Origin of the sequence: Rhodanobacter sp. DHB23 (genome assembly GCF_014842975.1) — a bacterium.
Taxonomy (GTDB): domain Bacteria; phylum Pseudomonadota; class Gammaproteobacteria; order Xanthomonadales; family Rhodanobacteraceae; genus Rhodanobacter_A.
The window spans coordinates 1-57671 of sequence record NZ_JACYXK010000022.1 but is presented as its reverse complement, the minus strand read 5'-3'; the positions used below and the strand labels follow the sequence as shown (position 1 = coordinate 57671).

The 57671-nt window shown below is 68.5% G+C and carries 48 protein-coding genes and 1 tRNA gene (1 of these 49 running past the window's edge); 35 read left to right on the top strand and 14 right to left on the bottom strand.

Annotated elements, in window-relative coordinates; all coding sequences use genetic code 11:
* The 10 genes from IHE47_RS05000 to purH all read left to right on the top strand — a co-directional run.
* Positions 1 to 1963, top strand: the 3' portion of a protein-coding gene (locus tag IHE47_RS05000; protein WP_192104778.1) for a protein-disulfide reductase DsbD. It extends 227 nt beyond the left edge of the window; the window shows 1963 of its 2190 coding nt (coding positions 228–2190); its start codon lies beyond the left edge, outside the window; its stop codon occupies positions 1961 to 1963.
* Positions 1960 to 2487: a TlpA disulfide reductase family protein gene (locus IHE47_RS04995; RefSeq protein ID WP_192104777.1), complete on the top strand. Its 528-nt coding sequence runs from the start codon at positions 1960 to 1962 to the stop codon at positions 2485 to 2487. The genes IHE47_RS05000 and IHE47_RS04995 overlap by 4 nt, the downstream gene beginning before the upstream one ends.
* A 325-nt stretch (positions 2488 to 2812) precedes the next feature.
* The gene (gene aroQ / locus IHE47_RS04990) at positions 2813 to 3256 is read left to right on the top strand and encodes a type II 3-dehydroquinate dehydratase (RefSeq protein WP_192104776.1); all 444 of its coding nucleotides are present in this window, start codon (positions 2813 to 2815) and stop codon (positions 3254 to 3256) included.
* A 56-nt stretch (positions 3257 to 3312) separates the two neighbouring features.
* Entirely contained in the window at positions 3313 to 3774 is a 462-nt protein-coding gene (accB, locus tag IHE47_RS04985; protein ID WP_192104775.1) for an acetyl-CoA carboxylase biotin carboxyl carrier protein, read from the top strand.
* 16 nt (positions 3775 to 3790) lie between these two features.
* Positions 3791 to 4168 carry a four helix bundle protein gene (locus tag IHE47_RS04980; RefSeq protein WP_192104774.1) on the top strand — a complete coding sequence of 126 codons (378 nt, stop codon included), beginning with the start codon at positions 3791 to 3793 and terminating at the stop codon, positions 4166 to 4168.
* A gap of 56 nt (positions 4169 to 4224) precedes the next feature.
* A complete protein-coding gene (gene accC, locus IHE47_RS04975; RefSeq protein WP_192104773.1) occupies positions 4225 to 5595 on the top strand; it encodes an acetyl-CoA carboxylase biotin carboxylase subunit in 1371 nt (456 codons plus the stop codon).
* Between the two features lie 169 nt (positions 5596 to 5764).
* Positions 5765 to 6664 (top strand): 50S ribosomal protein L11 methyltransferase, encoded by a 900-nt coding sequence (gene prmA, locus IHE47_RS04970; protein WP_192104772.1) that lies wholly within the window; start codon positions 5765 to 5767, stop codon positions 6662 to 6664.
* A 100-nt stretch (positions 6665 to 6764) separates the two neighbouring features.
* Positions 6765 to 7613 carry a zinc-ribbon and DUF3426 domain-containing protein gene (locus IHE47_RS04965; protein ID WP_192104771.1) on the top strand — a complete coding sequence of 283 codons (849 nt, stop codon included), beginning with the start codon at positions 6765 to 6767 and terminating at the stop codon, positions 7611 to 7613.
* Between the two features lie 181 nt (positions 7614 to 7794).
* The gene (locus tag IHE47_RS04960; protein WP_192104770.1) at positions 7795 to 8082 is read left to right on the top strand and encodes a helix-turn-helix domain-containing protein; all 288 of its coding nucleotides are present in this window, start codon (positions 7795 to 7797) and stop codon (positions 8080 to 8082) included.
* An 80-nt stretch (positions 8083 to 8162) separates the two neighbouring features.
* Complete coding sequence (gene purH, locus IHE47_RS04955; protein ID WP_192104769.1) at positions 8163 to 9773, top strand: bifunctional phosphoribosylaminoimidazolecarboxamide formyltransferase/IMP cyclohydrolase; 1611 nt, start codon at positions 8163 to 8165, stop codon at positions 9771 to 9773.
* Positions 9774 to 9905: 132 nt separating this feature from the next.
* Here the strand turns inward: purH and IHE47_RS04950 are convergent, their stop codons facing one another.
* The gene (locus IHE47_RS04950) at positions 9906 to 10457 is read right to left on the bottom strand and encodes a DUF2782 domain-containing protein (RefSeq protein WP_225561638.1); all 552 of its coding nucleotides are present in this window, start codon (positions 10455 to 10457) and stop codon (positions 9906 to 9908) included.
* 93 nt (positions 10458 to 10550) lie between these two features.
* Between IHE47_RS04950 and polA the strand changes: the two genes are divergently transcribed.
* The 6 genes from polA (at position 10551) to IHE47_RS04915 (ending at position 20337) form a co-directional block, all read left to right on the top strand.
* Positions 10551 to 13316: a DNA polymerase I gene (gene polA / locus IHE47_RS04945; protein ID WP_192104767.1), complete on the top strand. Its 2766-nt coding sequence runs from the start codon at positions 10551 to 10553 to the stop codon at positions 13314 to 13316.
* 442 nt (positions 13317 to 13758) lie between these two features.
* The gene (locus IHE47_RS04940) at positions 13759 to 13977 is read left to right on the top strand and encodes a hypothetical protein (RefSeq protein WP_192104766.1); all 219 of its coding nucleotides are present in this window, start codon (positions 13759 to 13761) and stop codon (positions 13975 to 13977) included.
* 26 nt (positions 13978 to 14003) lie between these two features.
* Entirely contained in the window at positions 14004 to 16415 is a 2412-nt protein-coding gene (locus IHE47_RS17725; RefSeq protein ID WP_225561637.1) for a 3'-5' exonuclease, read from the top strand.
* Positions 16416 to 16468: 53 nt separating this feature from the next.
* Complete coding sequence (locus IHE47_RS04925; protein ID WP_192104765.1) at positions 16469 to 16906, top strand: GNAT family N-acetyltransferase; 438 nt, start codon at positions 16469 to 16471, stop codon at positions 16904 to 16906.
* 184 nt (positions 16907 to 17090) lie between these two features.
* Positions 17091 to 18149: an HD domain-containing phosphohydrolase gene (locus IHE47_RS04920; protein ID WP_192104764.1), complete on the top strand. Its 1059-nt coding sequence runs from the start codon at positions 17091 to 17093 to the stop codon at positions 18147 to 18149.
* Positions 18121 to 20337, top strand: a complete 2217-nt coding sequence (locus IHE47_RS04915; protein WP_225561636.1) for an ATP-binding protein — start codon at positions 18121 to 18123, stop codon at positions 20335 to 20337. Before IHE47_RS04920 ends, IHE47_RS04915 begins: the two co-directional genes overlap by 29 nt.
* On the opposite strand, the gene IHE47_RS04910 is transcribed toward IHE47_RS04915, so the two are convergent.
* From IHE47_RS04910 to IHE47_RS04895, 4 genes are all read right to left on the bottom strand, one after another.
* Complete coding sequence (locus IHE47_RS04910; RefSeq protein ID WP_192104763.1) at positions 20338 to 21234, bottom strand: crotonase/enoyl-CoA hydratase family protein; 897 nt, start codon at positions 21232 to 21234, stop codon at positions 20338 to 20340. It abuts the gene before it with no gap.
* Between the two features lie 233 nt (positions 21235 to 21467).
* Positions 21468 to 22721, bottom strand: a complete 1254-nt coding sequence (locus tag IHE47_RS04905; protein WP_192104762.1) for a heme biosynthesis HemY N-terminal domain-containing protein — start codon at positions 22719 to 22721, stop codon at positions 21468 to 21470.
* Positions 22718 to 23833 (bottom strand): uroporphyrinogen-III C-methyltransferase, encoded by a 1116-nt coding sequence (locus tag IHE47_RS04900; protein WP_192104761.1) that lies wholly within the window; start codon positions 23831 to 23833, stop codon positions 22718 to 22720. The genes IHE47_RS04905 and IHE47_RS04900 overlap by 4 nt, the downstream gene beginning before the upstream one ends.
* Before the next feature lie 53 nt (positions 23834 to 23886).
* Positions 23887 to 24642, bottom strand: a complete 756-nt coding sequence (locus IHE47_RS04895; RefSeq protein WP_192104831.1) for a uroporphyrinogen-III synthase — start codon at positions 24640 to 24642, stop codon at positions 23887 to 23889.
* Positions 24643 to 24880: 238 nt separating this feature from the next.
* On the opposite strand from IHE47_RS04895, the gene IHE47_RS04890 reads away from it, so the two are divergent.
* Positions 24881 to 26083: an alpha-galactosidase gene (locus tag IHE47_RS04890; RefSeq protein ID WP_192104760.1), complete on the top strand. Its 1203-nt coding sequence runs from the start codon at positions 24881 to 24883 to the stop codon at positions 26081 to 26083.
* Between the two features lie 14 nt (positions 26084 to 26097).
* Positions 26098 to 27285, top strand: a complete 1188-nt coding sequence (locus IHE47_RS04885) for a glycoside hydrolase family 27 protein (protein WP_343227437.1) — start codon at positions 26098 to 26100, stop codon at positions 27283 to 27285.
* Between the two features lie 218 nt (positions 27286 to 27503).
* On the opposite strand, the gene IHE47_RS04880 is transcribed toward IHE47_RS04885, so the two are convergent.
* Both IHE47_RS04880 and IHE47_RS04875 read right to left on the bottom strand, forming a co-directional pair.
* Positions 27504 to 28538 carry an Ldh family oxidoreductase gene (locus IHE47_RS04880; protein WP_192104759.1) on the bottom strand — a complete coding sequence of 345 codons (1035 nt, stop codon included), beginning with the start codon at positions 28536 to 28538 and terminating at the stop codon, positions 27504 to 27506.
* Positions 28535 to 29587 carry a proline racemase family protein gene (locus IHE47_RS04875; protein ID WP_225561635.1) on the bottom strand — a complete coding sequence of 351 codons (1053 nt, stop codon included), beginning with the start codon at positions 29585 to 29587 and terminating at the stop codon, positions 28535 to 28537. The genes IHE47_RS04880 and IHE47_RS04875 overlap by 4 nt, the downstream gene beginning before the upstream one ends.
* Positions 29588 to 29914: 327 nt before the next feature.
* On the opposite strand from IHE47_RS04875, the gene IHE47_RS04870 reads away from it, so the two are divergent.
* The 3 genes from IHE47_RS04870 (at position 29915) to IHE47_RS04860 (ending at position 37599) form a co-directional block, all read left to right on the top strand.
* Positions 29915 to 31570, top strand: coding sequence for a S53 family peptidase (locus IHE47_RS04870; protein WP_192104758.1), 1656 nt, complete (start codon positions 29915 to 29917; stop codon positions 31568 to 31570).
* 451 nt (positions 31571 to 32021) lie between these two features.
* Positions 32022 to 35183 (top strand): TonB-dependent receptor, encoded by a 3162-nt coding sequence (locus tag IHE47_RS04865; protein WP_192104757.1) that lies wholly within the window; start codon positions 32022 to 32024, stop codon positions 35181 to 35183.
* Positions 35184 to 35307: 124 nt separating this feature from the next.
* Positions 35308 to 37599 carry a prolyl oligopeptidase family serine peptidase gene (locus tag IHE47_RS04860; protein WP_192104756.1) on the top strand — a complete coding sequence of 764 codons (2292 nt, stop codon included), beginning with the start codon at positions 35308 to 35310 and terminating at the stop codon, positions 37597 to 37599.
* Between the two features lie 447 nt (positions 37600 to 38046).
* On the opposite strand, the gene IHE47_RS04855 is transcribed toward IHE47_RS04860, so the two are convergent.
* Complete coding sequence (locus IHE47_RS04855) at positions 38047 to 38748, bottom strand: AraC family transcriptional regulator (RefSeq protein WP_192104755.1); 702 nt, start codon at positions 38746 to 38748, stop codon at positions 38047 to 38049.
* Positions 38749 to 38884: 136 nt separating this feature from the next.
* On the opposite strand from IHE47_RS04855, the gene IHE47_RS04850 reads away from it, so the two are divergent.
* The 5 genes from IHE47_RS04850 (at position 38885) to IHE47_RS04830 (ending at position 43330) form a co-directional block, all read left to right on the top strand.
* Positions 38885 to 40099, top strand: coding sequence for a Xaa-Pro peptidase family protein (locus tag IHE47_RS04850; RefSeq protein WP_192104754.1), 1215 nt, complete (start codon positions 38885 to 38887; stop codon positions 40097 to 40099).
* A gap of 1 nt (position 40100) precedes the next feature.
* On the top strand, positions 40101 to 41804 hold the full coding sequence (locus IHE47_RS04845) for a DUF885 family protein (RefSeq protein WP_225561634.1): 1704 nt from the start codon (positions 40101 to 40103) through the stop codon (positions 41802 to 41804).
* 41 nt (positions 41805 to 41845) lie between these two features.
* Positions 41846 to 42307: a YiiD C-terminal domain-containing protein gene (locus tag IHE47_RS04840; RefSeq protein WP_192104752.1), complete on the top strand. Its 462-nt coding sequence runs from the start codon at positions 41846 to 41848 to the stop codon at positions 42305 to 42307.
* A gap of 79 nt (positions 42308 to 42386) precedes the next feature.
* Entirely contained in the window at positions 42387 to 42797 is a 411-nt protein-coding gene (locus tag IHE47_RS04835; protein ID WP_192104751.1) for a hypothetical protein, read from the top strand.
* Positions 42798 to 42883: 86 nt separating this feature from the next.
* Positions 42884 to 43330: a rhodanese-like domain-containing protein gene (locus tag IHE47_RS04830; protein ID WP_192104750.1), complete on the top strand. Its 447-nt coding sequence runs from the start codon at positions 42884 to 42886 to the stop codon at positions 43328 to 43330.
* A gap of 79 nt (positions 43331 to 43409) precedes the next feature.
* On the opposite strand, the gene IHE47_RS04825 is transcribed toward IHE47_RS04830, so the two are convergent.
* Entirely contained in the window at positions 43410 to 44459 is a 1050-nt protein-coding gene (locus tag IHE47_RS04825; RefSeq protein ID WP_192104749.1) for a 2Fe-2S iron-sulfur cluster-binding protein, read from the bottom strand.
* A gap of 62 nt (positions 44460 to 44521) precedes the next feature.
* On the opposite strand from IHE47_RS04825, the gene IHE47_RS04820 reads away from it, so the two are divergent.
* From IHE47_RS04820 to IHE47_RS04810, 3 genes are all read left to right on the top strand, one after another.
* On the top strand, positions 44522 to 44962 hold the full coding sequence (locus tag IHE47_RS04820) for a hotdog fold thioesterase (RefSeq protein ID WP_192104748.1): 441 nt from the start codon (positions 44522 to 44524) through the stop codon (positions 44960 to 44962).
* On the top strand, positions 44959 to 45903 hold the full coding sequence (locus IHE47_RS04815; protein ID WP_192104747.1) for a serine/threonine protein kinase: 945 nt from the start codon (positions 44959 to 44961) through the stop codon (positions 45901 to 45903). The genes IHE47_RS04820 and IHE47_RS04815 overlap by 4 nt, the downstream gene beginning before the upstream one ends.
* Before the next feature lie 74 nt (positions 45904 to 45977).
* Positions 45978 to 46412, top strand: coding sequence for a hypothetical protein (locus IHE47_RS04810; protein WP_192104746.1), 435 nt, complete (start codon positions 45978 to 45980; stop codon positions 46410 to 46412).
* A 92-nt stretch (positions 46413 to 46504) separates the two neighbouring features.
* Here IHE47_RS04810 and IHE47_RS04805 read toward each other — a convergent pair whose 3' ends face one another.
* The 5 genes from IHE47_RS04805 to IHE47_RS04785 form a co-directional block, all read right to left on the bottom strand.
* On the bottom strand, positions 46505 to 47788 hold the full coding sequence (locus tag IHE47_RS04805) for a HAMP domain-containing sensor histidine kinase (protein WP_192104745.1): 1284 nt from the start codon (positions 47786 to 47788) through the stop codon (positions 46505 to 46507).
* A gap of 15 nt (positions 47789 to 47803) precedes the next feature.
* On the bottom strand, positions 47804 to 48490 hold the full coding sequence (locus tag IHE47_RS04800; RefSeq protein ID WP_192104744.1) for a response regulator transcription factor: 687 nt from the start codon (positions 48488 to 48490) through the stop codon (positions 47804 to 47806).
* A gap of 360 nt (positions 48491 to 48850) precedes the next feature.
* Entirely contained in the window at positions 48851 to 49780 is a 930-nt protein-coding gene (gene rimK, locus IHE47_RS04795) for a 30S ribosomal protein S6--L-glutamate ligase (RefSeq protein ID WP_192104743.1), read from the bottom strand.
* Positions 49777 to 50244: a RimK/LysX family protein gene (locus tag IHE47_RS04790; RefSeq protein WP_192104742.1), complete on the bottom strand. Its 468-nt coding sequence runs from the start codon at positions 50242 to 50244 to the stop codon at positions 49777 to 49779. The genes rimK and IHE47_RS04790 overlap by 4 nt, the downstream gene beginning before the upstream one ends.
* 59 nt (positions 50245 to 50303) lie before the next feature.
* Positions 50304 to 50377 (bottom strand) — tRNA-Gly (locus tag IHE47_RS04785).
* Between the two features lie 242 nt (positions 50378 to 50619).
* Here IHE47_RS04785 and IHE47_RS04780 point away from each other — a divergent pair.
* The 6 genes from IHE47_RS04780 to IHE47_RS04755 all read left to right on the top strand — a co-directional run.
* Positions 50620 to 52761: a FecR family protein gene (locus IHE47_RS04780; RefSeq protein ID WP_192104741.1), complete on the top strand. Its 2142-nt coding sequence runs from the start codon at positions 50620 to 50622 to the stop codon at positions 52759 to 52761.
* Between the two features lie 66 nt (positions 52762 to 52827).
* A complete protein-coding gene (gene thiS, locus IHE47_RS04775; protein ID WP_192104740.1) occupies positions 52828 to 53028 on the top strand; it encodes a sulfur carrier protein ThiS in 201 nt (66 codons plus the stop codon).
* 67 nt (positions 53029 to 53095) lie between these two features.
* Positions 53096 to 53896 (top strand): thiazole synthase, encoded by an 801-nt coding sequence (locus IHE47_RS04770; RefSeq protein ID WP_192104739.1) that lies wholly within the window; start codon positions 53096 to 53098, stop codon positions 53894 to 53896.
* A 222-nt stretch (positions 53897 to 54118) separates the two neighbouring features.
* On the top strand, positions 54119 to 54826 hold the full coding sequence (gene trmB / locus IHE47_RS04765) for a tRNA (guanosine(46)-N7)-methyltransferase TrmB (RefSeq protein WP_192104738.1): 708 nt from the start codon (positions 54119 to 54121) through the stop codon (positions 54824 to 54826).
* Between the two features lie 217 nt (positions 54827 to 55043).
* Positions 55044 to 56885, top strand: a complete 1842-nt coding sequence (locus IHE47_RS04760) for an SLC13 family permease (RefSeq protein WP_192104737.1) — start codon at positions 55044 to 55046, stop codon at positions 56883 to 56885.
* Between the two features lie 296 nt (positions 56886 to 57181).
* Positions 57182 to 57671 (top strand): MraY family glycosyltransferase (locus IHE47_RS04755; protein WP_304625557.1); only part of this gene is annotated, 490 nt, incomplete at its 3' end.

Below are 57671 nucleotides of genomic sequence, written 5' to 3'. Positions count from 1 at the left end.
GTTCACCGCCGGCCCCGGCGTCACGCTGGGCGAGGCGCAACTGCCGGCCGGCGAGAAACACGTCGATCCCTACCTCGGCCCGGTCGAGACCTACCACCACTCCGTCGACGCCAGCATTCCCTACACCGTGGCGCCCGGCACCACGCATCCCGTGCTCAGCGTGCAGTACCAGGGCTGCCACGAGGTGGAGCCGAAGATCTGCTATCCGCCGCATACCGAACAGCTCGACCTGCCGCTGCCTGCCGCCGCCGCAACGCCCGCTGCAGGCAACAACCTGGGCAATGCGTTGCAGCAGTTGGGCGGTAGCGGAAACAGCGCATCGTCCGAGCCGTTGCCGCAGGAGCAGGCCTTCCAGTTCTCCGCGCTCGCACAGGACGCACAGCACCTGCTGCTGCGCTGGACGATGCCGAAGGACTACTACGTCTATCGCAACCACATCACGCTCAAGCTGAAGGATGCCGATGGCCTGAAGCTCGGCGCACCCGCGTGGCCGGCGGGTGGCGTGCAGCATCCGGATGCGCAGTTCGGCACGGTGACGGTGTACTTCGGCGATCTCGAACTGCCCGTCGCGATCGAAGGCAACACCGCGGGCCGCCGGCAAGTGACGCTGGAAGCAAGCTTCCTCGGCTGCAAGGACGGCGGCGTGTGCTACCCGCCGATGACGCGCGACGCCATCATCGATCTCGCCGGCGGCGCGGCGGCCCAAGGCGTTGTCGCATCGGGCACGGGCGCGGCCACGCCCACCGGCCCGCTGCAGACCAGCCTGCTCGCCGCGTTGCTGCTGGCGCTGGGCGGCGGGCTGATCCTCAACCTGATGCCCTGCGTGCTGCCGGTGCTCTCGCTGAAGGCGGTTAGCCTGCTGGAAAGCGGCGAGAACCCCGCGCGCCGGCGCCTCCATGCGCTGGCCTATACCGCCGGCGTGCTGGCGAGCTTCCTGGCGCTGGGTATCGGTATCCTCGCGTTGCGTTCGGCCGGCCATGCGCTGGGCTGGGGCACGCAGTTGCAGCAGCCGCTGCTGGTGGCGGTGCTGGCCTGCGTGATCTTCGCGCTGGGCCTGTCGATGTCTGGCGTGGTGCAGTTCGGCGCCTCGCTGGGCAACGCCGGCAGCTCGCTGGCCAATCGCGGCGGCGTGGCCGGCGACTTCTTCACCGGCGTGCTCGCCGTCGTGGTGGCCAGCCCCTGCACCGCCCCCTTCATGGGCGGCGCGCTGGCCTATGCCTTCGCCGCGCCGGCCGTGCACGCGTTGCTGGTCTTCATCATGCTGGGCGTGGGCCTGGCCTTGCCCTTCCTCGCCATCGCCTATGTCCCCGCGCTGGCGCGCTGGCTGCCGAAACCCGGGCGCTGGATGGAAACGCTGAAGCAGGTGCTGGCGTTCCCGATGTATCTCACGGCGGCCTGGCTGGCCTGGGTGCTGGCCAACCAGCGCGGCGCCGATGCGGTGGGCCTGCTGCTGGTAGCACTGGTGCTGCTGGCGCTGGCGCTGTGGTGGTTCGAGCGCAGCCGTGGCCGCAGCCCGCTGCACCACGTACTGACCGCGCTGCTGGCACTGGCCACGCTGGCGCCGCTGTACCTGCTGGCACAGTTGCCGGCCACGGTGAACACCGCGACGGCGCAAGAAGGCACCGTGCCGTACAGCCCGGCGAAGCTCGCCGAACTGCGCGCCGCCAACACGCCCGTGTTCGTGGACATGACCGCCGACTGGTGCATCACCTGCAAGGCCAACGAGCACGCCGTGCTGGATGGCGCCGCCTTCCATGACGCGCTCAAGCGCGACGGCGCGGTCTACATGAAGGGCGACTGGACCAACGAGGATCCGGCGATCACCGCCTTCCTGCAGCACTACCACTCGCCGGGCGTGCCGCTGTACGTGGTGTTCCCGAAGGGCGGTGGCGAGGGCCGCCAACTGCCCACGGTACTGACCACGGCACTGGTGGAGCGGGCGCTGGATGAGGCGGCGCATTGAGCCGCGACAACCTCGTCATCCTGGTCGCGGCGGTGCTGGCCGCGACACTGGGCGGCTGGTTGCAACACGAGAGCCGGCTGGCGCATGTGCCGGCCGGGGTGACGGTGGCACAGGTTGGTGAGCCAGCACCCCTCCTTGAATTGCCGGACCTGCAAGGCCGCACGCATGGCCTGGCGGATTACCGCGGCCGTCGCGTGCTGCTGAATTTCTGGGCAAGCTGGTGCGGACCCTGTCTGGACGAACTGCCCGCGCTGGATCGCGCCCAAGCCAAGTTCGGCGAAAACGGCAGTATCGTGCTCGGAATCGCGATGGATGATCCCGCACGTGTTCGTACCTTTCTGGCCGATCATCCCGTGCATTACCCCATCCTGCTCGGCCGCATGGCGTCTCCAAGCACGTCGCTGTTGTGGGGTGATGGCGACGAGATACTCCCGTACAGCGTGCTGATCGACACCGATGGGCGCGTGATCGCCACGCACCGCGGCCCGCTGGACGCCACCACGCTCGATCGATGGCTTATGTAAAAAGTGCGGCCATGGATGGCCGCCCATGTGATCTTCGCGATCAGGGATGATCGCAAGAGCCAAGTGAAAAGTGCGGCCACGGATGGCCGCCCGTGTGATCTTCGCGATCACGGATGATCGCAAGGACTAATGAAAAGTGCGGTCATGAACAGTCACCCGCTTGATCTCCGCGATCTGGGATGATCGCAAGAGTCACACCCACACATACGCCGACGCACGGCTTCTCCATCGAACATCGCCGATCTGCGCCGAACTGGACAACATCGGCAACAGCGCGCACACTGCGCCCCGTTCCGGGTCGTCCGGACGTCGTCGAAGGCATGGCGTGGCCAAGATCCTGGTTCTGCACGGACCCAATCTCAACCTGCTGGGCGCACGCGAGCCGACCATCTACGGCAGCGACACACTGGCCGACATCAACGGCCGGCTGGCCGCGCAAGCGCAAGCCGCCGGGCATGAACTGGCATGGTTCCAGTCCAATGCCGAGCACGAGCTGATCGGCCGCGTGCACCAGGCACGCGACGAACAGGTGGCGATGATCCTGTGCAACGCCGGCGCACTCACCCACACCAGCATCGCGCTGCGCGACGCGTTCTCGGCGGTGGCGATTCCGTTGATCGAGGTGCACCTGTCCAACGTGCACGCCCGCGAACCGTTCCGGCACCACTCGTATCTGGCCGACATCGCGGTCGGCGTGATCTGCGGTTTCGGCGCCGACAGCTACCGCCTGGCATTGGACGCCGCCGTCGCCCGGCTGGCGCCACGCTGAACCACCCCTTTTCCTTTCCGGCCGCCCAAGGCGGCCCATGACATGAAGGCCATCCCATGGATCTGCGCAAGATCAAGAAGCTGATCGACCTGCTCGAGGAATCCAACCTCGCCGAACTGGAAATCAAGGAAGGCGAGGAAGTGGTGCGCCTGTCACGCGTACCCAAGGGCGGCGTGGCCGTCGCCGCGCCCGCACCGGTCGCCGTGGTCCCCGCGCCGGTGGCGGCAGCACCCGCACCGGTCGCCGCTGTCGAAGCCGCCCCTGCCGTCAGCGGCCTGCCCGCCGGCCACGTGGTGAAGGCGCCGATGGTCGGCACTTTCTATGCCTCCGCCACGCCTGGCGCCCCTGCGCTGGCCAAGGTGGGCCAGCAGGTGAAGGCCGGCGACACGCTGGGCATCATCGAGGCGATGAAGATGTTCAACCAGATCGAGGCCGACGTGTCCGGCACGATCCAGGCGATCCTGGTCGACAACAGCCAGTCGGTCGAATTCGACCAGCCGATGTTCGTGATTGCCTGAGAGCCGGGATTCGGGAATGGGGATTCGGGATTCGGCAAAGCGGCCACACCAGCAGCTTGAGGTGTGGCGCGATGCGATGGATCTCGTCGAAGCGATTTACCGGCTGAGTCATGGCTTCCCGGACGATGAACGCTTCGCCCTCACCGCCCAACTGCGTCGCGCCGCAATCAGCGTACCCTCGAACATCGCCGAGGGTGTCGCGCGAAAATCGACGCCGGAGTACCTGCGCTTCCTTTCCATTGCCCGTGGCTCGCTTTCCGAACTGGACACGCAATTGCATATCGCCGAGCGCCTCGACTACGCCAAGGTTCCGCCTGAAACAGCGGATCTGCTGGATCGCGTCTTCGCCAAGTTGAACGCACTCATCCGCTCCGTTCAATCCCGCGAGGAATGACCGATGCCACGCCAGTGCCCGCTTTTTCGAATCCCGAATCCCGAATCCCGAATCCCATGCCTCTAGAAAAAGTCGTCATCGCCAATCGCGGCGAAATCGCCCTGCGCGTGCTGCGCGCCTGCCACAGTCTCGGCATCAAGACCGTGGCGGTGCACTCCACCGCGGACCGCAACCTCAAGCACGTCGGCCTCGCCGACGAAGCCATCTGCATCGGCCCGGCGCCGTCGGCGGAGAGCTACCTCAACATCCCGCGCATCATCGCTGCAGCGGAAATCTCCGACGCCCAGGCCATCCATCCGGGCTACGGCTTCCTGTCCGAGCGCGCCGACTTCGCCGAGCAGGTGGAGAAATCGGGCTTCATCTTCATCGGCCCCACCGCCGACGTGATCCGCCTGATGGGCGACAAGGTGGAGGCGATCAAGGCGATGAAGGCCGCGGGCGTGCCCTGCGTGCCCGGCTCCGGCGGCCCGCTGGGCGACGACATCGAGGAAAACCTGCGCATCGCCCGCGAGATCGGCTACCCGGTCATCATCAAGGCGGCCGGTGGCGGCGGCGGCCGCGGCATGCGCGTGGTGCGCACCGAGGCGCACCTCGGCAACTCCATCGTGATGACCAAGCAGGAGGCCAAGGCGGCCTTCGGCAACGACATGGTCTACATGGAGAAATTCCTGGAAAACCCGCGCCACGTGGAGATCCAGGTGCTGGCCGACGGCCAGGGCAATGCCATCCACCTCGGCGAGCGCGACTGCTCGATGCAGCGCCGCCACCAGAAGGTGGTCGAGGAAGCGCCCGCGCCCGGCATCACGCCGGAACTGCGCGCCGAGATCGGCAAGGTCTGCGTGGACGCCTGCATCCGCATCGGCTACCGCGGCGCCGGCACCTTCGAGTTCCTGTTCGAGAACGGTCGCTTCTACTTCATCGAGATGAACACGCGCATCCAGGTCGAGCACCCGGTAACCGAGCTGATCACCGGCGTGGACCTGGTGCGCGAGCAGCTGCTGATCGCAGGCGGCGAGAAGTTGTCGATCAAGCAGGAAGACATCGTGATCCGCGGCCATGCGATCGAATGTCGCATCAATGCCGAGGATCCCGACACCTTCATGCCCAGCCCCGGCACGGTGAAGCGTTTCGAGGCACCCGGCGGCCCCGGCGTGCGCGTGGACACGCACCTGTACGACGGCTACAAGATCCCGCCGAACTACGACTCGATGATCGGCAAGCTGATCGTGCACGGCCCCGACCGCGCCACCGCCATCGCGCGCATGCGCCTCGCACTCGCCGAGACGGTGATCGAGGGCGTGAAGTGCAACATCCCGCTGCAGCAGCGCATCATGGTCGACGTGGGCTTCCAGCACGGCGGCCAGAACATCCACTACCTCGAGAAGCGGATGGCGGAGCAGAAGGAAAAGGCCGGCGGCGGTCATTGAGTACCGCGCTGTTCGCGTTCGCCTCCTCTCCCCTCTGGGGGGAGGATTGAGGAGAGGGGACGGGGCTTGCGACAGGCCCAGAACAAAGCCCGCTCATTCAAACTCCATCGCCAGAACACCCCTCACCCCAACCCTCTCCCCGCAGGGGAGAGGGAGTGAAGCCGACGCCATGCCCTTCCTCGAACTCTCCCTCACCACCCGCCTCGAACAGCAGCCTCGCGCCGAGGAGGCATTGGAGGATCTCGGCGCGCTGTCGATCACGCTGCGCGACGCCGATGCGGAGACGCCGGACGAGCAGGCGATCTTCGAGCCGGGCGTGGGCGAGCTGCCGCTGTGGCCCACGATCACCTTGAACGCGCTGTTCGACGAACACGCGGATCGACGCGGCCTCGCCGCCGCGCTGGGCGAACTGCTGCCGTGGCTGGAGCCCGATCAGCTGGGCTTCCGCGAAGTGGAAGACCAGGACTGGGAGCGCGTGTGGATGGATCAGTACCAGCCGATGTCGTTCGGACGGCGGCTGTGGATCTACCCGTGGAACATCGAGCCACCCATGGACGACACATGCGTGGTAGTGCGCCTCGATCCCGGCCTCGCCTTCGGCAGTGGCACGCACCCCACCACCGCGCTGTGCCTGGAATGGCTGGACGGGCTCGAGCTCGCCGGCAAGTCGGTGATCGACTACGGCTGCGGTTCGGGCATCCTCGCCATCGCCGCACTCAAGCTCGGCGCCGCGCATGCCGTCGGCGTGGACAACGATCCGCAGGCGCTGCTCGCCTCGCGCGACAACGCCGGGCGCAACGGCGTGGCGGAACGCCTCGACGTCCACCTGCCGGGTGACGAACCCAGGGCCGCCGCCGACGTGTTCGTGGCGAACATCCTCGCCGGCCCGCTGGGCGAACTCGCGCCGGTGTTCGCGGCGGCGGCGAAGCCCGGCGCACCGTTCGCGATCTCCGGCATCCTCGACGGCCAGCAGGACGAACTGCTGGCGCGCTACGCCGAATGGTTCGACGCATTGCGCGTGGACATCCACGACGGCTGGGTGCGCATCAGCGGGCATCGCCACGGCTAAACGCCGGTTCACCGCCATATCCATGCGGCCCGCAGGGAGAGTGAACTGGCTCCCGCACATCCCCTGCTAAGCTTGCGGCTCGTTCAACGCGACGCACCGCATGTACGCGCAATGTCCTGAGTGCCTGTCCGTATTCTCGCTCGGCGCGCAAGCGCTGGTGCAGGCGCACGGCTACGTGTTGTGCGGGCATTGCGGCGCCGGCTTCGACAGCCTCGCCACGCTCAGCGAACAGTTGCCGCCGGAGCCGTTCCGGGAAATGCCGCTGAACGAGCAGGCGCTGGCGCCGCCGCGCATCGAGCTGGTGGTGTATCGCCCGCAACGCCCCGCACCCGAACCTGTCGTGGTGGCGGAAGCGGCGCCTGCCGCGGCGGCGGAAGACTTCTCGCAACTGGTATTCGCGCCACGCTTCGCGATGAAATCGCGCAAGCACAAGCCGCCGCGAACCGGACGCAGGCCCCGTGCGGCACGCGATGCCGACCGGCAACGGCGTTGGCCCTGGGTACTGGTCTGCGTCGCGCTGGCCATCGCACTCGCCGGCGAAGTGGCGTGGATCGATCGCGACGACCTGGTCCGTACCCCGCTCGCCGGCGGCTTGCTGCGCGGCGCCTGCGACGCGCTGGGCTGCCGCCTGCCGCTGGTCGCCGCGCCGAAGCAGTTGCGCCTGCTCGCCAGCAACGTCGAAACGCATCCGAACGCCGCGAATGCGCTGATGATCAGCCTCAGTCTGCGCAACGACGCGGCGTTCGCCCAGCCCTGGCCGGTGGTGGTGGTCACCCTGTCGGATGCACAGGGCCATCGGCTGTCGATGCGCCGCCTGCTGCCCACCGACTATCTCGACGATCCCGTCGTGCTGAGCCACGGGCTCGCGCCCGGCGCCACCACGGCATTGCTGCTGGAAGTGCAGGATCCCGGCGAGGCGGCGGTTGCCTACCAGTTCGATTTCGAATAGCGCGCCGCAGGCTGCCTGCGATACGCGCCGGACAGACGCGGCACTTAAAATCCGCGACCCACACGGGTAGACTCACCCGTCCCGCGCACCGCCAGCAGCATGCACGGGACGATCGCCGATGCGGTCGCGCAGGACCATCAGAACAGCGGCCCACGCAGCCGCACGAGACGCGCCGAGGGAAATGTCAGTGAACGCCGTGAGATTGCCAACCGCCGAGGCCAACCGCCCGGTCGCGTCGCAGAGTGCGCTTGGCGAATGCGTCAGCCGCACCGTGCGCCGCTACCTCGCCGACCTCGGCGACGCGGACTGCGGCGAAGGCCTGCACGCGCTGGTGATCCACGAGGTGGAAGGCCCGCTGCTGCGCGAGGTCCTGGCGTTCCATGACGGCAACCAGAGCCGCGCCGCCGTGGCGCTGGGCATCAACCGCGCCACCCTGCGCAAGAAGCTGGCCGCGCACGGCCTGCTGTAATCCGCCGCGTTTGGCCGTCCAAAAGACGGCCGCGCCGCCGACTGGGCTATAATTCGCGGCTTTCCCGTCAGGAAGCCGCCATGCCCGCCCCCGCCGTCGTCCCCGTCCGCCGCGCCCTGCTCAGCGTTTCCGACAAGACCGGCCTGATCGAGCTGGGCCAACGCCTCGCCGCCCGGGGCGTGGAGCTGCTCTCCACCGGCGGCAGTGCAAAGGCGCTGCGCGACGCCGGCATCGCGGTGAAGGACGTCAGCGACGTCACCGGCTTCCCCGAGATCATGGACGGCCGCGTGAAGACCCTGCACCCCAAGGTGCACGGCGGCCTGCTCGGCCGGCGTGGCACCGACGACGCGGTGATGGCGGAGCTGGGCATCCAGCCCATCGACCTGCTGGTGCTCAACCTCTACCCGTTCGAGGCCACCGTCGCCAGGCCGGGCTGCACGCTGGAGGACGCCATCGAGAACATCGACATCGGTGGCCCGGCGATGCTGCGCTCGGCGGCAAAGAACTGGAACGACGTGGGCGTGCTCACCTCCCCGGACCAGTACGCGGCCGCGCTCGCCGAGATCGAGCAGCACGGCGGGCTTTCGCGCGCCACGCGCTTCCAGCTGTCGGTCGCCGCGTTCAACAACGTGGCCAACTACGACGGCGCGATCAGCGACTACCTCTCGGGCCTCAAGCTGGACGAAGCGCAGGAGGCCATCGCCGGCCACGAGGCCTTCCCCGCACAGGCCAACGGTCGCTTCGTCAAGGTGATGGACCTGCGCTACGGCGAGAACCCGCACCAGGCCGCCGCTTTCTATCGCGACCTGTACCCCGCGCCGGGCACGCTGGCCACCTTCGTGCAATTGCAGGGCAAGGAGCTCTCGTTCAACAACATCGCCGATGCCGACGCCGCGTGGGAGTGCGTGCGCAGCTTCACCAAGCCCGCCTGCGTGATCGTCAAGCACGCCAACCCCTGCGGCGTGGCGGTGAGCCTGGACGGCATCGGCAAGGCCTACGACCTCGCCTACCAGACCGACCCCACCTCGGCCTTCGGCGGCATCATCGCGTTCAACCGCGAGCTCGACGGCGCCACCGCGCAGGCCATCGTGTCGCGGCAGTTCGTCGAGGTGGTGCTGGCGCCCGCGTACAGCGACGATGCGCTGAAGGCGTTCGCCAGGAAAGGCAATGTGCGCGTGCTGGAAATCCCGGTGCCGCCGGGCACCGACCTGGTCGCCGCGCACCCCGGCAACAACGTCAAGCGCGTGGGCTCCGGCCTGCTGATCCAGGGCGCCGACACCGGCATGGTGAAGGCCGAGGACCTGAAGGTCGTGACCAGGGTGGCGCCCACGCCCGCGCAGATCGACGACCTGATCTTCGCGTGGAAGGTGGCGAAGTTCGTGAAGTCCAATGCCATCGTCTATGCGAAGGACCGCCAGACCATCGGCATCGGCGCCGGGCAGATGAGCCGCGTGTACAGCGCGAAGATCGCCGGCATCAAGGCCGCCGACGAAAAACTGGAGGTGCGCGGCTCGGTGATGGCGAGCGACGCCTTCTTCCCGTTCCGCGACGGCATCGATGCCGCGGCGGCGGCGGGCATCGCCGCGGTGATCCAGCCCGGCGGCTCGATGCGCGACGCCGAGGTGATCGCCGCCGCCGACGAACACGGCATGGCGATGGTGTTCACCGGGATGCGGCATTTCAGGCACTGAAAGTGCCTGAAACAAATTTGGCACTCCATCACTGAAGGCGGCGAAGCCGCCTTCAAACCCCCTATCGCCAGCCCCTCTTCCCAGCAGGAAAGGAGGACGCGGGAGAGCCATTCCGCTCACCCGCACGACGCATCAATGCGCGCCGTCCTGCGAGCCGCTGTCCTGGGACTCGTCCCCGGACTCGGCCGGCTTGCTCTTGCCCCACTCCAGGATCTTGTACATCACCGGCCGCACCGGCGGCGCGCCATCGGTGGCGCGCATCGTGCCGTCGCTGTCCACCATGTAGGTATAGGACAGACCGCTCTTCTGCGTGACCACCACCATGTAGACGCGGCCACCCCGGCGGTATTCCTGGTACACCGCATCGCCCTCGGTGCGCACGCTGACATCGTCCGCCGGCGAATCGCCCCTGGCCATCTTCGGCGCGCCCTTGTCGCCCGGCATCGCAGGCAGGGGAATCGGCTTGCCGGGAACCGGGGTGGCGGTGACTTCGGCCGGCGTGCTGCCGCTGGTACTCGACGGCGCGGGCTGGGCAGGCGGCGCCACCGCCTTCACGCCCGGATCGTTCATGCCCGGCGGCGGCGGTACCGGGGCGAACTGCGGCGACTGGCTGCTGGTGGATTGCGCCCAGACCGGCAGCGCGACGAAGGCAGAGATAGCAAGCAGGCAGGTGGCGGTTTTCATGGCAGCAACCTCGAAAGAGGCACGAAGCATAACAGCGCGACCACTGCCTTCCCGTGAACCGCGCCCGCACGCGCCACATGCAAGAATGCGCGCATGCCCAAGCTCATCCTGATCGACGGATCCTCGTATCTCTACCGCGCCTTCCACGCGCTGCCGCCGCTGACCAACGCGCAGGGCGAACCCACCGGCGCGCTGTTCGGCGTGGTCAACATGCTGCGCTCCACGCTGAAGGCCAGGCCCGACTACGTCGCCTTCGTCAGCGACGCCTCCGGCCCCACCTTCCGCGACGAGATGTACGAGCACTACAAGGCGAACCGTCCGCCGATGCCGGCCGACCTGCGCGCGCAGGTCGAGCCGATGCTGGCGATCGTGGGCGCGCTGGGCTTCCCGATCCTGCGCGTGGGCGGCGTGGAAGCCGACGACGTGATCGGCACGCTCGCCGTGCAGGCGCAGCAGGCCGGCATCGAGGTGGAGATCTCCACCGGCGACAAGGACATGGCGCAACTGGTCGGCCCCGGCGTCACCCTGGTCAACACCATGACCAACACCACGATGGACCGCGCCGGCGTCGAGGAAAAATTCGGCGTGCCGCCGGAACGCATCGTCGACTACCTCACCCTGGTCGGCGACAGCGTGGACAACGTGCCCGGCGTGCCCAAGTGCGGCCCCAAGACCGCCGCGAAATGGATCGCCGAATATGGCTCGCTGGACGGCGTGATCACGAATGCGGACAAGGTCGGCGGCAAGATCGGCGAGAGCCTGCGCGAAGCCCTGCCGCAGCTGCCGCTGTCGCGTGCGCTGGTGACGATCAAGACCGATGTGGCGCTGGATCAGAAGCCTGCTGACCTCGCGATGCGCGATGCCGATACCGATGCACTGCGTGAGCTGTACGCGCGCTACGAATTCAAGGCAGCGCTGAAGGATCTCGAAAATCCGCTCCCCCCTCCCCCCGGGAGAGGGGCCGGGGGTGAGGGTGCGACCGAAGCGCGAGGCGACACCGAACCCTCACCCCACCCCCTCTCCCGGGGGGAGAGGGGCTTCGACCTCGCGGCGTCAGGCGAATACGAACTCGTCACCACGCAACCGCAGCTCGACGCATGGCTGGAAAAGCTGCGCGACGCCCCGCTGATCGCCTTCGACACCGAGACCACGGCACTGGATCCGATGCTGGCCGACATCGTCGGCCTCAGCCTCGCGGTGGAACCGGGCAAGGCCTGCTACATCCCGCTGGCGCACGATTACCCCGGCGCGCCCGCGCAGCTTCCCCGCGATGCGGTGCTGTCCGCGCTCAAGCCCGTGTTCGAGGACGCGAGCCGCCCCAAGCTTGGCCAGCACGCGAAGTACGACATCAACATCCTGTCGCACTACGGCATCGCCGTGCAGGGCGTGCGCCACGACACCATGCTGGAATCCTACGTGTGGAACGCGACCGCCACGCGCCACGACATGGATTCGCTGGCGAAACGCTACCTCGGCTACGACACCGTGAAGTACGAGGAAGTGGCCGGCAAGGGCGCGAAGCAGATCTCGTTCTCGCAGGTGGACCTGGACACCGCCTGCCGCTACGCCGCCGAGGACGCCGACGTCACCCTGCGCCTGCACCACGCGCTGTGGCCGCAGCTGGAGAGAGTACCCAGCCTGCGTTCGGTGTACGAGGACATCGAGATCCCGCTGATACCCGTGCTGGCAGGCATGGAGCAGCGCGGCGTGCTGATCGACGTGGACGAACTGCGCAAGCAAAGCCAGCAGCTGGGCAAGCGCATGCTGGAACTGCAGCAACTGGCGTACCGCGAAGCCGGACGCGAATTCAACCTCGACTCGCCCAAGCAACTGCAGGCGATCCTGTTCGACGAGCTGGGCCTGCCCGCGAAACTCAAGACGCCCACCGGTCAGCCCTCGACCAATGAGGAGGCGCTCGAGGCGATCGCCGATGCACACGCCTTGCCCAGGCTGATCCTCGACTACCGCGGACTGGCCAAGCTGCGCTCCACGTATACCGACAAGCTGGCCGGCACGGTGAACCCGCGCACCGGCCGCGTGCACACCAGCTACCATCAGGGCGCGGTAGCCACCGGACGCATTTCCTCCACCGACCCGAATCTGCAGAACATCCCGGTGCGCACCGAGGAAGGCCGGCGCATCCGCCAAGCCTTCATCGCGCCGCCGGGCTGGAAGGTGATGGCGGCCGACTACTCGCAGATCGAACTGCGCATCATGGCCCACCTGTCCGGCGACGAAGGCCTGCTCAAGGCCTTCCACGAAGGCGGCGACGTGCATCGCGCCACCGCCGCCGAGGTGTTCGGCGTCGCCCTGGACGAAGTGAGCAAGGAACAGCGCCGCGCCGCCAAGGCGATCAATTTCGGCCTGATGTACGGCATGAGCGCGTTCGGCCTCGCCCGCCAGCTCGGCATCGACCGCGGCGAGGCCAGCGACTACATGGCGCGCTACTTCGCGCGCTATCCCGGCGTGCATGCCTTCATGGAAGCCACCCGCGCGCAGGCGCACCGCGACGGCTACGTGGAGACCATCTTCGGCCGCCGCCTGTACCTGGAGAACCTGCAGTCCCGCAACCAGGCCCACCGTGCCGGCGCCGAACGCGCCGCGGTGAACGCGCCGATGCAGGGCAGCGCGGCCGACATCATCAAGCGGGCGATGATCGCCGTGGCCACATGGCTCAAGGAGCGCGACGACGCCCACATGCTGATGCAGGTGCACGACGAACTGGTATTCGAGGTGCGTGCCGACGCGGTCGACGAGGTACGCGAAGCGGTGCGCGAACGCATGCAGGGCGCCGCGCAGCTGGCCGTGCCGCTGCTGGTCGAAGTGGGGACAGGCGCAAACTGGGACGAGGCGCATTAGACGTCCATTTGTTGTTTTCCCGTGAAATGAACGGATCCTGACTTTTCTTCGCGTGCGCCGTAGAACTTTTCCCCCGCGGCGCGTTCTCAATCATCGGGTGTACGCAACGGCACCCATGGCTGGTCACCTCCCTGGACAGCCACCCGGACGCGGAGCCTCTCCCCTGGGCTTCCGCCTCCACCGGCCCCGAAGGCACCCCCTGGCCTTCGGGGCCATTTTTTTTATGTGTTCCTCCATGAACACGAAGATCAAACGGGCGGCCATCCATGGCCGCACTTTTCAGAGAAGCGATGCTCCGGATTGACTTCAGAGCCGCTCCGGACGGAAGTCTCAAAGACTCCGCTCGCGCTCAGCGCGAACAATGGAAGGACTGTCGCCCTGCACTTCATCCACATGCCCATCACCGGCATACTCACCACCACCCACCGCACCGGAAGAACCCATGCGCTTCGCACTAATCGTCGTCGGCCTCGTCTTGCTCGTGGCGGGCGTGTGGGTGGTGTTCGGCCACGGCAGCTACCAGACCACCGACACCCTGTTCCAGCTCGGCTCGGCCAAGCTCACCGCCACGCACGACAAGGCCTTTCCGCAATGGCTGGGCATCACCGGCATTGCGGTAGGCGCATTGCTGGTACTCGGCGGCATCCTCCGCAAGGGCTGAGCGCCGCAACCGTTACAATCGGCGCGATGGATGTCTCGCACCTGATCGATTCGCTCAACGACGCGCAACGCGAAGCCGTTTGCGCACCGCCCGGCCCCTACCTCGTCCTCGCTGGCGCCGGCTCCGGCAAGACCAGCGTGCTCACCCGCCGCATCGGCTGGCTCACCCAGGTGGAGCGCGTGCCGCCGTGGGCGATCCTCGCCGTCACCTTCACCAACAAGGCCGCGGGCGAGATGCGCTCGCGCCTGGAATCGCTGATCCCCGGCGGCACGCAAGGGCTCACCGTGGGCACCTTCCACGGCATCGCCCACCGCCTGCTGCGCCGCCATTGGCGCGAGGCCGGGCTGCCGGAAGGTTTCCAGATCCTCGACGCCGACGACCAGCAACGGCTGGTGAAGCGCGTGGTCGCCGGCCTGGGCCTGGACGAGGCGCGCTTCCCGCCACGCCAGGCCACCTGGACGATCAACGGCTGGAAGGACGAGGGCAAGCGCCCCGACGCCATCGAGCATCGCGACCATCCGGTCACCGCGACGCTGGTGCGCATCTACCAGGCCTACGAGGATGCCTGCCGCCGCGCCGGCCTGGTGGACTTCGCCGAACTGCTGCTGCGCGCGCACGAGCTGTGGCTGAAGAACCCCGCCGTGCTGGAGCATTACCAGAACCGTTGGCGCCACCTGCTGGTCGACGAGTTCCAGGACACCAATGCACTGCAGTACGCGTGGATCCGCGTGCTTGCCGGCGCGAGCACGGGATTCGGGATTCGGGATTCGGGATTCGGAAAAGCTGGCCACGCCGAGTTACCCGGCGCCCTGCCCAATCCCGAATCCCGGCTCTCAACAGACGAATGTCTGGTCATCCCGAATCCCGCCGCCGTTTTCGCCGTGGGCGACGACGACCAGAGCATCTACGGCTGGCGCGGCGCCAGGGTGGAGAACATGCAGCAGTTCCTGCGCGACTTCCCCGGTGCGCGCACGATCAAGCTGGAACAGAACTACCGCTCCACCGCCACCATCCTCAAGGCCGCCAACAGCGTGATCGCGCGCAACGGCGGCCGCCTCGGCAAGGAGCTGTGGACGGCGGGCGGCGAAGGCGAGCGCATCGCGCTGTACGCCGCGTACAACGAGCAGGACGAGGCGCGCTTCGTGATCGAGCGCATCCGCGAATACGTCGCCGAACACGGCAACGCGCGCGACTGCGCCATCCTCTACCGCTCCAACGCGCAGTCGCGCAACTTCGAGGAACAGCTCACCCAGCGCAGCATCCCCTACCGCGTCTACGGCGGCCAGCGCTTCTTCGAGCGCGCCGAGATCAAGGACGCGCTGGCCTACCTGCGCCTCACCGCCAGCCGCCACGACGACGCCTCGTTCGAGCGCGCCGTGAACACGCCCCCGCGCGGCATCGGCGACCGCACGCTGGACGTGCTGCGCCGCCGCGCCCGCCACGACGGCAACTCGCTGTGGGAGGCTGCCCTCGCCGAGCTCGCGGGCAGCGAACTGGCGGGGCGCGCGAAGAACGCCGTGAAGAACTTTCTCGCGCTGATCGACGGGATGAGCCGTGACTTCAAGCCCCCCTCCCCCCGGGAGAGGGGTTGGGGTGAGGGTTCGGACTTGCCGAACGCCTCCACTTCGCCCGAACCCTCACCCCCACTCCCTCTCCCGGAGGGAGTGGGGAGCAGCGATGCGCTGCCCCTCGCCGAACGGATCGACCACGTGCTCGTCCACACCGGCCTGCGCGACCACTACGAAAAGGACAGCCGCGGCAACGGCGAGGCGCGCATCGAGAACCTCGACGAACTGGTCAACGTGGCCAGCCGCTTCGAGCGCACTCAGGAAGACATCGACGCCGGCCTGGACGAGTTGTCCGCCTTCCTCTCGCACGCCGCGCTGGAGGCAGGCGAAGGCCAGGGCGAGGCCTGGGACGACTGCGTGCAGCTGATGACGCTGCACTCCGCCAAGGGCCTGGAGTTCCCGCTGGTGTTCCTGGTGGGGCTGGAGGAAGGCCTGTTCCCCAGCCAGCGTTCCACCGAGGACGAGGGCCGGCTGGAGGAGGAGCGCCGCCTCGCCTACGTGGGCATCACCCGCGCCCGCGAGCGCCTGGTCATCAGCTACGCCGAATCGCGCCGCATGCACGGCACCGAGATGCTGGCGCGCCCCTCGCGCTTCCTCGCGGAGATTCCGGCCGCGCTGGTGGACGAGGTGCGCCCCCGCGTGCAGGTCACGCGCCCGCTCTACGCCGGCGCCGGCCGCCACGTCGACCACCCGCCCCTGCAGGAAGAGCCGCCCGTGAAACTCGGCCAGCGCGTCAGCCATCCCAGCTTCGGCGAAGGCGTGGTGGTCAGTGCCGAAGGCAGCGGTGCGCACACGCGGCTGCAGGTGAACTTCGAAGACGCGGGCAGCAAATGGCTGGTGGCGGCCTACGCCAACCTCACGCCGCTGTAAATCGCCTCGGCCATGCCGAACACCATCACCCGACCGGTCGACTGCCAGACCCCATGAACCTGCCCGACATCATCGTCACCGATGCACCGGATGCCACGGATCTCGCCGTGGTCTCGAATGGCCTTGACCAGTTCAATGCCGAGGCCTGCGGCATCGCCGACCGGCGCCCGCTCGCCGTGCTGGCCAGGGATCCCCTGACCGGCCGGACCCTGGGCGGGATCACCGGCCGCACTTCCCTGGGCCTGCTCTTCCTCGACGTGTTCTTCCTGCCGGAAGCGCTGCGCGGATCCGGCCTCGGCAGCCGGATGCTCCGGCTGGCCGAGCAGGAAGGCCGGCGGCGCGGCTGCCGCAGCGCCGTGCTCTACACGATCAGCTTCCAGGCCCCGGAGTTCTACCGGAAACAAGGCTGGCGCGAGTTCGGGGCGATTCCCTGCGACCCGCCGGGAACCAGCCGCATCTTCCTCACCAAGGACCTGCAACCGGCCGCCTGAGTTGCCGATGCCCGGGAACCCGGCCGGCGGCGCGCCTCACCCCGAACGGAGGCAGCGCCATGGCCGGATCGCCACCGCTTTCATGGGCGTCCAGACTCATGGACCGCCCCTTGCCAAGGCGCCGGATTGCGGGGAGGATGCGGAAAATCGCGCATTCCTGCGTTCTGGCTGAGAGGAGGATTGCATGGATGTCGTGATCGTCGACGATCAGGCTTCGGCACGCACGATGCTCCGGCATATCGTGCAGGGCATCGGGCCGCAGCTCGTCGTGCATGATTTCGGCGTACCCCAGGAGGCGCTGGACTGGTGCGAGGGCAACCGGCCGGACCTGCTGCTGCTGGACTACCGCATGCCGGGCATGGACGGCCTGGAACTGGCCAAGGCCTTCCGCAAGCCGCTGCGCAACCGGGACGTGCCCATCGTGCTGGTCACCGTGGTGGGCGACGAGCCGATACGGCAGGCGGCACTGGATGCCGGCGTGATCGATTTCCTGGTCAAGCCGGTCCACCCGCGCGAACTGCGCGCGCGTTGCCGCAACCTGCTGCAGTTGCGCCAGCAGTCGGAGTCGATCAAGCAACGCTCGCTGTCGCTGGAGCAGCGGCTGCTGGCCAGCATGCACGAGGTCGAGGAGCGCGAGCGCGAGACGCTGTCGCGGCTTGCGCGCGCCATCGAACTCCGCGACGCCGGCACCAGCGCCTACCTCGAGCGCATGTCCCACATCGCCGGGCTGATCGCCGAGGGCATGGGGCTGCCGGAGGAGCAGGCCCGCACGATCGAGCTGGCTGCGCCGCTGCACGACATCGGCAAGATCGCCATCCCCGACGCGATCCTGATGAAGCCGGGCCCGTTGAACGCGGAGGAGCGCCTGCACATGCAGCAGCACCCGCGCATCGGCTACGAGCTGCTGCAGGACAGCCAGAACCGCTTCATCCAGACCGGGGCGCAGATCGCGCTGCGCCACCACGAGCACTGGAACGGCAAGGGCTATCCCGACGGGCTGGCGGGCGAGGAGATCCCGATCGAGGCGCGGGTGACGACCACGGCCGACGTGCTGGACGCCCTGCTCTCGCCACGCCCGTACAAGGAAGCCTGGAGCATCGAGCGTTCGCTCGAATTCGTCGACACGCAGAGCGGCGCCATGCTGGACCCGGCCTGCGTGCGCGCCCTGATGGACAACCTGCCGCGGCTGCATGGCATCTGCGAGCGCTACTCCCATGTTCCGCTCCGTCGCGACTGGCGTTGAACGCATGCATCCGGCGCTGGCCTGGATGCGCCGGCGGCTGCATGGCCGCGCGGACAGCGAGCATGCGCAGGTGTTCGTGCGCATCGCGATCACCCTGCTGTTCTCCCTCTACCTCGGCTGGAAGGTCGACTGGGGCGACCGCAGCCCGGCGCTGTTCTCGACCTGGCTGATCCTGCTCGGCGAGCTGGCGCTGTCGATCGGCCTGCTGGCCGCCATCCTCGTTGCGCCGCAGCCCTCGCGGGCACGGCGCTGGCTGGGGATGCTGGCCGACTACGCGGCGATCGGCGGGGTCATGCTGCTGCAGGGCGAACCGGCGTCCCCGCTGTACGCGGCCTACCTGTGGGTCACGATCGGCAACGGCATGCGCTACGGACCGCGCTACCTGTACGCCTCCACCGCACTGGCCGCGCTGTCGTTCGCGGCGATGATGACGTTCACGCCCTACTGGCTGCAGAACCGCTACCTGTCCTGGGGCCTGCTGCTGGGCCTGATCGCGGTCCCCCTGTACTTCGCCTCCCTGCTCAGGGCGCTGACCGCCGCGATCGAGGAGGCCCGCCGCGCCAACCTGGCCAAGAGCCGCTTCCTCGCCAACATGAGCCACGAGTTCCGCACGCCGCTGAACGGGCTGTCGGGCATGTCGGAGCTGCTGGCGAGCACCCGGCTGGATACCGAGCAGCGCGGCTACCTGGAAACCATCCAGGCCGCCAGCCGCTCGCTGCTGGCGCTGGTGGAGGACGTGCTGGACATCTCGGCGATCGAGGCCGGCAAGCTGCGGCTGAAGCAGGAGACCTTCAACCTCAATGCCCTGCTGGAGCAGATCAACCTGATGCTGCGCCCCGAGGCGCGTTCGAAGCGGCTGGACTACGCGGTGACGGTATTGCCGGAAGTGCCGGAGCAACTGCGCGGCGATCCGCACCACCTGCAGCAGGTGCTGGTGAACCTGCTGAGCAACGCGATCAAGTTCACCGCATCGGGCGAAGTCCGCATGACGGTGGCGAAATCGGCCGAAGGCGGTGCGGGCCAGGTGCGCCTGCGCTTCACGGTTTCGGATACGGGCATCGGCATCCCCGCGTCGGCGCGCGCGAAGCTGTTCGAGGCCTTCGAACAGGTCGACAGCAGCCTTGCCCGCAAGCACCAGGGCAGCGGGCTGGGCACCACCATCGCCAAGGGCCTGACCGAGGCCATGGGCGGCTCGATCGGGTTCGAAAGCAGCGAGAACGTCGGCAGCCGCTTCTGGGTCGAGCTGCCGTTCGAGTCCGCCGTCGAACCCGCGCGCGCGCGCGCCGCCGGCAAGCCGCAAGCCGCGGACGCGCGCATACCGCCAGCGCCGACCGCGCACAACATCATCGCGTTCGCCGATCCGTTCTCGCGCCATCGTGCGCGGATCAAGTCGGCGCGCGTCCTGGTCGCCGACGACCATGCCGCCAACCGCCTGCTCCTGCAGGGCGTGCTGCAGAAGGCCGGGCACCGGGTGATGACGGTGGGGGACGGCGAAGCCGCGCTGGACGCGCTGGCCGGCGGCGGATTCGACCTGGCGCTGCTGGACCTGCACATGCCCTCGTTGAGCGGCATCGACCTGCTGCGTCAGCTGCGCGTGATGGAAGCCGGCACGCGCGGCCGTACCCCGGTGGTGATCATCAGCGCCGACGCCACCCCCGAATCGGCGCGGGTGTGCCGCGAGGCCGGCGCACGCGCGTTCATCACCAAGCCGTTCGTCGCCGTCAGGCTGCTCGATGCCATCGCGGCGATCCTCACGGGCGCAGGCAGCGAGGAGCCGGAAAGCCCCCACCCCGTCGTGCACGCCTCCGCCGGGCAGGTGCTGGACACCTCCGTGCTGGACGAATTCGCGGCGCTCGGCATGGGCAAGGCGTTCGAAGCCGACTTCATCGGCCAGTGCATCGCCGATGCGCGGGTGGCGCTGGCAAAGATGCGCCAGGCCGGAGCGGAAGCCGACTGGGAACGCTTCCGCGATCACGCCCATGCCATGAAGGGGATCGCCGGCAATCTTGGCCTGGTGCAGTGCGCCGAGTTGAGCGGCGGCCTGATGCGGATGACCGTCTTCGAGCTCGAACGCGACTGGCAGCGCCACTGCGAAAGCCTGGCGCAGCGCCTGCACGACGGCGAGCAGGTGCTGCAGACGCGCGGGAGCTGGATACCCGCGCGCGAGGACAGTCCATTGGCGCCATGATCAGGCCTGCGCGGCGGACGGTTCACCGTGCCGGCGGTACTGCGCGCGCACCAGCCGCTCCATGGTCCGCAGCGACTTCTCGCCGAGCTGCAGCGCGGTATCCACCCAGATCTCGGTGATCGCCATCATCTCCTCCAGCGTCACCGGTTGCGCCAGCGCCCGTACCCGATGCATGGCCATGCGCGCATGCGGGATGCGGCGGTTGCCGCGGATGACTTCCTCGACCGCCTGCACGCCCTGCCCGCGCGGGGCCAGCACGTCCACCAGCCCCATCTTGTAGAGCTCTTCGCTGGACAGGATGTCGCCGCCCAGCATCAGCCGCTCGGCCTGCAGCGGCGGGATGCGCTTGCACAGGAAGGAGTAGGCGCCCATCCCCGGGAACAGGTCGAACAGCACCTCCGGCAATCCCATGCCGACGCCTTCTTCCGCCACGATGGTGTGGCAGCTCAACGCGGCTTCGAAGCCGCCGCCCAGGGCATCGCCCTGCACCAGCGCGATGCTGTGCACGTCGGCATCGAGCCCGGCATGGAAGGCGTGCACGCCACGCACGCACTGCCGCGCGTAGGTCAGCAGGGCGGGACGGTTCTGCTGGCGGATCGCCTCACAGAAGTACTCCAGGTCGCCGCCGAGGTTGAACGCATCGCAGTCGGAGGCGAGCACCACATGGCGCAACCCGGCTTCGCCGAACATGCGTTCGCGGCGCAGGCGGTCGCCCAGGACGTTCTGGTATTGCAGGATGTCGGCGACCAGGGCCGGCTTGAAGCAGGCGCGGCCGGGCGAGGCGGCCAGGTCGGCATGCATGTGGCACCAGTGCACGGCGGCATCCGCGCTCTCGGTGACGCGCAGGGTGGGATAACGGGGGGCAGAAGCAAGCTTCTCGAGGATCGCGGTAGCCATGGTCGCTCCAGACAGTTGATGCCAGCCCGGGCCGTGACCGGCGGGGCACGGAAGGTACATCGGAGAGGCCCGAGGGCCTCTATGCACCCAAACGACCGGAAGTGCAAGGAAAAGCCCCGCACCTCGAGCTGCCTGCCGCGAATGGCGGGAAAGCCGCAAATCCGGCGGCGCGACCACCCGGGCGATCCTCCGCCACCCGGCGCCGGCGTACCGCGGGACGGCGTCAGGAAGGCCTAGCTGCGCAGCCTGGGCACGCCATGCTCATCGCGTTCCTCGACCGCGATGGCGCTGGTGTCGATCACGCCGGCCCTGGCCGGAGACGTGAACTGCACGCGCTCGCCGCGGGCCATCGCCAGCGCGTTGCGGTAGCAGCGCTGCGCCTCCCCGGCGTCGCCCTGGCCGGCATGCGCATCGCCCAGCGCCTCCCATGCGCCGCTGCCCGGCTCCAGCGCCAGCGAACGCCCGAGGTATTGGCGCGCCTTGCCCCAGAGCCTGGAGCGCACGCAGATGCGGCCGGCGGCGAGCAGCAGGACGGGATCGTTGGGATGGTCGGACAGCCAGCCTTCGACGCGACCGAGGCGCGCGGCCAGGTCGCCGCCGGCGAGCACGCCATAGGCTTCCACCAGTTCCGGCGACCATTCGCGGCGCAGCGCGGATTCGAGTTCGTCCATCGCCGGCAGCACCAGGCCGAAGCCGGCGGCGCGGCGCGCGTAGGCATCGACCGCGGCGGTGGCGCGGCGCTGGGTCTTGGGCAATTGCGACCACAGCGTGTTGAGCGCGGCGCCGTCGGGCGCGGCGTCGATGGCGGCGGCGAGCACCCTGGCTTCCAGCATGGCGTAGCCGCGGGTGCCCAGTGCGCCGCTTTTCTGCAGGGGATCGAGTGCCGCCAGGGCGCGGCGCACATCGCCCGCGGCCAGCGCGGAGAGCGCGAGTTCGCGCCAGCCGCCGGGCGGCAGCGCGGCCTTGTCGGCATCCGGTGCGAGCAGGGCCACGGCCTCGCCCGCCTTGCCGTCGCGACGCAGCATGCGTGCACGCAGCACGCGCGCGGCCTGCGGCGCGGCCTGCGAGGCTTCGGCCAGGATTTCCAGCCCGCGCGCATGCTCGCCGCGTCGCGACGCCGCCTCGGCCGAGGCGAGCAAGGCCACGCCGCGCAGCGAGCCCAGTCGCGAGGCACGGTTCAAGTCGCGCTCGGCATCGCCATGGCGGCCCTCCATCAGCGCGATCAGGCCCTCGCCCAGCCGCTTGCGGCTCAGCCGGCGATGCCGCCGCGACAGCGCGCCGAACGGCCAGCGCAGCAGCCGCCATGCCGCGACGAGCACGGCCCAGGCCAGCAGCAGGATGAGCACGGCGGCGACCACCGTGGTCTGCACGCGCCAGCCGCGCAGGCGCACCAGCACGTAGCCGGGATCGACCGCCACCCAGTGCCAGCCGAACGCGGCCAGCGCGGCGACGACCACCAGCAGCAGGATCCAGCGCCACAGGTTCATCGCACGGCCCCCGCAGCGTGCGCCGGCGCGGACGTGCTGGCCGCAGGTGCGGGGCTGTTCGACAACGCGTGCACCGCGCGCAGGTTGCGCAGTTCGGCCAGCGCCGCGCCAAGCTGCACGCTCGTGTCGTTCGGCACGGCCGCGGCGAGTTGCTTCAGCGTGCCGCGTGCCTGCCGCACGGCATCGGCGCTGCCATCGAACTGGCCGGCAAGCCCGGCGTCGGCACGCTGCAGCGCGGACGCGTAGGCCCTGGGATCGTGCGCCAGCAGCGCGGCCTGCGCCTGCGCGAGATCCAGCGCCACCAGCTCGCGCGCGAAGCGCGCATCGGCCACCGCCAGCGGCGCGCCGTCGTCGCGCTGCACGCTGAGCACGCCGGTCAGCGCGTTGGCCACGCGCGTCCACGCGCCGGTCGACGCCGCGCTCGCCGGCGTGTCCAGCGGTTTCAGCGGCAGGCCGGGAACGGCATCGCGCAAGGCGGTGAGCTTTGCCGATGCATCGGCCTGGGCGGTCGGCTGGCTGGCGAGCAAGGCCAGCCGTTCGGCATCGACGTTCTGGCGCAGGCCGGCGAACGCACCGTCATTCACCGCCGCCAGGGTCTGCGCGGCCAGCGCATAGGCGGCGGCCGCGCCTTGCGCGTCGTGGAACAGCTCGTAGCGCTCCCTGGCCATGCGCAACAGCGATTCGGTTTCGTCGAGCAGGGTGCCGTCGTGCGCGGAGAGCGTGCTTTCGGAGAGCTTGCCCACCGCCGCTTCCAGCTCGCGCAGGCGATCGCCCTGCGCCTGCTGCGCGGCCTGCAGGGCGCGGTCGAGCTGGTCGGAGGCATCCAGTCGTTGCGCAAGGTTGGCGCGACCGCCGCTGCCGCTGGCCAGCGCGGATTCCAGCGCGGCCACCCGCTGCTGCATGGCATCCAGCGCATGCGCATCGGCGACGCGGGACTGGCGCTGCTGCCACTGCCGCCAGCCCACGTAGCCGGAAGCCAGCAGGGCGAGCAAGGCCAGCAACAAGGCCAGCGCGATGCTGCCGCCGCGCGGCGCGGCATCACGCGGCGCGGATTTGCCGGGGCGCTGCGCAGTGAGCGGCGCGGAGGACTGCGTGGAGTCGTTTTCGTTCATGCCCGCATGCTAACAGGCAGGCTGCGGGCGTTCGTTGCAAGCTCGTGAAACGGTCAGCGCCGTGCCGCGGCATCGAGCAGATCGGCGGCGAGTGCGGACTCCGCCTGCACGATGCGCGCGAAACCCGCTGCATGCGTCGCCTGCGCCAGTCGCCCGCTGCTGACCACGGCCACCGCCGTGCGCAAACGCGTCCATGCCGATGCCGGCAACCGCTGCGACAGGTTGTGCAAGGCCTCGGCGCTGGAAACCAGCACGCGCGCCGAACGCGGCAGCGCCTGCACCGCCTCGACATGCCGCCGGTCCAATCGCGGCGGCACGCGCTGGTACACATGCAGCTCGCGCAACTGCGCCCCTCGCACAACCAGTTGCTCGCGCAACAGGCCGCGACCACCAGGCGCACCGATCAAGGTCACGCGCTTGCCGTGCAGCTCCTGCAGCGCAGGCAGGTCGAGCAGGCCCTCGCTGTCCTGCCGCGACGGGGCTTGCGCCGGCACGCCATGGCGGCGCAGCGCCTGTGCCGTGCCCTGTCCCACCGCGAACACCGTGGCCCTGCTGCGCAAGGACGACAGCGCGGCAGCGAAGCGCACGGCGGCAGGGCTGGTGAACAGCAGGCAGTCGTCCTTCAACGCGGCGCGCATCTGCGCAGGCAGTTGCGGATCGTCGATCGCGCGCAACGACAGGCCCGGCAACAGCAGCGGCACGCCAGCGCCGGCACGCACACGCCGCGCCAGCGCGGCGGCAGTGCCGGCCGGCCGGGTGATCACCACCACGCGGCCATGCAACGACGGAATGTGCGGCTTGCGACCCATGCGGCGCCCGGCTGGCCAGCCCGCATCGCGCGGGCAACGGAGCACGAGTATAGCCATGCCCATCGCCGCCACCGCCGGCGTCGCCGCACCCCTTCGTGCTGCAAAGCAATGTTGTATGGACGGCCAGATCATCGCAGAATTGACAAATTGTCGGACATTATTCCGACTTCGGCTGCGCACGCCGCGAAATCCGCCGGATGCGTTGTTCCGCACGTTTCCACATGCCGGGGAGAAGTCGATGCGCTGGATGGTCCTGTCGGGTTTCATGCTGTTGTCGTGGCTCGCCTGCGCCACATCACCCGCTTACGCCGGGGGGCAACCGCCGCTGCCACCACGGCAACCGAACGGGTTGGCGCTCACTCCGCCGATGGGCTGGAACTCGTGGAACCATTTCGGCTGCAACATCGACGAGCAGACCATCCGCGCCGCCGCCGATGCGATGGTCAGTTCCGGCATGAAGGATGCCGGCTACCAGTACGTGGTGATCGACGATTGCTGGCACGGCCCGCGCGACGCCGAAGGCAACATCACCGCCGATGCCAAGCGCTTCCTGTCCGGCATCAAGGCGCTGGCCGACTACATCCACGCCAAGGGACTGAAGTTCGGCATCTACTCCGACGCGGGCACGCAGACCTGCGCCGGCCGCCCCGGCAGCCGCGGGCACGAATACCAGGACGCACGCACCTACGCCTCCTGGGGCGTCGATTATCTGAAATACGACTGGTGCCACACCAGCACGGAAAACGGCCAGTCCGTCTACACGCTGATGAGCGACGCGCTGCGCGCCAGCGGCCGTCCCATCGTGTTCAGCCTGTGCGACTGGGGCAGCAACAAGGACTGGTTGTGGGCGCAGAGCGTCGGCAACCTGTGGCGCACCACCGGCGACATCTACGACGGCTGGGAAAGCCGCGACGGCCACTACAACGGCATGACCAACATCGTGGACATGCAGGCCGACCTCGCGCACTACGCCGGCCCCGGCCACTGGAACGACCCCGACATGCTGGAAATCGGCAACGGCGGCATGAGCAACGAGGAATACAAGTCGCAGTTCAGCCTGTGGGCCGAGATGGCCGCGCCGCTGATCGCCGGCAACGACCTCGCCCACATGGATGCGGCCACGAAGGCCATCCTCACCAACCGTGAAGTGATCGCGGTGGACCAGGACGCGCTGGGCGTGCAGGGGCAACGCGTGTTCAAGGACGGCGACCGCGAGGTGTGGTCCAGGCCGCTCAAGGGCGGTGGCCGCGCCGTGGTGCTGTTCAACCGGGGCGCACAGGCCAGCCGCATCACCGCGGACTGGGACATGCTCGGCTATCCCAGGGGCACGCCCATGCACGTGCGCGACCTGTGGCAACACAAGGATCTTCCGCCAGCGCGTGACAGCTTCGCCGCCGAGGTTCCCTCGCACGGCGTGGTGATGGTTCGCATCGACAATTGATTGAGGGACGACTGGTGAAACGACTGCATACGCTGTTGATGGTGCTTGCCTGCGTGTTGATGGCGGGCACGTTGCACGCCGCGGAAACCACACCACCGCGCACGCCGAACGGGCTGGCGCCGACGCCGCCGATGGGCTGGAACACCTGGAACAAGTTCGGCTGCAACGTCAGCGAGAAGCTGATCAGGCAGGCCGCGGACACCATGGTCAGTTCCGGCATGCGCGATGCCGGCTATACCTACATCGTCATCGACGATTGCTGGCAGGTGCAGCGCGATGCGCAGGGCAACATCCAGGCCGACCCGCAGCGCTTCCCCTCCGGCATGAAGGCGCTGGGCGACTACATCCACGCCAGGGGGCTGAAGTTCGGCATCTACTCCGACGCCGGCGCGAAGACCTGCGGCGGCCGCCCCGGCAGCTGGGGCCACGAGTACCAGGACGCGCGCACCTACGCCTCGTGGGGCGTCGATTACCTGAAATACGACTGGTGCTCCACCTATACGCAGGACGCACAGTCCACCTACACCACGATGAGCGACGCCTTGCGCGCCACCGGCCGCCCCATCGTGTTCAGCATCTGCGAATGGGGTGTCAACAAGCCGTGGCTGTGGGCGAAGAACGTCGGCAACCTCTGGCGCACCACCGACGACATCTACGACCACTGGTCGGGCCAGGACGGCTACCAGCACAGCGTGCTGGCCATCCTCGACCTGCAGGTGGGGCTGGACGGCTTTGCCGGGCCCGGCCACTGGAACGATCCGGACATGCTGGAAGTGGGCAACGGCGGCATGAGCAACACGGAATACCAGTCCCACTTCAGCCTGTGGGCGATGCTGGCCGCACCGCTGATGGCCGGCAACGACCTCGCCAGCATGAGCGCCGAGACCAAGGCCATCCTCACCAACCGCGAGGTGATCGCGGTGGACCAGGACCCGCTGGGCATCGAGGCCAGGCGTGTCGCCAAGCACGACGATTACGAAGTCTGGGCGCGCCCGCTCAAGGGCGGTGGCCGCGCCGTGCTGCTGCTCAACCGCGGCGCCAGCGCCCACGCGATCACTGTGAATTGGGCTGACCTGGACCTGCCAGCATCGCTGCGCCTGAAGGTGCGCGACCTGTGGACGCACAGGAACCTGCCGGACGCACATGGCAGCTTCACTGCGAACGTGGCTTCGCATGGCGTGGTGATGCTGCGGATGGAGTGAGTGCGCCCTGCTCCCCTCTCCCTTCGGGAGGGTTCGGCCGAAGCGCGTTACCGGCGCCCTGCGCAAGTCACCAACATTTCGCTCCGCCCGAACCCCCACCCGCCCTTCGGGAACCCTCTCCCGAAGGGAGAGGGACTCACTGGCAAGGTTCTCGAGAAATCCACTTACCTGTTCCATTGGCCAACACGGAAACCTGCAAGGCTTGCAGCCTTATCGCGTTACGCGACGCCCCCGGCCATCGCCAGCATCTCGCGATAAAGCCCCGCCGGCACCGTCACGCCTTCGCGCAGGCTGCGCTCGCGCGCCTCGAAGCGGCGTTGCGAAGGCAGCCGTGCGCCTTGCGCGGTGATCGCATCGAACATGTCCTCCGCGCGCCGCTGGCCATCGACAGAGTCCGCCCCACCGAGACGCACGGGATCGAAGGCGAGGATCAGTTCGCCGTGGCAGGGCGCGGCACCCGCACCGGCATCGAAGTCCAGCGACTCGCGGCTGGTCCAGTCGCCGATCAGCGCGCCCGCCATCAGCTCCACCATCATCGCCAACGCCGAACCCTTGTGGCCGCCGAAGGCGCGCATCGCGCCGCTCGCGACCGCGACAGGGTCGGTGGACGGATGGCCTGCCGCATCCACGCCGCAATCGGGCGGCAGCGGCGTGCCGGTGCGGCGGTGCAACTCCAGGTCGCCACGCGCGATCGCGCTGGTGGCGAAGTCGAACACCAGCGGAGTCGGGCCGGGGCGCGGCCAGCCGAAGGCGATCGGGTTGGTGCCGAACACCGGCTTGTGGCCGCCGGCAGGCGCAACCCAGGCATGGCTGGGCGTCATCGCCAGTGCGGCGAGGCCGTGCGCGGTGATCATCTCGATCTCCGGCCACAACGCGGAGAAGTGGAAGCAGTGGCGTATCGCCAGCGCGCCAACGCCGTGCCTGCGTGTCACCTCGGCCAGCATCGGCAGGCCGCGCTCGAAGGCCAGCGGCGAGAACGCATGGCGCGCATCCACGCGCACCACGGCACTGCCGTCGGCCTCGACCACGGGCTCGGCGTGCAGATCGACCTTGCCGGCACGCACGGTCCGCGCGCAGGTCAGCACGCGGTAGATGCCGTGCGACTGGCAGGCGTCGCGCTGGCCGGCGGCGATCACGCGCGCCATCGCCTGCACGTGCGCTTCGGCCAGGCCCAAGCCGCGCAGGGCCGCGCGAATCCGCCCGGCGAGTTCGTCCAGCGGCACGCGCAGGGCGCCGGCAGTCGTGGCGCTCATCGCAGGAAGAACCCTTGCGGGAATGGGTCGTCGCGTTCCAGCACCCACTGGTTGAAGCCCATGATGTGCGCGTCGCCGGTCACTTCGGTGATGGCACCATCGAATGGACCGACCGGCACGGTTTCCACCACGCGCGCTTCGAAGCGGCTGCCGACGATGCTGGCATTGACGTAGGGCTGGCCCAGGCCAAGCCGGTCGCGCAGGAACAGTTGCGCGGCGCGGCCCGAGCTGCCGGTGCCGGTGGGCGAACGATCCACTTCGCGGTCGGCGAAGATGCAGACGTTGCTCTGGTCGGCGCCGGCGCCCGCCGCGTTCGATGGGCCGTCGATGATGCTGCCGTAGAGCGTGTTCAAGCCGGGCTCCAGCGGGTGCCGGATTTTCACCTGCGCGACCACGGCGGCCTTCGCCTGCGCACCGAGTTCGATCAGCGGGCGCACGTTCTCGGGCTCGATGGCCAGCCCGTCCGGCGCGCTGAAGTAGTAGTAGAACGCCCCGCCGAACACGATGTCGCCGGTGATCGCGCCGAAGTCGCGTGTCTGCACGGCGACATCGCGCCGGTAGATGAAGCCGGGCACGTTGCGGAACGTGGTGCGCCCGGCGCGCCGGCCGTCCCATTCCACCCACGCCTCGATGAAGCCGGCGGGCGCGTCGAACGCGATGCGCGTGCGCGGCGCTTGCCGCTCGACCATGCCCAGCTCCACCAGCAGCTTGCCGAGCGCGATGATGCCGTGCCCGCACATGTCGCTGTAGCCCTCGTTGTGCAGGAAGACCACGCCGAAGTCCGCGCCGGGCGTGACCGGCGGGAACAGGTAGGCGCCGTACATGTCGGCATGGCCGCGCGGCTCCAGCATCAGGAAGCGGCGGACGTCGTCGTGGCGTTCGCGCAGCCAGGCGCGCTTTTCCAGCATGGTGCCCGCCGGCAATGGCGGCAATCCGGAAAGCACGACGCGCAGCGGCTCGCCGCCGGTGTGCAGGTCGACGGTGTGGAGTTGGCGGATGTAGTCGCCCATCTGCGTGATCGTTCCGGCAAAGGCACTGGCGCCAAGCATGGCAGCGCGCGGCCGCCTTGCGTCGTTCCCGTGCAAATTCCGCACGCCTCCCGGACGAATCCGATCAAGACGCCACCGGCGATGGTTTCAATACTGCGACCCGTCAGCGCATGAGGGGCTCTGGCTGATGTTCGGCCCGACGTATCCAGCCATCGTCCGATGGACTGGCCCATGACCAATGCGGGGAGAGAACCAATGATCCGGAAAACGAAGTTGTCCGCGGCAATGAGGATTGCCGTGTGCGGTTTGGCATGCACCAGCGCGACGGGGGGCGCGCTGGCGACCGGCAGTCCGCCGGCAGGCAGTGCCGCGACAGGCGGCACGAACGTGGCCCTTGCGCAGGGCGTCGCGCTGCAATCCACCGACAAGGCGAGCCTGATGGGCGCGTTCGAGCCGGTGCGCGTCAACGTGGTGCTGAAGATGCACGACACGGACGATCTCAAGCAGATGGCCGACCTCGTGCGCACGCATGCGCACACGCCACTGACCAACAGCGACCTCGCGGCGCGCTACCTGCCGCACGGCGACGATGTGACGCGCGTCGTCGACTTCCTGCGCGCCAATGGCTTCAACAAGATTCAGGTGTCGAAGGACAACACCATGGTCACCGCCACGGGCACGGCGGCCAGCGTGCAGTCGGCTTTCGGCACGCGCCTGTACAAGGTGACCAATGCCAATGGCTCGGGCATAGCCAATGCCGATACGGTGCGGATCCCGGCTTCGTTGGGCGGGGTAGTCGGCGCAGTGCTGGGCTTGCGCTCGTACAGCGAGCGTGGCCTGTCGGCCGCGAAGGCGGCCACGGTGGGCAAGAACGGGCCGAAGCTCACGGCCAAGGTTCCCGCGAAGGGCAAGAAGGCGCCGGCCACGCAGGCGGCCTCCGGCGACACCACCGTGGCCTGCCGCGAATGCGTGCATGCGCCCACGGACTTTCCGCAGCTCTACAGCGCCAGCAGCCTGGCGCCCGCATCGAACCAGTCAGTGGCGATCATCGGCGTGGGCGACCAGGGCCAGACCCCCACGCTGTACCAGACCTGGGCCAACGCCTATGGCATCACGCCGATTCCGCTCGACATCACCTATCCCACCGGATACACCACTGGCGATTACGAGGCACAGACCGAGGCAGTACTCGACATCGATGCCGTCACGGCCATGAGCGGCGGCCTGCAGCAGATCGCGTTCTACTCGGCACCGTCGACCGACCTGGGCGACGAGCTGACCGCGGTTGCCGCCGCCGTCAACGACGACCACACCACCATCTCGCTGTCGTTCGCGGCCTCGTGCGACTCGGACATCCCGCAGGACCTGCGCGACAGCTGGGACCAGGAACTGTACGCGGCGATCGCCAAGGGCCTCACCGTGTTCGCCGTCACCCAGGACGACGGCGGCTATCCGGGCTGCTCCGACAACGCCAGCTCCACCGGCTTCCCGGCCAGTTCGCCCTACGTCGTCTCGGTGGGCGCGTCCACCCTCGTCAACACGGCCGACTCGTACAGCACCTACGACCACGAGACGCTGTGGGTGGACAGCGAAAGCGGCCCGGCCGCGACCGAACCGCGTCCCTGGTACCAGGACGCCGTGGCGAACGTCGTCGGCAGCATGCGCGGCACGCCGGACTTCGTGATGGACGGCGACCCCAACACCGGCCTGTGGGTGGTCACCGGCTACGTCGACAGCACCGGCACGCTGCAGCAGGAATGGGCCGTCTATGGCGGCACCAGCCTTGCGGCGCCGCTGCTGGCCGGCACGTATGCGCGGATCCTGCAGAGCGGCATCCCGCCGTATTTCTGGCCGCAGACCTTCTACGACATCGGCACGGCGCAAGTGAAAAAGACCAGGGGCGATTGCCTCGACTGCTACAACTTCCTCACCGGCGGCAGCAACGGGGCGTACTCGGTGGTGCCGGGCCGGTACAACCAGGCATCCGGCTGGGGTTCGTGGAATGCCGCCGCGGTGGCGAACGGCATGTTGTACCAGCGCTAACCCGTCGCCACTGCGGCACCGGCGCATGCCGGTGCCGCAGTGGCGATTCCGCATCCGTGGAACCGCTGGCATCGAAGCAGACCATTCGTCGGAACGACGAGTCCGGCCAGCCGCCGCGAAACCATGTTTATGCCGACTTCGACGGGAAAATGTCGTATTAAATCCTTTATGCCATCTTCCGCATTCCCGACGCAGCATCGCGCCGCGACAGATCCACGAATCGTGATCCACCATGCCTGACATGCGAAACGGAATTCGCAGGCTTTCGGCCTGATTCGGCTGAAACGGTTGCATTCGCCACGGCGGCTGGAAGTCCGCCTTGCTTTGGTTCGAAACAATCCTTTTTCTTCCGAATGCCGCGACCGACGTCGCGCTGGCATGGGGATGCCACGTTTCGTGCATTCGGGGAAAACCAGTCTTTCACGGGGAGTTCTCACAGCTCATGAACGTCATGAAATCCGATCGCGTACGCGCCTCGGCATTGCGCCGCACGGCCTTGGCCATGGCCATCGTCGCCGCCACCGGCGTGACCGGCCAGGCATTCGCACAGGCCACCACCGGCACCATCTTCGGCAACGCGCCCGCGTCCGGCGCCACCGTGCAGGTCACCGGCGGCTCGGGCTTCAACCGCACCGTGCCGGTGGACAACACCGGCCACTACTCGATCACCGTTCCGGTCGGCGACTACACGGTCAGCCTGATCCAGGGCGGTGCGGTAGTGGAATCGCACGACCACGTCAGCCCCGCCGCCGGCGGCGCGTCCGAAGCGGACTTCGTGCAGCACGGTGACGCCAAGTCGCTGAGCACGGTCACGGTGACGGCGAACGCCTTGCCCCCGATCGACGTGACCTCCACCACGCAGAACACCACCATCACGGCCAAGCAGCTGACCCAGCTGCCGGTGGCGCGCAACTCCGCGGCCATCGCCCTGCTGGCGCCGGGCACCATCGCCGGCTCGGAGTATTGGAGCGGCCCCACGGGTGAGCCGGTGATCTCGGTCAACGGCGCATCCATCGTCGAGAACGCGTACTACATCAACGGCTTCAACACCTCCGACCCGCTCAGCAACACCGGCGGCATCACGCTGCCGTATGGATCCATCGACCAGCAACAGACGCTGACCAGCGGCTACGGCGCGATGTACGGCCGCTCGGCCGGCGGCGTGATCAGCCAGATCGGCAAGAGCGGCACCAACGACTGGCACTTCGGCGGTCAGGCGCTGTGGGAACCATCGTTCCTTGAAGGCTCCAAGGACAACCTCTATTACGCCAACCCGGCCAACATCTACCCCTACCAGAAGCCGGGGCAGATCTACGGGTACTACCGCCGCAACAGCAGCTGGAACACGGTGTATGACGCCTACATCAGCGGCCCGCTGATCAAGGACACGCTCTTCATGTTCGTGTCGTACGAGGCGAACAAGTCGCAAAGCCACGGCGTCGGCGCCCTCAGCTATCCGGGTACCCCGAGCACCGTGTCCTACAACAAGGACAGCGACCCGAAGCTCTACGCCAAGCTGGACTGGAACATCAACGACAGCAACATCCTGTCGTTCACGGGCGTGCGCAACCAGACCTCCAACGATCCGTCGCAGACCTACGTCTACGACTACGGCACGCACACCAATGGCGACTTCCTGTACCAGGGCTGGCGCTACAAGACCACGTTCGACATCGACATCCTGAAGTACACCTCGTACATCACCGACAACCTGACGTTGAACGCCATGTTCGGCAAGATGACTGGCGAGTACTACTACCAGATTCCGGCGGCTTCGCCGGCGGCGGCGCAAGGCATGACCTTGCCGTCGATCTACGACATCAACAACGAAAACCCGGCCTACCTGCCGGCCAGCGGCACGCCCTACGAGAACCTTTACGGCACCGGCAGCCTGAGCAACCCCCAGCACAGCTCCGAAGTGCGCAACCTGCGCATCGACCTCGACTGGAAGCTGGGCGACCACGACCTCCTGTTCGGCATCGACAACGACAACGACGTCGACCGGCAGGACGGCTCCATCACGGGCGGCCCCGGCTACACGTGGGACTACCAGGCCTACCAGCCCGGCGCGAATGCCCTGAACGCCAACGGCTACTACGTGGGGCCGGGCACGCCTTGCACCATCTCGGGCGTGGCCTTCAGCTGCTTCGCGGTCAAGGGATCGTATTCGCAGGATTCCACCGTATCCGTGAAGCAGCGTGCGCAGTACATCCAGGACAACTGGCAGGTCACGCCCAACCTGTTGCTGAACCTCGGCCTGCGCAACGACCAGTTCACCAACTACAACCCCGCTGGCGCGGCGTTCCTGCGCCTGACCAAGCCGCAGTGGGCACCTCGCCTCGGCGTCAGCTGGGACGTGTTCGGCGACTCCAGCATGAAGGTGTACGGCAATGCCGGCCGCTACTACCTCGCCATGCCCACATCGGTGGCCCTGACGATGGGCGGCGCCCCGCTGGATACGCAGCAGTACTACCTCTACAACGGCATCGGGCCCACCGGCATCCCGCTGTGGAACGGCTCGCCGACCACCCAGCAGATCACCCCCAATACCTTGCCGGGCGGCATCTATTACCCCAACGGCTGGAACGGCCAGATGGCCAACCCCAAGACGGCCGATGCGCAGAGCCTCAAGGCCGAGTACGTGGATCAGTTCGTGCTGGGCCTGCAGCAGCAGTTCCACATGCTCGACCAGAGCTGGGTGTACGGCGTGAGCGGCACCGTGAACCGCATGGGCCGCGCCATCGACGACTGGGACAGCGGCCAGAACGTGCAGGACATGCCCATCCTGCTGCAGGCGGCTGCGGCGCAAGGCGTTACCGTCAGCAGCAACCCGAACGACTACGTCGGCACCGTCCTGATCAATCCGGGCGTTGCCAACACGATCACCGTGCCGAACGGCAGCGGCGGCTACAGCCAGGTGAAGATTCCGTGGGCCGATTTCCTGATGCCGCAGCTCAAGCGCCGCTATTACGCGCTGGACATGTACCTGGAGCATCCGTTCGACGGCAAGTGGTGGGGCAAGATCGACTACATCTTTGCGCGCAGCTACGGCAACTACGAGGGCCCGACATCGACCACGACGTTCCGGGGCGGCCAGTCGCAATCCGGCACCGCCGCATGGGACTTCCCGCAGATCATGCAGTACGCCAACGGCGACCAGGCCAACAGCCAGCGCCACCACCTGCGCATCTACGGCTCGTACCAGATCACGCCGGAATGGAGCGTGGGCGGCACCTACGACATCGCCTCCGGCACGCCACTGACCTGCCTCGGCTACTACGGACCGCTCTCCGGCTACGGCACGGCCGCCGACGACCCGGGTGGCTACGGCAGCAGCTACCACTGGTGCAACGGCGTCCCCTCGCCGCCGGGCGCCAACGGCAGCACGCCGTGGACGCACCAGTTGAACCTGCAACTGGACTACCGCCCGGCCTTCGCCGCCCACAAGCTGGATTTCCAGTTCCAGGTACACAACGTGTTCAACGAACAGAAGTCCGTCATGGACCAGTCCGCAGTCAACTGGGGACCAGGCGTACCCAACCCGTGGTACCTGATGCCTTACCGGCTGGAAGCTCCGCGCTGGGTGCAACTGGGCGTGACCTACGACTACTGATGCAGACCCGTGCAGGCGGAAACGGAACTTCCGCCGCACACACCACTTTCCCCATCCGCCACCCGTCCCGGGTGGCTTTTTTTACACGCAACCCTGCGTCTGCTTTTCGATACGGGAAACGACGATGCGCAAGATTTCCACGGCACTTTTCCTGGCGATGCTGGCGGCGGGCGCCGCATCGGCGGCTACCGGAACCACGACGAACGCGATGCCCGCGTCCGTTTACGCCAGGGCCGAGGCCGTGTTGCCGCAGCACATCGGCGAGCTGGTTTTCGACCTGAGCGTGCGTCCGACATGGATAGGCGACGGCGCACGCTTCTGGTTCGTGAAGCACACGCGCCATGGGCGCGAATACGTCTATGTCGATCCAGCGCGTGGCGTCATGCGTCCGCTGTTCGATCAGGCGAAGTTGTCCGATGCGCTGGGCAAGGCCAGGGTGAAGGCCGTTTCGCGCAAGGATTTCCGCCTGGGCGGTTTGCAGGTGGACGAGCACACGGGCGAACTGCGCTTCGATGCCGGCGGCAGGCACTGGCGCTACGCGCCGACGACCAACGCACTGGCCAGCGTCACGGAGGAAGACGGCGTGGCATCGCCCGATGGCCGATGGCGCGCCGTCGTACGCGACGGCAACCTGTTCGTGATCGACGGCAAGGACGGCAGCACCAGGGCGCTGACCGCCGACGGCACGCCCGATGCGCCGTATGCCACGCCGGTGATCGACCCCAGCCTGATGATCGCCGCGGACAGCGAGCATCCCGCGCTGCCGGCGGACATCGCGTGGTCGCCCGATTCCAGGCGCATCGCCACCTACCGGCTCGACACTCAGGGCGCGCGCCGGATGGCGCTGGTGCAATCCACGCCGCCCGGCGACGGCAAGCCGCGCGTATTCGATTACGTGTACCCGATGGCCGGCGACACGATCGTGCCGCGCGCGCAGGGCATGGTCTTCGACGTGGCTTCCGGCAAGCGCATCGCCATGCAGCTGCCGCCCGAACCCGTGCTGTATTACGGCGGCCCCGGCTTCGCATGGAGCCGCGACGGCACGACGCTGTTCGAGCGCGTGCCCATGCGCGGCGACAAGGCCATGGACCTGTACCGCATCGACGCCGCCACGGGCGCGGCAAGTTCCATCGCGGAAAACCGTTCGGATACCTACGTCGATACCTACGCCCATTCCTGGTACTACGACGACAAGACCGGCACGAACTACTGGAGCGACGACGCCACCGGCTGGAAGCAGCTGTACGCCATCGACGGCAACGGCGATTCGCATCGACGCGCCATCACCTCGGGCCAATGGCGCGCGTGGGGCGTGGAAGGCATCGACCATGCGGATGGCCGCCTGCTGATCGCCGGCAGTGGCCGCGAGCCGGGCCTCGACCCCTACCTGTGCGCGCTGTATTCGACGGCGATGGACGGCAGCCACCTGCGGCTGCTCACGCCCGAGCCGCTGAACCACGACGTCTCGGTATCGCCGGACGGCCGCTACTTCGTGGACAACATGTCGCTGGTCAACCGGCCCACGCGCTCCGTGCTGCGCAGCACCCGCGACGGCCGCATCGTGATGCAACTGGACCACGCCGATGCCAGCGCCTTCCTCGCCGCCGGCTACCGTTTCCCGCAGCCGTTCGAGGCGACCGCGGCGGACGGCAAGACGCGCATCTACGGCGCGTACTACCTGCCGGCGGATTTCGATCCGGCGAAGCGCTATCCGGTGATCGAGGACGTGTACACCGGCCCGCATTACGTGATGACGCCCAAGTCCTTCGAGGCGGCGCTGGCCGCGCGCAACGACGAGGCGATGGCGCAGCTCGGTGCCGTCGCGCTGATGATCGACGGGCGCGGCACCGCCGGGCGCTCGCGCGCCTTCCAGCAACCGGCCTACCGCAACCTGCACGCCGTGGGCCTGGACGACCACGTCGCCGGCATCCGCGAAATGGCGGCCAGCCATCCGTGGATCGATGCCGGTCGCGTCGGCATCTACGGCTTCTCCGCAGGCGGTTACGACGTGGTGCGCGCGCTGGAGGACTACCCTGATTTCTACACGGTCGGCGTCGCCGCCTCCGGCAACCACGACAACCGCATCGACAAGGCGGACTGGAACGAACAGTGGCTGGGCAGCACGCTGGACGCCAGCTACGCGGCCAATTCCAACATCCGCCAGGTGGACAGGATCCGCGGCAGGCTGATGGTCGCGTTCGGCGAAGTGGACAACAACGTGCCGCCGTCCGAATCGCTGCGGCTGGTGGACGCCTTGATGAAGGCGAACAAGGATTTCCAGATGCTGACCGTGCCCAACGCCGACCACTTCCTGGACAACGTGCCCTACTACCAGCGCCGCCGCTGGGACTTCCTGGTGGAAAACCTGCTGCGCGAGCAGCCGCCGGAGGATTACCGGATGCGGCCGTTCGATTGATGGTTGATGCAGGTGCGTGCCAGGGTTCCCTTCCGGCCGCCCTTCGTGGGCGGCCTTTTTTGCCCGCCATCCCGGCCAGGCCGGACAAGTGCATGGTGCGCAGAGCAGCTCCGGAAGCTCTGATTTTGCTCGTCGATTTTGCTCGTCATCCCAGCGAAAGCTGGGATCCAGTGCCTGTATCTCCTTGAAAGCAGAGGCACTGGATTCCGGCTTGACCAGCCTTCGGCTGTTGTGAAGCTCCTCGCCAGAATGACGAGCAGAAAACCGGTTATTCAGATCTTCCTTAGCGTCGAGTCCCAGTCGTGCCATGTGCTGTCTCCCTCCCCTGCGTGCAGGGGAGGGCTGGGGGTGGGGTCAGGCGCTTGCGAAAGCAATCCATGAGCGTCTTTCGCAAGGTTTCACCCCCTCCCAACCTCCCCCTGCAAGCAGGGGGAGGAGCAAACCTGCTCACCCATGCAAGCTGCGGAACTCGCGCGGCGTCATGCCCACGGTGGCCTTGAACTGGCGCGCGAACGCGCTCTGGTCGGTGAAGCCGCAGGCCAGGCCGATGTCGGCCACGCTGCCCGCGCCGCGCAGCAGGCGCATCCCGGCGTCGATGCGCAGCTTGGTCAGCGCCTGCTGCGGGGTGAGCTGGAAGACGTTGCGAAAATGGCGTTCCAGCTGCGCCACCGACACCTCGGCCAGCGCCGCCAGCTGGGCCACGCGCACGCCTTCGGCGTAGTGCGACTGCAGGTATTCCATCGCGCGCACCAGGCGCGGGTAGGTCGGGTGGCGTCCGTCGGGATGGCGCAGGTCGCGCGAGATGCCGAGCACGCCGCACACTTCGCCGCGCTGGCGCTGCGGGTATTTGCAGGTGATGCACCAGCCCGGCGCGCGATTGGGCAGCAAATGCACTTCGAGCTGGTTGGCGATGGTCTCGCCCGCCAGCACGCGCCGGTCCTGCGCGGCATAGGAACTGCCCAGCGTGCTGGGAAACAGCTCGGCGACGCTGCGGCCGATCACCTCCTCGCGCCGCTTCAGCCGCAACCGGCGCACCAGGGTGAGGTTGGCGTGCGTGTAGCGGCCGGCGCGGTCCTTCACGAAGAACACGACGTCGGGCAACGCGTCGAACAGCGTCTGCATGTCCTCGGCCGAAAGCTTCACGTCCATGGCAAATCCGGCGAATGGAAGTGGGGAGGCACGCTAGCAAAGGCTCGCGGCGGCGGCGGCCATTATGCCGAATTCCGCATCTTCCGGCGGCAGGCCGACCTAGCGGCCGACGCGTCGAGGCACCGATCATGTCGGCATGGACACTCCCTCTTCCCGACAGGTCGGCGGCCTCGACCGCGCCGCCGCGCGTGCGATGTTCGCGCCATGGCCCGGTCGCGCCGCGCCGATCGGCGCCGACGAACACCAGGCCCGCATCGAACGCGCCCGTGCGCTGCTGCGCGCCGCCGGCATCGACGCGCTGCTGGTCACCGCCGGCGCCTCGCTGCGCTACTTCACCGGCGTGCCCTGGGGCGCCAGCGAGCGGCTGGTGGCCCTGCTGCTCACCGCGCACGGCCAGCCCATCGTGGTGTGCCCCGCGTTCGAAACCGGCTCGCTGGCCGCCGTGCTGCGCATCCCGGCCGACGTGCGCACATGGGAGGAGCACGAGGATCCGCAAGCGCTGGTGGCCGCCGCGCTGCGCGAACGCCGGGCGCACAGCCTGGCGCTCGACCCCGCCGCACCCTACACGGTGACGACGAAATTGCGCGACGCGATGGCCGGCCAATCGCCGGCTGATGCCAGCGCCATCATCGACGGCTGCCGCATGTGCAAGTCACCGGCCGAATTGGCGCTGATGCGGCAGGCCACCGCGATGACCCTGCACGTGCACAGGCTGGCCGCACGCATCCTGCATGCCGGCATCGGCAACCGCGAACTGGTGCGCTTCATCGACGAGGCACATCGCGCACTGGGCGCGGACAACGGCTCCACCTTCTGCATCGTGCAGTTCGGCCACGCCACCGCCTATCCGCACGGCCTGCCCGGCGAGCAGCACCTGGACGAGGACCAGCTGGTGCTGATCGACACCGGCTGCACCGTGCAGGGCTACCACTCCGACATCACCCGCTGCTACGCCTTCGGCCGCGTGGACGGCGAGGTGGAGCGCATCTGGGAGCTGGAGCAGGCCGCGCAACGCGCTGCCTTCGAGGCCGTACGCCCCGGCGTGCGCTGCGAAACCGTGGACGCCGCCGCCCGCGCGGTGGTGGAACGCGCCGGCCTGGGCCCGGGCTACCGCCTGCCCGGCATCCCGCACCGCACCGGCCACGGCTGCGGCCTCGCCATCCACGAGACGCCCTACCTAGTGCGCGGCAACGCCACGCCGCTGGCGCCCGGCATGTGCGCCAGCGACGAGCCGATGATCGTGGTGCCGGAACGCTTCGGCGTGCGGCTGGAAGACCATTTCCACGTCACCGAAGATGGCGCACGATGGTTCACCGAGCCCTCGCCCGCCATCGACCAGCCGTTCGCCTGACATGCCACACGCCCGCCACGACGAAAGCGCCCGCCGCCTGCGCGCGATCTGCGCGCGCGAATGGGCGTGGCGCCGGCGCGAGTTCGCCGGCGCCGACGAGGAAGACAACGACGCCCTGCCCGCCGACCACCTGCCACGCGTCGATCCGGATGCGCAGGCGACGCGCGAACGGCGCTGGGCCGACACGCTGCACGCGCTGGATCGCCTCGACGCCGACGCGCTGGAGGCCGAGGACAAGATCAACCTCGCCGTCCATCGCCACCAGGTCGAAAGCCTGCACGACGACCAGCGCTTCCGCAGCTGGCAGATGCCGCTGACCAGCGACAGCGCGTTCTGGAGCAACCTCGGCTACACCGCGCGCAGGCCACTGCACGACCTCGCCGACGCGGAGCGCTACCTCGGCCTGCTCGACGACATCCCGCGCTGGTTCGCCGGGAACATCGCCAACATGCGCGCCGGCCTCGCGCGCGGCTTCAGCTTGCCGCGCACTTCGCTGGGCGGCCACGAGACCTCAATCGCTGCGATCGTCCACGCGGGCGACGAGAGCAACCTGCTGTTCACGCCGCTGCGCCGGTTGCCGTCGAACATCGCGCCCGCCGCGCAGGCACGCCTGCGCGAAGCGGCCCTGCGCACGATCCGCGACGCGGTGATTCCGGCGCATGCGCGCCTGCTCGACTTCATGCGCGGGGAATACATCCCGCAGGCCCGTTCCAGTTTTGCCGCGGGCGCGCTGCCCGATGGCGCGGACTACTACCGCGCGCAGATCCGCAAGTTCACCACGCTGGACCTCGGCCCCGAGGCGATCCACGCGCTGGGCCGCGACGAGGTGGCGAAGCTCCACGCGGAGATGGACCGCTGCATCCGCGACACCGGCTTCAAGGGCGACTTCGCCGCGTTCCAGCACTACCTGCGCAGCGATCCGCGCTTCTACGCCAAGAGCGCCGACGAACTGCTCAAGCAGGCCGCGTGGATCGCCAACCGCGTCAACGGCGTGCTCGGGCAATGGATCGGCCGGCTGCCGCGCCGGCGCTTCGAGATCATGCCGGTGCCGGACGAACTGGCGCCCAGCAGCACCTTCGGCCGCGGCGGCGCGGGCTACTACCTCGTCAACACCTGGAACCTGCCGGCGCGACCGCTCTACGCACTCACTGCCTTGACCCTGCACGAAGCCGCGCCCGGCCACGCGCTGCAGATGCCGCTGGCCGCCGAACGCGAGGACCTGCCGCCGTTCCGCCGCCAGGCGCAGAACTCCGCCTACACCGAAGGCTGGGCGCTGTACTCGGAGCGCCTCGGCGTGGAGATGGGCCTGTACGAAACGCCGTGGGACCATTTCGGCTACCTCGGCTTCCAGATGTGGCGCGCCTGCCGGCTGGTGGTGGACACCGGCCTGCACCACGGCGGCTGGAGCCGCGACGAAGCCTGCGCGTACCTGCGCGAGCACACCACGCTGGCCGAACACGAGATCGGCACCGAGGTGGACCGCTACATCGCGTGGCCCGGGCAGGCGCTGTCCTACTACCTCGGCCAACTGGCCTTCCTCGACGCGCGCGCGCAGGCCGAACGCGCGCTGGGCGGGCGCTTCGACATCCGCGCCTTCCATGACGCCGTGCTCGCGCCCGGTCCCGTGCCACTGCCGGTGCTGGGGCTCGTGACCGAACGCTTCGTCGCCGGCGGCGGACGCTCGCCCTGGCCGGCGACGCGCTGAAACGACCTGGCCGCGGCATGCACCGCACTACAATCCGGCGCATGACCGACCACGACGCTTCCGACCTGATCCGCTTCATCCGCGACAAGATCCCGCTGGCACGGGCGATGGAGCTCGAACTGCTGGCCCACGACGAGGACCGGCTGGCCCTGCGCGCGCCGCTGGCGCCAAACGTCAACGACAAGGGCTGCGCCTTCGGCGGCAGCCTGGTGAGCCTGATGACGCTGACCGGCTGGGGCCTGGCGGAACTCGCGCTGCGCGCGCGCGGCCACCACTGCGACGTCTTCGTGGGCGAGTCCACCGTGCGCTACCTGCAACCGGTGTGGGCGGACTTCCACGCCGAGGCGCGGCTCGCCGCGGGCGCGGACTGGGCCAGCTTCTTCGACACCCTGCAAGCCCGCGGCAAGGCGCGCATCGAGGTGGCATGCAGCGTGCCCGGCGCGGACGGCAAGCCCGCCGCCACGCTGTCCGCGCGCTTCGTGGCCAAGGAACCCGGGCGATAGCAGCCCCGGACTCCGGATACCGCGATTGAAGCGGCGCTCCCGCCACCGCAGAATGCACGGGTCTCCGGGGAGAACGTCCATGCGCCGCATCCTGCCTACACTCGCCATCGCCGTCGTGCTGCTCGCCGGCTGCACGCAGAACGTCCGCAACGACAGCCTGGTCACCACGCTCAACGGCTACGCCGGCGCGGTGCGCTGGAGCGGCCTGCAGAGCGCGCTGCAGTTCGTCGACCCCGACGTGCTCAAGGCGCACCCGCCCACCGACTTCGACCTGCAGCGCTACCAGCAGGTGCGCGTGAGCGACTACGACGACGGCTCCGGCCCGGTGGCGCTGAACGACCACGAGGTGAAGCAGACGGTGCGCATCAGCTTCATCAACAACCACACCCAGGCCGAGCGCAGCATCGTCGTGCACCAGCTCTGGCGCTACGACGAGAAGGCCAAGCACTGGTGGCTGGAGAGCGGGCCGCCGGACCTGGACCAGGACTGAGCCTGCCGGGGCGGGACAGGCGCCCGGATCGCCTATAATCGCCGGTTTGAACGCAACGGCGCGGCTGTCGCGCCCGTGGAACCGACATGCAAGATTTCCTGCACAAGCTGCCCCAGTTCATCGGCAACCACGTGGCGCTGGCCGCGCTGTTCGCGGTCCTGCTGGCCGCCCTGATCGTGGTGCAGCTCGGCGAGCTGTTCAGCAAGACCAAGGTGCTGACGCCGGCCGGCCTCACCCAGATCATCAACCGCGACAACCCGCTGCTGATCGACCTCTCGGCCATCACCGACTTCGAGAAGATGCATGTGCCCGGCGCGCGCCACGTGTCGATGAGCCAGTTCGACCCCGAGAACAAGGACCTGGCCAAGGCCAGGGAACTGCCGGTGGTGGTGATGGACAAGGACGGCAACGGCAACTCGGCCAAGGCCGCGCAGCGGCTGGTCAAGGCCGGCTTCCAGAAGGTCTATACCCTGGGCGGCGGCGTGCTGTCCTGGCAGCAGGCGCAACTGCCGGTGGCCAAGGGCAACAAATGAGGAATGCGGTAGGAGCGCACCCTGTGCGCGATGGCTTTGGCTCTGATCGGGCATCAGAGCCATCGCGCACAGGGTGCTCCTACGGGTGGAAACCCGCCCGCGCGGCGATGATCTGCGCCAGCACGTCCGGCGCGTACTCGAACGAGTCGTAGTACAGCCGCTCTTCCGGCAGGCCCGCCGCCACGAAGCGATGGCGCGCCACGTCGATCATTGCGGGCGGCCCGCTCATGTAGACATCGTGCGCCGAGAGGTCGGCATGGTCGGCCAGCACCGCCTCGTGCGCCAGCCCCACGCGCAGGCCCGACGCCAGCCCTTCCTCCGACAGCACCGCGTGGAAGCGCAACTGCCGCGCGCGCCGCTGCCATTGCTCGATCTGCGGCAGCAGGTACAGGTCCGCCGCGCGGCGCACGCCCCAGTACACGTCCATCGCGCGGCGCGTGCCGAGCTCGATGAAGTGCTCGACGATGGCCTTCACCGGCGCGATGCCGGTGCCGCCGGCCACGAAGACCATCGGCCGCTCCGAATCCTCGCGCGCCACGAAGGTGCCCAGCGGCGCCTCGATGCGCAGCGCGTCACCCACGGCCAGCGCACCGGCCACCTGCGAGGTGAAGCCACCGCCCGCGACATGGCGCACGTGCAGCTCGATGCTGCCGTCCGCCTGCGGCCCGCCGGCGATGGAAAACGAGCGGCGCCGGCCATCCTCCAGCAGCACGTCGAGGTATTGCCCCGGCAGCCACTGCAGGCGCGGCTCGCCGTCCGCGGGTTGCAGGTAGAGGCCGGTGACGTCGGGCGCCAGCAGCCGCTTGCTGGCCACCTGCACGGTGAGCCGGCGGCGCGCGACGTCCTCCACCGAGGCCACCTCGCGCGCCTCCAGCAGCAGGTCACTGGCCGGCACCGCCTGGCACAGCAGCACGGCGCGATGGGCGCGCTCGTCCGCATCCAGCGCCAGCGGCGGGTTGCGCGGGTACTCGCAGCGGCCGGCCAGCAGGGTGGCCTTGCAGCTGCCGCAGACGCCCGCGCGGCACGAATACGGCAAGGCGATGCCGGCGCGCTGCGCGGCCTCCAGCACGGTTTCGCCCGCGGCCACGTCGAAGCGACGGCCGCTGCTTTGCAGGGTGACGGTGAACACGCGCACATTGTCGCCGCGATGCTCCCCGGCCGACAATGCATGCCTGTCCACGAGGAATGACCATGGCCATCTGGCAGCAGGAAACCGACCTTTCGCGCATCAACGCATGGAGCGCCGACACGCTGATGCAGGTGCTGGGCATCCGCATCACCGACATCGGCGAGGACTGGCTGCGCGGCACCATGCCGGTGGACGCCCGCACCCACCAGCCCTACGGCCTGCTGCACGGCGGCGCCTCGGTGGCACTGGCCGAAACGCTGGGCAGCACCGCCGCCATGCTCACGCTGGACCCGGCGCAGTTCCGCGCGGTGGGGCTGGAGATCAACGCCAACCACGTGCGCGGCGTGCGCGAAGGCCTCGTCACCGGCACCGCGAAGGCCCTGCACCTCGGCCGCAGCACCCAGGTGTGGGAAATCCGCATCGAGGACGAACGCGGGAAGCTGGTGTGCATGTCGCGCATCACCATGGCGGTGGTGCCGGCCGGGGCAGTGGCATCGCGTTGAACACCGCCCCTTACGCCCGGCTCACGCCCGACCTCGTGCTGGACGCCGCCAGCGCCTGCGGCCTGTGGCCGGACGGCCGCCTGCTCGCGCTCAACAGCTACGAGAACCGCGTGTGGCAGGTGGGCATCGAGGATGCGCCGCCGGTGATCGCGAAGTTCTACCGCCCCGGCCGCTGGAGCGACGCGGCCATCCTCGAGGAGCACGCGTTTGCGCAGGAGCTGGCCGGCGACGAGGTGCCGATGGTGGCGCCGCTGCTGTTCGACGGCCGCAGCCTGCTGCACCACGGCGGCTTCCGTTACGCGCTGGCGCCGCGCCATGGCGGCCGCGCGCCGGCGCTGGAGTCGCGCGAGCAGCTGGAATGGCTGGGCCGCCTGCTCGCGCGCCTGCATGCAGTGGGCGCGCGCCGCCCGTTCGCGCATCGCGGCACGCTGGACCGCGCCGCGATGGTCGCGCAGCCGATGCAGGCCGTGCTGGCCTCGTCGCTGCTGCCCGTGCACCTGCAGGGCGCCTACCGCAACGCGGCGCAACGACTGGACGACGCCGTTGCCGCGCGCCTGGCCGCCGTCGGCCCGGTGCGCAGCCTGCGCCTGCACGGCGACTGCCACCCCGGCAACATCCTGTGGACCGACGCCGGTCCGCATTTCGTCGACCTCGACGACGCGCGCACGGGCCCCGCGGTGCAGGACCTGTGGATGCTCGCCAGCGACGACGCGGCGATGCACGCGCTGCTGGACGGCTACGCCCAGCTGCGCGACTTCGATCCTGCGGAGCTCGCGCTGGTGCCCGCGCTGCGCGCGATGCGCCAGCTGCACTACGCGGGATGGATCGCCCAGCGCTGGCACGACCCCGCCTTCCCGGCGGCGTTCCCGTTCGCGGCCGAGGCACGCTGGTGGGACGAGCACATCGCCGACCTGCACGAGCTTGCCGACGCGCTGGAATGACCGGCATCGCGCAAGACAGCGCGCGTTTCGCGCCGATGGCCTAAGCTCCCCCTTTTTTCGAGCGAGACAAACGCGTGCGCCCCATCCTGTTCCGCCTGATCGGCATCCTCGAAGTGGCCGGTGGTTGCTACGGCATGATCCTGATGCTGTACCGCCTGCTGCCATTCCGCGCCGGCGACAGCGTGGTCGCATTGATCGGGCTGGCGCTGTACGCCTTCGTGCTGGTAGCGGGCGTGTCGCTGCTGGAGAACAGCGAGCGCGGCGTGCGCTGGTCGGGCTGGGCGCAGCTGCTGCAGTTGCCGCTGGTCGCCACGCCGGTCTTCACCTATGCGCTGCATTGCGGCGGCTACGTCAACGTGTTCGCCACGCTGCACCTGCCCCCGCATCTTGGACTGGCTTCGCATTTCGCCAGCCAGGGCTTCGTGCTCGCCGTCGGCGGGCCCGCGGCCTCGCACATCGGCATCAACCTGCTCGCGCTGCTCTCGTGGCTGGTCTTGAAGCTGCGCTGACCACGTGCAGGAGCACACCCTGTGCGCGAATGCTCTGATACTTCGATCAGAGCCAGGAGCATTCGCGCACAGGGTGCGCTCCTGCGGAAGCCTCAGCCGAACACGATGCTGGCGATCGCACCGTTGGCGTCGCTGCGCGGGCGCATGGCCACCTGCCAGCCGTAGAGCTCGCACAGCCGGCGCACGATGGCGAGACCGAGGCCCGCGCCGCTGCCGCCCGCACCCTCGCCGCGCACGCCGCGCTGGAACAGCTTCTCGGCGTCCTCGGGCTTGATGCCGGGGCCGGTGTCGATCACCTCGATGCGGCCCGCGCCCACTTCGACGCGCACCGTGCCTTCCAGCGTGTACTTGATCGCGTTGCCGATCAGGTTGGTGAGCGCCACCGACAACACCGAGGCCGGCGCATTGACGCTGAGCGGCTCGCGCGCTGCCAGCTCGATCTCGATCGGCTTGCCGCGCACCTGCGGGCGCTGGCTCTCGATCACGTCGGCGGCGACCTTGGCCACCTCGGTGGTTTCGCCGCGCGTGGGGCCGCGGCGCTCGGCGCGCGACAGCAGCAGCAGCGCCTCGATCAGCTCGGTGGCCTGGCGCGAGGCGCGCTCGATGCGCTTCAGGCGTTCGGCCAGCTTGGGCGTGAGGTCGGGCGAACCCTGCAGCAGTTCGGTGGTGCTGGCGATCACCGCCAGCGGCGTGCGCAGCTCGTGGCTGACGTCGGAGTTGAACTCGCGGTCGCGCTCCACCATCGCGGTGAGGCGGGCCGAATAATCGTCCAGCGCCCGCGCCAACTCGCCCACCTCGTCGTCGGCGAAATGCTGCGACAGCGGCTCGGCCTTGCCGGCCTTGCGGAAATCGCGGATGCGCTGCGCGAGCTGGGTCACCGGCTTCAGCACCTTGCGCGATAGCCACAGGCCGATGGCCAGCGAGAGCAGGCTGAACATCACCACCACGGCGATCAGCGCGGTGATCAGCTGGCGTTTGCCAAGGTCCTCGCGGCTGATGTCGTAGCGGGTGAAGCCGATGATTCCGTCCTTGCGCCGCACCGCCAGCTTGTAGTGCCTGGCCCGGCCCTTGGTGTCGGTCTCATAGATGTCATGCACGCCGCTGCCGAGGTTCTGCCAGGCCAGGGGCATCTTGTAGAGCGTGCGATCGCTCTTCACCCACCCCTCGATCAACTCGGAATGGAAGTCCTGGTCGGGATGGTAGATCGCGTTGTCCACCGCCTGGTCCACGTCGTTCTGCAGACTGGCGTTGACCAGTTGGTCCTCCACCTTGGCACGCACGTACAACGAAGCCACGGCGAACAACGCGCTGAGGCCGAAGCCGAACAGCGCGAAGGAGAGGACGAGGCGGAAACGGAGCTTGCGGCGTGATTGCATCAGGCTGGGACTGCGTCAAGCCTGCACTGCATCCGGCTCGACCATGCGGTAGCCGATGCCGTGCCGCGTGTGGATCAGCGGCTTGTCGAAGGGCTTGTCGATCGCCGCGCGCAGGCCGTGGATGTGCACGCGCAGCGAATCGGAGTCGGGCAGCTCCTCGCCCCACACCTTCTGCTCCAGGTCCTGCCGCGTCACCACCGAGGGGCTGGCTTCCATCAGCGCCTGCAGCAGCTTGAGGCCGATCGGGTTGAGCTGGATCGCCTTGCCCGCGCGGCTCACGGTGAGCGTGTCGAGGTTGAAGGTAAGGTCGGCCACCTTGAGTACGCGGCTCTGCGGGCCCTTGCCGCGGCGCGCCAGCACTTCGAGGCGCGCGGAAAGCTCCTGCAGCGCGAACGGCTTGGTCATGTAGTCGTCGGCGCCGGACTCGAAGCCGGTGAGTTTCTGCTCCAGCGCATCGCGCGCGGTGAGCATCAGGATCGGCGTCTGCTTGTGCGCCTCGTGGCGCAGCTTCTTCGCCACCTCCAGGCCGTCGAGGCCAGGCAGCGTGAGGTCCAGCACGATCACGTCGAAATCGTGCACCACCGCCAGGTGCAGGCCGGTGACGCCGTCGCCGGCGAAGTCCACCACGTGGCCGCGGTCTTCCAGATAATCGCCGATGTTGGTCGCGATATCGCTGTTGTCTTCGATCACCAGTACGCGCATGCGTCACTCCGCCATGCCGCCGGCGTGGCCGGCCCGAGCGGCAAGCTTAACATTCGCGCCGAACGAAACCCGTGGGAAACCCGCCACAGCCTGAATGTCACGGCTTTCCCTTGTTCCGGATGACTCGCTGCACGCGCCCCTGCGGGCGTTCCGCGCGCCATGCGTTTGTCCGGCCTTCGCCGGAATGATGAATAAAATCAGGGCTTCCTTGAACCCCATAAAAAAACGGATGTGGCGCCTGGCGCCACATCCGGATTCAGGGCTCGTCCCGTATTACCGCCATGCACCGCTGCAGACCTTGCGGCACGCATCGGGCAGCGACAGCACCGTCGTTATAGAGGTCCGGGGGTTAGGACCCGGTTAACCACGCATGCGGCGTTCATGCCGCGTTCGCCCTGCCGTCGCACGCTTCGCGCTGCCCACCTGCGCCTCGAGCAGCTCGACGATCGCGCCGGCCACGTCCACGCCGGTGGCGGCCTCGATGCCTTCCAGCCCGGGCGAGGCGTTCACCTCCAGCACCAGCGGACCGCGGTCGGAGCGCAGCAGGTCGACGCCGGCGACGCCCAGCCCCAGCGCATCGGCGGCCTGCACGGCGATGCGTTGCTCCGCTGCGCTCAGCTTCACCGCCACCGCGCTGCCGCCGCGATGCAGGTTGGCGCGGAAGTCACCCGCGTTGGCCTCGCGCTGCATCGCCGCCACCACCTTGCCGCCGACCACGAAGCAGCGCAGGTCGCAGCCCTTCGCCTCGGCGATGAACTCCTGCACCAGGAAGTTCGCGTACAGGCCGCGGAAGGCCTCGATCACGCTGCGCGAGGCGCTGCGCTTTTCCGCCAGCACCACGCCGGTGCCCTGGCTGCCCTCGTTGAGCTTGATGACGTGCGGTGGCTCGCCCAGCATCGCGAGCAGGTCCTCGGTGTCGTCGGGGTTGTCGCCGAACACGGTGACCGGCATGGCGATGCCCTGCGCCGCGAGGATCTGCAGGCTGCGCAGCTTGTCGCGCGCGCGCAGCACGGCGTCGGAGCCGTTGGGCGTGTACACGCCCATCATCTCCAACTGGCGCAGCACCGCGGTGCCGTAGAACGTGCTTTGCGTGCCTATGCGCGGGATCGCCGCGTCGAGCTCGCGCACCGGCTTGCCCTTGTAGCGGATCGCCACGTCGCCGGGCGCGATGCGCACGTAGCAGCGCAGCGGATCGAGCACGCGCACCACGTGGCCGCGCGCGCGCGCCGCCTCCACCAGCCGCTGGGTCGAGTACAGGCGCGCGTTGCGCGAGAGGATGGCGATCTTCATGGGCGGTCCGTGGCCGCTGGCGGCCATCTTGGCTGGGTGTAGGCGTTCGCGGGATCGACCACGAAGCGCCCGTGCAGGGCGCTGCGGCCGAGCAGCATGGGAAACAGCATGTGCCGCCGATCGGTCAGGTTGATGTCGGCCTCGAAGCGGCGCCCCGCCAGCAGGATCTCGCTGCGGATGAACCAGCGCTCGGTGCGGTGGCCGCCGGTGTCGGTCACCATGCGCCGGTCCAGCGCCTGCGCCTCGCAGCTCACCGCGGGCGACGCCTGCCGGCCGGCACGCACGGTGAAACGCAGCCACACCGCGCCATCGCGCAGGAAGCTGTCCAGCGTCTCCACGTGCAATGCGCTGCTGCGCGCGCCGGTATCGAGCTTGGCCTTGAGCTGGGCGATGCCCAGTTGCGGCAACGCCAGTCGTTCACGCCAGCCCAGCACGATCGGACTCGAGGTAGCCGGATCGGTCATCGGTGTGGTCGCGCTCGCTGGGGTGGCGATGGGTCGGACCGATGCCGCGCCTGGATGGCTGGAGCGGGTGAAGGGAATCGAACCCTCGTCAGTAGCTTGGGAAGCTACAGCTCTACCATTGAGCTACACCCGCGCATCGGTCCGCGGATGGTAACCCGGGAAACGCCGCGGTGGGAATCGCCGAGCCGCGGCCCGCGCATGAACCGTCGCCCGACGATCGGTATCCGTCCGCTGAATCGCCACCGTTGCAGTCGCGGAAACTAAGCCGGCCCTAATCCCTGCCGTAGGCATAATCGCGCCACCGATGCACGCCGCGCGGCGTGCCTGGCATCCGTGCCATGCTGGTCCGCGCTACACAGGAAACAGGAGAATCCAATGCGTGTGCTTGCCCCTCTGCTTGCTTCATGGCGCCCCGGCTGGCGGCCGCTGGCCGTACTGCTCCTGTGCGCCGCGGCCACGCTGGCCCAGGCGCAATCCGCCGACGATGGCGACGGCACCGCGCCGCCGGACCGCGTGGCGCGCCTGTCCTACAGCGCCGGCGACCTCGGCTTCCTGCCGGCGGGCAGCCAGGACTGGGCCGCCGCCGACCTCAACCGGCCGCTGGCCACCGGCGACCGCCTCGCCACCGGCGACGGCGCGCGCGCGGAACTGGAACTGGGCGGCGCCAGCCTGCGCATGGACGGCGGCACCGACTTCGGCATGCTCAACCTCAACGACAACCTCGCGCAGGTGGAGCTCACCCAGGGCACGTTGAACCTCAGCGTGCGCAACCTCGACCAGGGCCAGAGCTACGAGATCGACACGCCCACGCTGGCGCTGGTGGTGAACCAGCCCGGCACCTACCGCATCGACGTGGACAACGGCGGCAACGGCACGCGTGTCGTCGTGTTCGACGGCCAGGCCACGGTGTACGGCGAGAACAACGCGCAGCGCGACGTGTTCGCGGGCCGCAGCTACCAGTTCGACGACCCCACGCTGGCGACGCTCTCGATCGGCGACTACGGCGGCGGCGACGACTTCGACGCCTGGTGCAGCCAGCGCGACCAGCGCTATGCGCAGTCCGACGCCACGCGCTACGTGTCCGCCGACGTGGTGGGCTACCAGGATTTGGACCAGTACGGCAACTGGCAGGACTCGCCCGATTACGGCGCGGTCTGGTACCCCAGCCAGGTGCCCGCGGGCTGGGCGCCGTACCGCAACGGCCACTGGACCTGGATCGCGCCGTGGGGCTGGACCTGGGTGGACGATTCGCCGTGGGGCTTCGCGCCGTACCACTACGGGCGCTGGGCCTATATCCGCGGCGCCTGGGGCTGGATCCCCGGCCCCCGGGCGACCCGCCCGGTGTACGCGCCTGCGCTGGTGGCCTTCGTGGGCGGTGGCGGCTGGAGCGTGTCCGCCGGCATCGGCGGCGGCGCGCCGGTGGGCTGGTTCCCGCTGGGCCCGGGCGAGGTCTACAACCCCTGGTACCGCTGCGACCGCGCGTACTACCAGCGCGTCAACACCGCCAACATCTACGTGCACAACGGCATGTACCGCAACACGGTGATCGGCAACATCGACAACCAGTACAACGCCTACCGCGCAGGCCGCGCGCCGCAGGGCATCAACTACGCGAACCGCGGCGCGCCGCGTGGCTTCACCGCGATGCCCGGCGCGGCCTTCGCGGGCGGCCAGCGCGTGCAGCGCGACATGCTGCGCGTCGATCCACGCCAGCTCGCCGCCGCACCGGTGATGGCCGCCGGCGTGACCGCGTTGCGCCCGACCCCGCGCGGCGTGGCGCAACCGCTCAACCCGCGGATGCGCCCGCTGCCCACCGCCGACTTCCGCCGCAACGTGGTGGCGCGCACGCCGCCGCCGGCCTCGCTGCCGTCGGCACGGGCGAACCCGGCGCCCGCGTTCGGCAACGTGCGCGTGCTGGGCACGCAAGCCGGTGCAAACCGCGCGTCCATGCAGCCACGCCCAGTGCCCGGCCCGAACGCCAACCTGCCGAACGCACGCGGCATGGAACCTGCGGCGCCGCCGGCCAATGCCCTGCCCTCGTCCCGCTTCGTGCGTCCGGACACGAACGCGGGCGGGCGCAGCCTGCCCAGCGTCGAGCCGATCCGCCGCGCCTCGCCCGCCGAGACCCAGCCGCGCCCGGGCGTGAGCTACATCTCCGGCCCGGAACAGGCGCCGCGCCCGCAGCCCGACTATCGCGACCAGCGACCGGCCAACACCCTGCCGCAGCCACCGCGGCTCGAACCCGCGCCGCAACGCTACGTGCCCGCCGGGAACAACAACGCGCCGGCCAGCATGCAGTCGCGCCAACCGGCCTACCAGCCGCAGAACCAGGCCCCGCAGCGTTTCGAACAGCCGCGGCCGGCCTACCAGCCGCCAAGCGAACTCGTCCGGCCGTACCAGCCGCAGCAACAGCAGCGCTATGAAGCCCCGCGTCCCGCCGCGCAGCCGCAGCATTCGCAAAAGCACGTCGAGTCGTCGGACAAGGCGCCGCCGCGCAACTACGAGCAACAGCACTGAGGCTCGAAGGCTCCCGCCCTGCATGCAGGGCGGGAGCAGGTCGCCGCCAGCGGCTACAATGGCCGCATGCAGATCACGCTCAACGGCCAACCGCGCGATTGCGCCCCTTCCACCACCGTCGCCCAGTTGCTGGAGGCCGCCGGCTACGGCGGCCGGCGCGTGGCGGTGGAGCTGAACCGCGAAATCGTGCCGCGCAGCCAGCACGCCAGCCATGCGCTCGCCGAAGGCGACCAGGTCGAGATCGTCCACGCCATTGGCGGCGGGTGATCGCGCGCGTCCGTTTCCCGCATCCCCGCGACGTACCCGCCTGGCGTCGCCCCTGCAAGGCATCCCCATGAACCTCAAGACCCTAGACGTCACCGATCCGCTGGTCATCGCCGGCACCAGCTACGCTTCGCGCCTGCTCACCGGCACCGGCAAGTACAGGGATTTCGACGAGACACGCGCGGCCTCGCAGGCCGCCGGCGCGGAAATCGTCACGGTGGCGATCCGCCGCGTGAACATCGGCCAGGACGCCAACGCGCCCAGCCTGCTCGACGCGCTGCCGCCCGACGAATTCACCCTGCTGCCGAACACCGCCGGCTGCTACAACGCGGTGGACGCGGTGCGCACCTGCAAGCTGGCGCGCGAGCTGCTGGACGGCCACAAGCTGGTGAAGCTGGAAGTGCTGGGCGACCAGAAGACCCTGTTCCCCGACGTGGTGGAAACGCTGAAGGCCGCCGAGATCCTCGTCGCCGACGGTTTCGACGTGATGGTCTACACCAGCGACGACCCGATCCTGGCGAAGAAGCTGGAGGAGATCGGTTGCGTGGCGGTGATGCCGCTGGCCGCGCCGATCGGCTCGGGCCTGGGCATCCAGAACCGCTACAACCTGCTGGAAATCGTCGAGAACGCCAAGGTGCCGATCATCGTCGATGCCGGCGTGGGCACCGCCTCCGACGCAGCCGTGGCGATGGAACTGGGCTGCGACGGCGTGTTGATGAACACCGCCATCGCCGGCGCGAAGGACCCGGTGCTGATGGCGCATGCGATGAAGCTGGCGATCCAGGCCGGCCGCGCTGCATTCAAGGCCGGCCGCATCCCGCGCAAGCGCTACGCCTCGGCCTCCAGCCCGATCGACGGCACCATAGCCTGATCCGCAACAAGACTCCCCTCTCCCTCCGGACGCGGAGAAGGGCCATGGATGGCCCTGCTTTGAGGAGCGAGGAAGAGGGGGCTGGGGGAGAGGGTTCGGCCGGAGCGCGCTGCTGAAGTCTTGCGCAAGTCACCAACGATTCGCTCCGCCCGAACCCTCTCCCGCCCTTCGGGCACCCTCTCCCGGAGGGAGAGGGATTCACTCGACAGTGTTACGCCAGCCATGACCAACGCCACGCCCCCCGACCACCTCCGCCGCATCCGCAGCTTCGTGCTGCGCGAAGGCCGCATGACGCCGGCGCAGCAGCGCGCCTTCGACGAACACTGGGCTCGCTTCGGCATCGACTACGGTGGCAACGCGCAGGACTACGCCACGCGCTTCGCCCGCAAGGCACCGCTGGTGATGGAGATCGGCTTCGGCAACGGCGAGGCCCTGGCGTGGGCCAGCGAGCACGACCCCGCGCGCGACTATCTCGGCATCGAGGTCCACGGCCCCGGCGTGGGCCGGCTGATGAACGCGCTGGCCGCACGCGATGCGCGCAACGTGCGCCTGTACAAGCACGACGCGGTGGAGGTGCTGGAGAACGAGATCCCCCCCGGCACCTTGGCCGAGGCGCGCATCTGGTTCCCCGACCCCTGGCACAAGAAGCGCCACAACAAGCGCCGCATCATCCAGCCCGGCTTCGTCGCCCTGCTCGCCTCGCGCATGGCGCCCGACGGCCTGCTGCACCTGGCCACCGACTGGCAGCCCTACGCCGAGCACATGCTCGAGGTGATGGAGGCCTCGCCCGACTGGCGCAATGCCATCGCGCCCGGGCAATACGCCGAGAAGCCGGCATGGCGCATCGAGACCCACTTCGAGCGGCGCGGCCTGAAACTGGGGCACGGCGTGTGGGACCTGCTCTACCGCCGCAACGCGAGCCACCCATAGGAGCGCACCCTGTGCGCGATGGCTTTCGGCTCTGACCGCACATCCAGAGCCATCGCGCACAAGGCGCTCCTACAAAAAACGCGCCGCGCATGGGCCGCAATTCACCAGCCCTTGCACCTCGCCACCTATACTTGCCCGACCCAGCCAGGGACGAGCGCCGCAGCGTGAATTCGCCACTGCCACCCCACGATTCGACGCCCCGCCGGGGAGCGTGCTGATGCCGCTCGCGCTCACCCCCGAAATGATCCTGGTGCTCGGGCTGGTGGGCTTCACCATGCTGATGCTGGTGCTGGAATGGATCCGGGCCGACATGGTGGCCCTGCTGGTGGTGGTGGTGATCGGCCTCACCGGCGTGATCCCTTCCGACCGCGTGTTCAACGGCTTCGCCGGCAACGCGGTGATCGCGATCATCGCGATCATGATCATGGGCGAAGGGCTGGACCGCGCCGGCGTGCTCAACCTCACCGCGCACATGGTGATGAAGCTGGCCAAGGGCATGGAGTCGCGCCTCGGCCTGGTCATCAACATCATGGCCAGCCTGTTCAGCGCGGTGATCCCCAGCCAGGCGCTGGCCGCGCTGATGATCCCGGTATCCAGCCGCCTGTCCGCGCGCACCGGCGTACCGCTGTCGAAGCTGCTGCTGCCGATGGCGTTCTGCATCCTCACCGCCACCAACACCACGCTGATCGCCAACTCGCCGCTGATCGTGCTGAACGACCTGATCGCCAGCGCGAACGCGAACCTGCTGCCCGGCGCGCACACCATTCCCAAGTTCGGCCTGTTCAGCGTGACCCCGGCCGGCCTCGCGCTGGCGGCGGTGGGCATCGGCTACTTCTACTTCTTCGGCCGCAAGCTGCTGCCCGGCCACGAGGACGAACGCCTCAAGGTGACCCCCGGCCGCACCGAGAGCTACTTCGCCGACACCTACGGCATCGCCGGCGAAACCGCCGAGCTCACCGTCACCGCCGAAAGCCCGCTGGTGGGCATGAGTATCGGCGAGGCCGAACAGCTGCACGACGCGCCATTGATCCTCGCCATCAAGAGCGGCAACGAATCGCGCATGGCCCCTCCGGCCGACCTGGTGATCTGGGTGGGCTCGGTGCTGGGCGTGCTGGGCCCGCGCGAACAGCTCAACCGCTTCGCCAACAACCAGCTGTGCAAGCTGTCCACGCGCATGCGCCAGCTGGGCGAGCTGTTCAACCCGACGCGCGCGGGCATTTCCGAGGTGGTGATCCCGCCGGTGTCGCGCTTCATCAAGCAGACCGTGGGCGACCTGCGCCTGCGCAAGCGCTTCGGCATCTCGGTGCTGGCGGTGAACCGCGGCGACCAGGTGCTGAGCGACGACGTGCGCGCGGTGACCCTGCGCGCGGGCGACACCGTGGTGGTGCACAGCACCTGGCGCGACCTCTCGCTGGCGGCGGAAGACCGCGACCTGGTGGTGGTCACCGACATCCCGAAGGAAGAACAGCGCCCCGGCAAGATCTGGCAGGCGGTGGGCTTCTTCGTGCTCGCCAAGTGCCTCGCCCTGTTCACCAACCTCGACCTCTCGGTGGCGATGATGTGCGGCGCCATCGGCATGCTGCTGTCGGGCGTGCTGAACATGGACGAGGCGTACAAGGCGATCAACTGGAAGACGATCTTCGTCACCGCCTGCCTGATCCCGCTGGGCTGGTCGATGGACGCCACCGGCACCGCCGCGTGGCTGGCGCAGTACGTGCTGCACTACCTCGGCCATGCCTCGCCATGGGTGCTGCAGCTCACCCTCGCCGTGCTGACCCTGCTGTTCTCGCAGGTGATGTCCAACGTGGGCGCCACGGTGATGATGGTGCCCATCGCGATCTCGGTGGCGGTGGCCACCGGCGGCAACCCGTCGGCCTACGCGCTGATCGTGGCCGTGTCCTCGTCCAACACCTTCCTGCTCAGCTCCGGCCACCCTGCGCTGATGATGGTCACCGGCCCCGGCGGCTACCGTGGCAAGGACTTCCTGCGCGTGGGCGCGCCGCTGACACTGGTGATGCTGATCGTCACCCTGGTGTCGATCAACCTGTTGTTCCGCTGAACGCCATCCAGCAACAATGGTCTGGCATGAGGGCAGGCAACCGCACTGCGGCTCAGGCTGCGCACGCGATTCTTCAAGGCTCTGCTGTTTTGGATAGGTACAGGGAAATGAGCAGAATCCGACACAAATCAGTAGTTAAATCAAGAAAAACTGTCCTGCCGCACTCGCCCTGAATGTCCATCTCCACCGCTGGTGACGGATGCACGGTTCATGTGACAATGCTAAGGGTTCAGGGGACCAATTCGCGCCAATTACTTAAGGGGCGAGCGCGCACGGGTCACAAGGAGTCACGCACCATGTTGGACACCGGAATGCTTGTCGCTTCTCTGGCGGCGACCGTTGCTTCGCTCGTAGCTATCCTCGTGTTGCGTAGATACGCGGAGCCGCTGGGGCTGCTCGACCACCCTGGCCACCGTAAGTTGCATGCAGGCGCCGTACCGTTGGTCGGCGGCCTAGCTATCTTCGCAGGCGTCTTGGCGGGTGCACTTGTCGCCCACCAACTCCACTTCTTCACAAAGGTTTTGCTTGCCACGTCTGCCATACTGGTTCTGGTCGGGGCACTCGACGATAGGCATGATCTCAGTGTTCGCGCGCGCCTAGTGGCACAAACCACGGCCATCCTCATCATGATCGGCGCCACGGGTGTCTATATCCATAGCCTAGGGCGACTGTTCAACCATGATTTGGCCTTGGGCTGGCTTGGCATTCCTCTTACCGTGGTCGCCGTAATCGGCTTGGTTAATGCCTTCAATATGATGGACGGTATTGATGGCCTCGCTGGCGGCC

Bases quoted from the DNA above. Each gene is read 5' to 3' on its own strand.
- trmB (WP_192104738.1), top strand. From the start codon at position 54,119: ATGACCAACGCCACGCCCCCCGACCACCTCCGCCGCATCCGCAGCTTC.
- IHE47_RS04880 (WP_192104759.1), bottom strand. From the start codon at position 28,538: ATGAGCGCCACGACTGCCGGCGCCCTGCGCGTGCCGCTGGACGAACTC.
- IHE47_RS04895 (WP_192104831.1), bottom strand. From the start codon at position 24,642: ATGGGTCGCAAGCCGCACATTCCGTCGTTGCATGGCCGCGTGGTGGTG.
- IHE47_RS04875 (WP_225561635.1), bottom strand. From the start codon at position 29,587: ATGCTTGGCGCCAGTGCCTTTGCCGGAACGATCACGCAGATGGGCGAC.
- IHE47_RS04790 (WP_192104742.1), bottom strand. From the start codon at position 50,244: ATGACCGATCCGGCTACCTCGAGTCCGATCGTGCTGGGCTGGCGTGAA.
- IHE47_RS04965 (WP_192104771.1), top strand. From the start codon at position 6,765: ATGTACGCGCAATGTCCTGAGTGCCTGTCCGTATTCTCGCTCGGCGCG.
- IHE47_RS04940 (WP_192104766.1), top strand. From the start codon at position 13,759: ATGCGCTTCGCACTAATCGTCGTCGGCCTCGTCTTGCTCGTGGCGGGC.
- IHE47_RS04850 (WP_192104754.1), top strand. From the start codon at position 38,885: ATGGACACTCCCTCTTCCCGACAGGTCGGCGGCCTCGACCGCGCCGCC.
- IHE47_RS04830 (WP_192104750.1), top strand. From the start codon at position 42,884: ATGCAAGATTTCCTGCACAAGCTGCCCCAGTTCATCGGCAACCACGTG.
- IHE47_RS04905 (WP_192104762.1), bottom strand. From the start codon at position 22,721: ATGAACCTGTGGCGCTGGATCCTGCTGCTGGTGGTCGTCGCCGCGCTG.
- IHE47_RS04820 (WP_192104748.1), top strand. From the start codon at position 44,522: ATGGCCATCTGGCAGCAGGAAACCGACCTTTCGCGCATCAACGCATGG.
- IHE47_RS04800 (WP_192104744.1), bottom strand. From the start codon at position 48,490: ATGCGCGTACTGGTGATCGAAGACAACAGCGATATCGCGACCAACATC.
- IHE47_RS04915 (WP_225561636.1), top strand. From the start codon at position 18,121: ATGTTCCGCTCCGTCGCGACTGGCGTTGAACGCATGCATCCGGCGCTG.
- IHE47_RS04760 (WP_192104737.1), top strand. From the start codon at position 55,044: ATGCCGCTCGCGCTCACCCCCGAAATGATCCTGGTGCTCGGGCTGGTG.
- IHE47_RS04900 (WP_192104761.1), bottom strand. From the start codon at position 23,833: ATGAACGAAAACGACTCCACGCAGTCCTCCGCGCCGCTCACTGCGCAG.
- rimK (WP_192104743.1), bottom strand. From the start codon at position 49,780: ATGAAGATCGCCATCCTCTCGCGCAACGCGCGCCTGTACTCGACCCAG.
- IHE47_RS04865 (WP_192104757.1), top strand. From the start codon at position 32,022: ATGAAATCCGATCGCGTACGCGCCTCGGCATTGCGCCGCACGGCCTTG.
- prmA (WP_192104772.1), top strand. From the start codon at position 5,765: ATGCCCTTCCTCGAACTCTCCCTCACCACCCGCCTCGAACAGCAGCCT.
- accC (WP_192104773.1), top strand. From the start codon at position 4,225: ATGCCTCTAGAAAAAGTCGTCATCGCCAATCGCGGCGAAATCGCCCTG.
- IHE47_RS17725 (WP_225561637.1), top strand. From the start codon at position 14,004: ATGGATGTCTCGCACCTGATCGATTCGCTCAACGACGCGCAACGCGAA.
- IHE47_RS04845 (WP_225561634.1), top strand. From the start codon at position 40,101: ATGCCACACGCCCGCCACGACGAAAGCGCCCGCCGCCTGCGCGCGATC.
- purH (WP_192104769.1), top strand. From the start codon at position 8,163: ATGCCCGCCCCCGCCGTCGTCCCCGTCCGCCGCGCCCTGCTCAGCGTT.
- IHE47_RS04840 (WP_192104752.1), top strand. From the start codon at position 41,846: ATGACCGACCACGACGCTTCCGACCTGATCCGCTTCATCCGCGACAAG.
- IHE47_RS04950 (WP_225561638.1), bottom strand. From the start codon at position 10,457: ATGAAAACCGCCACCTGCCTGCTTGCTATCTCTGCCTTCGTCGCGCTG.
- accB (WP_192104775.1), top strand. From the start codon at position 3,313: ATGGATCTGCGCAAGATCAAGAAGCTGATCGACCTGCTCGAGGAATCC.
- IHE47_RS04860 (WP_192104756.1), top strand. From the start codon at position 35,308: ATGCGCAAGATTTCCACGGCACTTTTCCTGGCGATGCTGGCGGCGGGC.
- IHE47_RS04910 (WP_192104763.1), bottom strand. From the start codon at position 21,234: ATGGCTACCGCGATCCTCGAGAAGCTTGCTTCTGCCCCCCGTTATCCC.
- IHE47_RS04805 (WP_192104745.1), bottom strand. From the start codon at position 47,788: ATGCAATCACGCCGCAAGCTCCGTTTCCGCCTCGTCCTCTCCTTCGCG.
- IHE47_RS04855 (WP_192104755.1), bottom strand. From the start codon at position 38,748: ATGGACGTGAAGCTTTCGGCCGAGGACATGCAGACGCTGTTCGACGCG.
- IHE47_RS04890 (WP_192104760.1), top strand. From the start codon at position 24,881: ATGCGCTGGATGGTCCTGTCGGGTTTCATGCTGTTGTCGTGGCTCGCC.
- IHE47_RS04835 (WP_192104751.1), top strand. From the start codon at position 42,387: ATGCGCCGCATCCTGCCTACACTCGCCATCGCCGTCGTGCTGCTCGCC.
- IHE47_RS04920 (WP_192104764.1), top strand. From the start codon at position 17,091: ATGGATGTCGTGATCGTCGACGATCAGGCTTCGGCACGCACGATGCTC.
- IHE47_RS04780 (WP_192104741.1), top strand. From the start codon at position 50,620: ATGCGTGTGCTTGCCCCTCTGCTTGCTTCATGGCGCCCCGGCTGGCGG.
- polA (WP_192104767.1), top strand. From the start codon at position 10,551: ATGCCCAAGCTCATCCTGATCGACGGATCCTCGTATCTCTACCGCGCC.
- IHE47_RS04960 (WP_192104770.1), top strand. From the start codon at position 7,795: ATGTCAGTGAACGCCGTGAGATTGCCAACCGCCGAGGCCAACCGCCCG.
- IHE47_RS04770 (WP_192104739.1), top strand. From the start codon at position 53,096: ATGAACCTCAAGACCCTAGACGTCACCGATCCGCTGGTCATCGCCGGC.
- IHE47_RS04980 (WP_192104774.1), top strand. From the start codon at position 3,791: ATGGGGATTCGGGATTCGGCAAAGCGGCCACACCAGCAGCTTGAGGTG.
- thiS (WP_192104740.1), top strand. From the start codon at position 52,828: ATGCAGATCACGCTCAACGGCCAACCGCGCGATTGCGCCCCTTCCACC.
- IHE47_RS04925 (WP_192104765.1), top strand. From the start codon at position 16,469: ATGAACCTGCCCGACATCATCGTCACCGATGCACCGGATGCCACGGAT.